Origin of the sequence: Acinetobacter sp. 161(2023), from assembly GCF_037027805.1 — a bacterium.
In the GTDB taxonomy this organism is placed as follows: domain Bacteria; phylum Pseudomonadota; class Gammaproteobacteria; order Pseudomonadales; family Moraxellaceae; genus Acinetobacter.
The window spans coordinates 1-57,488 of sequence record NZ_JAZEYD010000018.1 but is presented as its reverse complement, the minus strand read 5'-3'; the positions used below and the strand labels follow the sequence as shown (position 1 = coordinate 57,488).

Here is a 57,488-nt window from a genome sequence, read left to right as displayed (position 1 = left end):
ATTTAAAAAGCTTGTTGTTGAAATAGTACCGACTTTAGCAGCAGTTCCATTTTTAACAGCGGTATTGATATTAAATGGATTAGCTTTACCCTGTGGCATTACATGTAGCCAACCAGCAGAGACAGAAAATCTTTTAAATTCCTGCGCATAACTCATGCTTGTGATTACAGATAATGAACTTAATATTGCTATTTTTATTACTCTTTTTTTCATTTTTATTCCATCCTAGAAATATATTGCTGATTTTGCAATATAGATATGGAATATAGCCAAGTTGCCTTTTTTATCAATCATTATGATTTTTTAAACAAAATTAATTGAGATAAATCTATCAATTTATCTCACTAATTACATGAAATAGTTATCTAATTTTTCTGACGAACGGCAAAAATAAAACTAACAACAATTTAACGATTGGTAAAATATATAAATAAGATTAGGCTTATATGGGCTAGCTGTCGTTATTGAGTTATTTAAATTAGAATCTAGCTAGACATTTAATTTTCTTTATAGATATTTCAATAAAAAACCAACGAAGGGAGCGTATCTAAAGAAGTTACCTCGTATAGCTAATCAATAAATCTGGAAGAATTTTTAATGAATATTATTATTCGTGATGAGCAAGTTGAAGATATTGAAGCCATCGAAAACCTAACTAAAGTAGCTTTTCAAAATGCTGAGCACACCAGTCATACCGAGCATTTTATTATTAATAGTTTAAGAAACCACGGACAACTCACTATTTCTCTAGTGGCAGTTGAAGATAGCTCTATTATTGGGCATGTTGCTATTTCTCCAGTTCAAATCAGTTCAGGGGAAATGGGTTGGTATGGTTTGGGCCCTATTTCCGTTCATCCAGATAAACAAGGGCTGGGTATTGGTTCCCTTCTGATGAATAAATCACTAGAAAAATTAAAAAACTTAGGTGCAAAAGGATGTGTTTTATTAGGTGATCCCAACTATTACAGCCGCTTTGGTTTTAAAAACTATCCTGAGTTAATTTTGCCAGATGTGCCAAGTGAATATTTCCAAGCCTTAAGTTTTTCAAGGAATATTGCTAAAGGCTATGTAAGTTATCATGAGGCATTTAATGCAACGCAATAATAAAAAGTTATCGTCTTTCAAAAGAAAACTCCTAAAAATAGGAGTTTTCTTTTTTGTTTGCTTTAAACAATATTTATATAAATGATTTGGTTTTATTTAACACGTTCGATCTTAAAAACTTCAATATCGGTAGGCTTAACTCGATGTGTATCCACCTCTCCTACAACACGCACTTTATCTCCAGCTTTCAGTTGTAGAGGCTTCCACAAGTCATCATCTACATCAATTACAATTGAACCCGTAGCATCTTTAAACTCAAAATGATCACCAGCAATATGCTTTACGATTGTACCCGTCAAAGTTACTCCAGATTCATCAGCCAAAGTTTTTGCTTTAGAGACTGTGACTACATTTTTTGTCGCTTCTTTTATTAATGTAGCATCGGGTTTAGCCAATACCGCATTACTACCCAATAAAGCAAATCCAGTGAGTGCTACTAAGAATATTTTTTTCATTGCCATGACCTACTTTTAATGTTCTTAGTTATATAAACAAATTCTTTTAAAGTTATAGATTTAGCTTTTGTGGTTTTTTTGTATCTTATGAGAGAGTTTCTTTAATCATGTCAGGTAGAAACACCAAAGAATTTCTTTAAGTTCTCTTTTCCAACAGCCATTTTATAGCCTTTAGTTTTGTCATAAATTTACTTAAGAAAGTATGTTTCTTAAGTAAATTAAACTCAGCATTAAAATATCACTTAATTGTTAAGCAACAAGTTGGCCTAAATTCAATAAAATATTTATGGCTTCTGTCTCATCCTCTGTTTGCCCAACAATCATTCTGTCATATGAAATTCCACCAACCTCAATATAAATTTTTGGATGAGGAACTTGAGGTATATAAACTTTTAGTGGTTGATAAAGAGCAAGAAGATAGCCAAATGAATCATAAGGATAATGATCATTTTTTAATGTCTTCTTTATCACCATGTAAGTGTTCAAAATATCTAGAATAAAACCATATTCATTTTCAGAATGAAATTTAGCGTCCATACCCACCTCCTTGATTAATTAATATTTTTCTAATCAAATTTAAAGGTTAAATTTCTGATCTGATGGAATTTGAACCAATTTACTTTAAATATAGAGTTATATTTAAAATGATTCGTGTTGAATTTAAATATATTTAAAACCTAGCATACTAGTCAACATATTTTGAACAGCCCTATTAAAAATAAATATTGTGAGTTACAAATCACACTTTAAGATAAAAATAAAAAGATATAAAAAAACCCATCTTACGATGGGTTTCAAAATTCATCTGGATTATGAATCTTTGTCCATTGAATGAGGAGTAGTTGTTTTATCTTGCTGCTTTGTGTCGTTTTCACCTTGGCAAGCACTCACACTTAAAGAAATAATGGCAGCTAAACCCAAGGTAGCCATAATTTTTGTCATATTTCACCTCATGAATTGTTCAGATAGTGAGTTAATAAATACTTTTTATTAGTTTTACGATCAGCATAGGTTTCTAGGCTTTTTTGTAGATTTAACGCAAAAATGTAAAGCTCTTTAGTTTGACCTTTAAGTATCGACTTAAAATTTGGTCATTAAACATTAACTGAGTGTCTGAGTGTTTTAATGAGTAATTCATATAGGTGGTCTACAGCTTTTGACTCTAAAGATGCTCTACTCCGATAAACCGCAGCCTCCATCGGCTCTAATGGCCCAAGTCCATGATCTGCACCTAATATTTAAAAAGAAATAAATCATGCAAATAAAATAAAGCCCTCGACTAAAGGCTTTATTTTACGTAGAAAACTAATCTAATTTTTTCCAGTCCGTACCAATTTGAGCTAATGCTGGAAGTTCATCACTATTAAAAACATTAGAATTTTGATCAATAGCAAATCGATAGATCGGCATAGAATCAGCTTCAGTTTTCTTAAAGAAACTGAAGTTTTCAGTAGGGTGATAATTACCAGCGTCTGTAGATTTTGTTGCTGTTCCTGACGGTATATGAATATAACTTTCACACTCCACTTCCGTGTTATTTCCAGCAAGATCTTGATAGGAAAATTTCATGTTTTAATCCTTTCTAAATTTTTATGATTAATGAAAACTTAACATGCCATCTGGCTAAGTTAAGGAAATTTTTTTCAACTAATTGGTTAAATGTAGAGATTCGGTTAAAGATAGAATTACTTTATTCGTAATGTTTTCTTCTTTATTGCTTCAATTTCAGATATACTGAACTTAGTATGAGATGAGCCTTATATAGTTCATTGCTAGATCAATGAACGACTAAGCCCTTCGCTTTCGAGCAAGGGCTTTTTTAATGCCTATAATTTGAGAAAACTTATACTTATCTAAGCTGTTCGGTCGACCATTGGTTTGCCTTTATAGCGCAGGTCTGTTAGATTGGTGTTGTTCATCAACTCCTATTGTCGATGAATACTGAAGCCTGATTCGTAGCATCAGGCTTTTTTTATGCCTAAAATTTGTATAAATGATCCTATCAATGATGATAGACGATGTCGGCGTGAGCTAAACACAGTAAATAAAACTATAAATACCCCCTATTCTCTTATTTTTAGCCAAGTGCCCACTTCTTTTAGCACATCGACTAAACAATTTAATTTTTTACCATCTTCAGTTAAAGAATACTCAACTTTAACAGGAACTTCCGCAAAAACTTCTCTGTTAATAAACCTTTCTTCTTCAAGAAAACGTAATTCTAAAGTTAACATTCTTTGAGAAATATTAGGTATTGCCCGTCTTAACTCATTAAAGCGCATCGGTCTTTCGATGAGAAAAGAAATAATTAACATTCTCCAGCGACCACCTAATACGGTCATGGCCTCTTCTACAGAACAGCCAGAAATATTATCTTTCATTGTTTAATTAGGTATAAAAAATATACCTATATAACAAAATAGTGCCTAATTTACAATCTATACCTAGTGGTAAATAATAGTTTTTTATCACGAAAAGACTGGCCCATATTATGGAATATAAAGAAGTTGCTAAAAAAACGATTAATCATTTGTACTCAGCACATGCATCTATTCGCACCTCAGGCATTGATCCTCAAATAGTTGCTTTAGCTGAGTTGTATGTGTCACAAATCAACGGCTGTGCCTACTGCTGCGCTTTTCATGCTCAGGAATTAAGAGATATGGGACTCAGCCAAGAAGTCATTGATAAAATTCCGGGCTATAAACACTCGAATATGTTTTCAAAGAAGCAATTTCTTGCTCTTGAACTTGCAGAGGCAGTCACTTTTCTATCTGAAAAAATTGAAATTGTAAAAGCTCATTTAACCGAATATTTTAGTGAAAGAGAGATTGTAGAGTTAACGACCAGCATTTCACTCATGGGAGCATTAAACAGACTCAGAATCACCTTAGGTGATAAAAGTTAATCCATCCAACTGCTATATGAAAAAGCCTCGAATGGTCAGGCTTTTTCATGAATTTTTTTGACAACGTTTAATAAAAATTAAAAGCACTATTTTCACGATAAAAATAATTTCTTTTCAATTGCACGGCGATTAACCAGCCCCTGCAAACGCTTACCTCCTGCATTTACCCACACATCAAACTGGTTCGCGGCCTCTTTGTACTCACCTAAATTTAGCTTTTTCAGTAAGGTCGAGTTTTTAAAGGCACTTACCCCAATGTTATAAGTTAAAGAGACTAATGCATCGAATTGATTTTGCTTTAAAGGGACTTTTACAGAACTATTTACGGCACGCTCAAATATCTTTAAATAATGCTGCATATAGCTTTTAGCCTGTTCAAGCGTGCATCGCTCTCCTTCACTTACACGCTTACCATTAGGATATCGCGTCGTACCATATCCAATAGTCCATACGCCAGTACCATCATCATAGGCACTCAGTCTCAACCCTTCAAAATTACAGATTTGATTTACACCTTCCAAACTAAGAGACATCTCATCAACAGCGACGCCTATTAATTCATCACCATGATCAGTTGCTGTAGCAATATGATCGTTTGCTGCATTTTGCTGAGGCTTGGCAGTAAAAAATTTGCGAAGATAATCCAATATTTTTTGCATTTAATGCCCTGTTATTTACTTTTTCTCTGTAACCCAAAGCGTGATATACCCTTGAACTACTGGCTGCCCATCAGCTCTATAAGCATTAACTTTTACTTGCATATCTCCAACTTTCCACTCGTCATCAATAGTTGCTACTAATTTAATATCAGAATCTGCCTTAGCTACATAATTTACGCTCATGCCTTTGGGTAACCATCTTAAATGTTGAGGTACTGATGCTTCAGCTAACACACCCATGACAAATTCTAGCCCATTACATATGGCAATAACGTGTACCGTCCCGATATGATTTTCAATTGATTTATTTTTTTTGATTGAGGCTTCACATACATCTACATCTAATTTTTGGATAATTGGATTTACCGTCTGAAAATATGGAGCAACTCGACTAACAATTTTTGATAATAGGGTTAATCCGCCTGGTACATTTTTCAAAGTCTTAAACGCGAGCAGAACATCATTGACCGGTGGAACTGCTTTATTTTTGATTTTGTTGGTAAATGCAGAAATATAGTTACTCATAGTTTTACTTCAATTCGAGAATTAATCATTCAATAAATATATATGTACCCACCTCTACACTCATTGCTTAGTTTTCAATTTTTTGAGTCATTAATGATAATGATTAAATAACATCGAACGTACCGTACTGCTCAAATATAAAGCCTAATATGTTAAAATGCCCAATATTGAATTGGGCTTTAAATTATTCTTCAATTTCGATGGGATCGCCATCTTCAGGGCGAATGTGTCGCTCACCATCATCGGCCGGATCTACGCTCGAACCATCTTTGGTAATGCTGTTATACAACTCATCCTCTTTTTTATCATCGATAAATTCTTCATCGGCAAAATCAAGAGGCTCTTCATCATCGTCAAAATTTAAGGGTTTTTCTTCATCTATCATGAGATTCATCCTTTACTTAACTTGTGTCCTTTCATGCTTAAATAATTAACGGCTACATTCAACACCAAACAATCATCATTTGTGTAACTGACACTTTAAGATACATCTTAGATGCAGGTTGTTTTCAAGGTGCTTCAAATTAATACCAATTTTTAAATTTTATTTAGCTAGATATAAACTGACTTATTTTTCTAAGAATGGAATATTACATTTTCTTTTAAAGAAAATCTTTATAGCGATTAAACACATTATTTTGGACACTTTATAAAACTAGAGAGCAAATTTAATATACTTTAAAAATTTTAAATTCGCTCCCTCATGCTTAAGAAGAACTCATTTATTTCGGCTGAAATTTCATATTGAATCTTCTTGCTTGCTTTCTTACTTCTGGGTCCGAAGGCAAAGCAAATGGGCTTGCACGCCAGATCGCTTTTTCAATACTTGTTTTAAATTTCTGTTCTTCTTTATCTAAAAAGATGATTTGCTCAATTTCGCCAGTGTCAGTTAAAAATACTTTAACGCTTGCACTCATACCTGAAGAAGACTTGGGAATAACCCATATTTTATAAATCTTATTTTGATATTGCTTCTTATATTTTTCAGCCTCTGAAGCAATTTTATTATCGGTCACTTGAACAGGAGTGACTTGTTTATGGCCGGTCGCACACCCAACTAATAAAAATAAAGAAGCAATAATAGTGAAATTTTTCATTTTAAATACCTTTTTCAATAATTTAAATTTAACAGTTTAAAATTTAAAAAACCACCCGAAAGCCGTATTAATCATTAATTATCCCTAGTCAACAAAGGTGATAAGCAGCTCTTATCTACCTTTGTTTAAATTAATCATTTATTTTTCTTTAAAAAGGGACTTCGTAACGAAAATTCATATTTGAATTCTCTGGCATATTATAGACATCTTGATCGGTAAAAATTCCGTGTTTAGGTGTTTTAAAACTATTAAATGCTTTATTCACTGGAGTAGTCGGTGCGTTATTTAAATAATTTTCTTGAGAATTATATGTAGAAGAAGCACAACCAATCAGCCCAAAACCCAATAAAGATATAACTAAAAATGTCTTCATAAATTTCGCCCACTGTTATAAAAACCACACAATTTAACAAATTGAATTGTAGTTGTCACACCAGAACTATTTAGAAATACTTAATAATAAATTTTAAAGTAAATATTTTTAAAAGCAAAAATCTGCTAAGAGATAAATATTAAAATTGGATAATGTATAAACACTCTAAAATTGAAGATATTAGATCTCTTCTTATATAATTTTTTATGTGGAGTTCTCAATAGAACTTCGCGCAAATCCGCCCACACATCTTGTTATTGACCGAATGATCAAACACTCTAAAACTTAAACCTTTAAAAATTTAATTTTAATGTTACAATACAGTGATTTACTCAATTTCAATTGGACTTCAAAAGAAATGAATAGATTGTTATTAATTTTTTTATCTTTAAATTTTATTCTTTTTTCTCCCGCAGCATTTTCTGAAACAAATACATTCCAAGTGAAACAAGAATATCATCGCCCTAAATTTAATAAGCATAAAAGCATGCTTGAAGTGAACGCGAGTTCTCAAGACCATAAGTTTAATGGGCAATCAAAAGACTTTTCTAACTCTAATACTCCTCCTCATAATGTAGATTTTTTTGAAATTGCAAAACAATATCAAGAAAAGGAAGCTCAGCCATCCTACTCTACTGAAGAAACAGTCAATATGAGTGATCATGATCGTAGCCTTTACTACATTAGAAATCATGATAATGTGAATATTCAAAGAGAAATTCATGGTCAACAATTTAGATCGCTAAAACAACAGCGAGATAAAGGCGTCATTTCGAATGATGTATATAAAGAAAAAGTCTACAAAATCTTATACCAACCTTCTTTTAGATAAATTAGAAGCCCTCGTTAGAGGGCTTCTTCATAACCATGACTAAACTAAATATCTAGAGTTATGAGTAATTAATTGAGCATCGACATAAAATATTCTAATAACTTATCTCTTTCATCGATCTTGTTTGCACTTAAAAGCTGAACCATTGCCCCATCAATCACAAATAAAAACATGTAAGCGTCTTCAAGTGTAGCGGTAACTTTTACGGTTAAAATCAGCTTATAAATTTCTTTAATGAACCATTTCCGATAGTCACTAACGATTTTGTAGGCTGTGGGATAAACCTTTTCAATTTCAAAAATGGCTTTAAACTGTAAATGATAAAACCCCTCTAAATCAGCATGTAAAAAGAAGATTTTCTTTAATTTATCGAACACCATAAGTTCACGATACGAATGGATAATCGAAAACACCTCATCTTTTAACGCATCTTTTTGAAAAGTGAGACACATCTCGATGAATCGTGCTTTTGAATGAAAGTCGTTATAGAAAGTAGCTTTGGGAATTTTAGCTTCATCAATGATTCGGTCTACACCGACATTATTAAAGCCATATTGATTAAATAAATTTCTTGCCACGTGCAGCACTCGAAGTGCTCTAAATGATGCTTCTAAAGTTGGCATAGACATACCGTTTAAAATAATTTTTTGTTGTATATAAATGAGATAAAAATGCCGCCACTCTTAAATCGAGTGCTAAAAACAGGCACACTAAGGCAGCACAAAACCCTGCCTTATGTATCTCAGGCTTTATTGTTGATATGATTTTTAGTCGTAATGATCTAAAGGTTAAAACCTATAGTCGATTAAACCGTTTTAAATGCCAGTTGGATAATATGGATGTAAAGACTTCGGCAAGGACTGCCAATGAGAGAGATGAATTAGTACGCATAACGGCGGACTCCTTTTGATTTAGAAGAGTCTTACCAGTTACTGTCAAATAATGGTGGCAAGACTAGAAGGGTTGACAGACTGGTACAAAAGGAAACCAGCGCACGCAAGCGTGCCCCTCCTAGCCTCACCATAAAGGCGTGACTTAGGAGAACGCACAAAACGAAATAATACGTTGTTGTGCGCCTTTTGTACCAGCTCTGTCAAAAGCTGACTGGCAATGTGGCCAGCAGGCAAAGAATAATCGGAGAGGTTTTGGGTGTCAATGTTCAAAAAGAAAGAATCAAAACATTAGCTATAAAAAAGCTCTTTAAATAACAAGAGCTTTTTGAGTTATATTGCGTCTAAATCTAAATTTACTGATTAGCGATAGCGTTTGTTGCCATCCGAAGTAGTGCAATATTTGTCTTCACGCGGCCCCACACAATTTTTGGTTCCACTACAAGGGCACTCCGAAGAACTACTACTAGACGAACCACTACGAGAACCTCTATAGCTACTTCGTGCATATGATGATTTACTCTTTGAAAAGTAACTATGACTACTAAAAGATTTCCCTCCCCCACGGCTTCCTCGTGCCTCAGCCTGAGTTAAAAAGCTAATTTGTAATAAAACTAATATCGATAAAAAAATAATTTTCATTTTATCCCCGTAAAAATAGTAAATGGCGATTATAATTCAAACTACCATTTAATAATTCAATTTATTAAACAATATTATTCTTTATATAATGATTATAATTCGAACCAACGAACTATTAAAGTTTTTATTAGTCCATTAAATATACAAAGAAAAATCTGTAATATAATGCTAATAATAAAAAAAACTTTAAAATTTAAAAAATAATAATTAGTAACTATATATATTAAAAAGTACTTATTTTTGAATATATCTAACTAATAGGTGAAGAATCTTTTAAAAATATAACCTAATTTTTTTGATCAATTATGTATATACAGACCTGTCTACTTATACATGTAACCCACTTAAATATATTAGACTTTAGTCTAATGTTTTTGTACCAAAATAAAAATAAGATGTCGGCTGGGTAACGAGTGAATAAATAATTAACCCCAAATACCTTTAATAAATCAGGAACATAACAATGACTTCGCCTTTAATGAATAATTACCTAGACTTTGCTTCTGGAATTGCTCATCAACAATATTTACCAGCCGAAGAAGGTATCCTTAGGGCATATAACGATGGATGCACCCACTGGTATGTGGATGGAAGTTTACATGGGGAAATGGTTCCAGACTGGTCTGATGAACGAATCGAAAATCTAAACAGCTTAATCAAAAAATATAATGTACAACCAATTTTCCACGGTAACTTCAAAGCGCCATTAGGTAGCGATGTTGATTATTTACGAGAAGCAGCCGTTGTATATGTTAAAAAAGAAATTGATATTGCTGCAAAAATTGGAGCACCTTTAGTTATTCACGGTGGTGGTATTGTAGAACCGAAGAAAATTGTATTGGCTAAACAAAAAGCTCTCGATAACTATATTTTATCTGTTAAAGAATTAGCTGAATATGCTGCTGAAAAATCAGTTGATATTTATTTGGAGAATTTATCAAATTATAAAAACTATCGTCCTTTCCATTATGTGTTTACCCACATGGAAGAATACGATTATGTTTTTAATAAAATTGACCACAAAAATGTCTATTTCTTCTTAGATGCAGGACATGCAAATGTGGGTGAAGGTGACCCAGTTGCTGTGGTAGATAAATATCACGACAAAATTAAAGGTATTTCTTTTAGCAATAACAATGGTGAACAAGATCAACACTTTAGTATTGGTCGCGGCACTGTAAATTATTCTGACTTTATCGAAACAATTAACCGCCACAATTGGAAAGGTCTTGTTGCCTTTGAGGTGAGAGACAAAACTACTTTAGATTCAGTTAAAGAATTGGCAAGCGCATAAAACTAAAAGCCTTCTGAGAAACATTAGAAGGCTTTTTTAATTTAAATAATTCATTTTTAAAAGGATATAATAAGTGAGTGGTTTACTAGTTTTCATAACAATTGCCTTTCTTACGCTATCTAGTCCAGGACCAGGCGTTTTATTTACAGTCACAAACTCAATAAATTACGGAGTACGTACAGCCCTATTTGGAATTATTGGGTTAATTATTGGCATGTTTGTAATCGCAGTCATTTCAGCAAGTGGAGTTGGTTTAATCATTACCAGTAACCCCACTATTTTCACTGTCTTAAAATTTATTGGTGCATTTTATTTAATGTATCTCGGCTATAGAAACTTTATCAAAACATCACCTTCTCAAGATTTATTAGATACTGAAACAAGTGAAAAAGCGGTAAGTAAATCTAAATTATTCTATCAAGGGTTATTCGCATCACTTCTCAACCCAAAAACGATTGTTTTCTTTATTGCCTTATTTCCACAATTTATTGATATAAAAGAAAAAATAATAAATCAATTTTTAATACTTTCTTTAACTTTTTGTCTCATTGGTTTCTTAATTCACTTGGTATACGCTAATTTTTCTTCAATTTTTAAAGAAAAAATGCTGTCTGGAAATAACTTTGCCAGATTAAATAAAATCAGTGGTTGTGTCTTTTTTATTCTCGCTGTTTTGCTGATTGCTCAATAAATGAAAAAACAGTTGTAAACGCTTTTAGCTAAAAGCGTTTCTCAGTTAAAGAGTTTCAATACACATTCGACTATTGTGCTGCAAACTTAAAATTGAAGAGATTGCTGATTTAATCTGGATTGAATCAGCAATTTATATACCCCGTTTTAAAAAACCTATTGTTTTAACTTAATTTTATTTAATGTCATACATAAAGCTTTTTTATCGGCCTCTTTAAGTTGAGGGTGCTGTACAGACCACATGTAGCTACAGCTATAAGGAGCTTTGTTATTATTTTTCTTGAGTTCATAGGCTATATTTTTTAAAAGCTCAGTATTTAGCGTACTAATTTTTAAACGTACTTCTGCTAAATCTTGCGGTTTCCAATTGGTTTCTGGACTCGACAACCAGTCTGCGCGATATCGGTATTGAATTGCCTTCGCAACATTCATTTGAGTCACAATAAATGGCTTCACAGTTTCACTATTTAGGCCAAAAGATTCCGCCTCTGAAACTGATTGATCGAGAACTTTCTTTTCTTGAGTTAAATCTTCAATCGGCAAATGCTGTTCTGCTTTATAACCCGCAACATCTTTCATATAAGATAAACGCTCATTAATTAAACGAGCAGTTTGATCATATTGATATGCTTGCGCTAATGAAGAAACACACATGAAAGCTGCCAATATACAAGCTACTTTAATAGCTGGCTGAGCACTCTTAATTTTTGTCATGTAAATACCTATCGAAATTATTGTTCTGTCGTCATTTCAGATCAGTACTGTATTTTAAGAACATGCAAAAGTAAAATTTCAAGATAGGCTGAGTTCTTGGCTCCATGCCGAATCAGGCTGCTGATAGATGTGTTGGCACACTTGCTTAACAGATGAAATAAAGTGTTGGTTCTGCCCATCCCATTTTTCAACCATGCAATAGGTTATGTGAATGCCTTTAGGATGAAACTCTCTTGCTAATGACTGAGCTAAAGCACGAATACCCGCAAACATGCTTTGGCTTAACACATCGTAATGGGTCGAGTTGTTAAATAGTGCGCCAAGAAAAATAACTGTGCCCTGCTGCTGCTTTAACATCGGTTTAATTACAGCTTGCGCTACACTCACTGCACTTAACCCTGTGGTCTGCCAATTGTGTTCAATCTCTTCTAAAGATAGAGCCTCAATATTGGGTGAAAATGAAAAATTCGGCTGAAACACACAGAGTTCAATTGTGTGTCTTTGACTGGAAATATAACGCACCAAGTTTTTTAAATGATCGGCATTCACTAAGTTTAAATGAATTGCTGTCACGCCATCGTTGATGGAGTGAACTTGGATTTTTTTTGCAGCCGAATCATGTACAACTTGATAAAGATGTAATGGAAATTGTGCGTTTTTATCCAGAATTACAAAATCGCGCTCGATCAGGTGTAGGTCATGACCCGCAACGACAACACAACCCTGCTTTTTTTGAAATCTCTGACATATTTTTTTTAGCATTTTAGTCTCTCTCAAAATTTTTCTTGGTAAGGGCGTAAATCGAGTTCATGCGTCCAAAGCTTCGGCGTTTGTTGGTAAAGCATCCAATAGTTTTCTGCAATTGCATCAATATTGAGGCCACCCGTGCCACGTGTAAGACGGGCTAACCGCCCTAGACCAAATAATGCTTTATTTACTCTATCGCCATCGACCATTCCATCAATAATCACATGAGCAATATGTATGCCTTGTACTTTATAGATTTGAGCTAGATTGAGTGCATAAGCCCGCAAAGCAGATTTACCCATGGTAAAAGCTGCGAAAAAAGGTTTCCCGCGTAAAGAAGCGCTCGCACCTGTAAAAATAAGCGTACCGTGGTTTTGATCTTTAAAAATTTTTAGGCAGCTTTGAGAAACTAAATAAGCCGATAAAAAAGTGGATTGCCACATTTGCGTAAAAAACGACAGTGGACTTCGTAAAAAGATTGAGGGAATATTGCCCCCCACATTATGAACAACAGCAGTAATGCGCTCATTTTGACTGGTGATTGTGTCAAACAAAGCTTGTACTTGCTTTATATCTTCTGCATCTAGGCGAAATGCGACAGCGTCTCCACCTTTCGAATGAATTTCGGCAGCCACTGCTTCAATTTTCTGGAAAGTGCGCCCAGCGACATAAACTTTTAAACCTTCTTTTGCAAAACGATGGCACACGGCTGCGCCAATACCTTGTAATGCACCAACGCCAATAACAACTGCACAATCTAATTTTTTATCTGGTGTTGCTAATGTCATGGTCATTTCACCCTGTTTGTTTTTTATACCATAAAGCAATAAACGGACGATCCAAAATTTCTTTACCAAATTTTTTGCTTGTGCGAACCACTTCACCAAGTTGAGCGACCACAGCAATGTCGGCAATTGTCTGAGAGTCTCCAACTAACCATTCACTTTGCGATAAAACTTGTTCGATACGGTCAAGGTGTCTTCTAAACTCCGCTTCAACATTTTCAGCTTTCATTCGGCCTAAACCTTGAAAGAAGAGCTGTGTTTTTAACTCGGCTAAAATAAATCCTTTTACCATTGGTCTTTCATACGCTGGGCGGCCAATACTGCTAATGCGAATTGCTTCTTCTAACGCATCTGGGTCATTGACGCGTAAATAGACTTCATAAAAATAGAGAGATTCATCTGCCCAGTCTTCCCACAACTCTGCAAGTGCCTTTTGATTTGGATCTTCTGGATAAAGCCGTGGTGTATCTGGATAAGTTTCTTCTAGGTAGCGAGCAATTCGGGTACTGTCTTGTATTCGCTGTCCATTATGGTCAATTACAGGTACTTTACCCACTTTACTGAGTAAAGGGACCTTAGCTCCCAGAATGCCATTATAGTTAACTGTTTCAAATGAAATTCCTTTAAATTTCAAGATTCTTGAAACTTTCTGACAAAATGGGGAAATTTCCCATTGATGCAAAATAATATCCGACATTTGTTCACCTTTATTTTAATTGCCTGTTTAGCTCACTAGTTCTTTTTTAGAACTAATCAATAAATATACAGTATGTATTTTTAAGTCAAACTATTTTTGATGACGAATAAGTTTCAAAATGCCAAAATTATTTGATTTATATCGTTTTATGTTCAGCTATTTTTAATGAATACAATTAAAATTACGCGGAACCATGCCATTAAAATAGAACCGCGTATATTTGATAAATTAATAAGTCACTGTAACAACAACACTATCAGAATAGTTTGTTGGCTTACTTGCAATCGTAGTACCTTGCGGAATTTTTCCATAAACTGGGGTGGTTTGCGCAGTACCTGTTCCTGTACCAGACACTCCACCTGCTCCACCAACACTATTCACTCCTCCTGTAGCATCCCACACTGAACTATAGGCAGCATCTTTGTATAACTGATAGGGTATAAATTCATTATTGCCATGACTCATACGCCTGAATCCACCGCTTATACGGTTGTCTCCATCACTTAAGTAAATGCTATATGGCGTTCCAGAATTACAAGTGGTATTCACCGCACCTTGTGCAGTGTAATCACGACTAGCCGTACTAATATCATTAATATTGCCGAAATCAACAGTTGAAGTTGAGTTTAATTGGCAAAGTGTCGGCACTACAAAGTTCGCTGTTAACGTTACATTTCCAGAGCTCCAGCTAATGACATCCCCTAAACATAACGCCGCTAGAATATCCATATCCCAAAATAGTTGAACCGAAGCTGTATATGTGCCTTGAGGATATGCAATGAGCGATCCTGTTCGTGCCGGTACTTTCACATTGACCGAGTAACTAAGAATATTATTTGAAGCAACAGTTACCACTGGACCATACCAAACATTAGAGGTTTGGTTAGTGGTAGAGGAACCCGCTCCACCTACAGTTGCAGTGACTGTATATGGTAGCGATACGCTATTATTCGCAGTGGTTGCTCCTGTAAATACGGTCTTCATACACATAAATGGAGAAATCTGAATTATTCCTCCATTCGTGCAAGTAATTGTTCCCGAAAAGTTTACAGTTGCGTCACTATTAATATTTGCTGCCGTGTAGGTAAACGTATTATTGGTCGTTCCAGCTACCGTACAAGCAGCATGTGCTGGACTAAAAAATGCATAAACGAGATAAAATAAGCAAATACCTATAAAGTATTTTAAAGATAAGGAAAATTTCTTATAGCTCTCTATTTGAGCCTTATTCATAATATTTAATGACATATATAAGGTCCCAATTTTTTAGTTGAGTACTGATTACTGTTATAAGTGAAGTCAACTTGACATGAACCCTGATCCAGAAGATCTACTTCAAGTTTGTTTTGCTTTAATAGGTTTGGAATAAATACTTCACCGTCGTAGCCAACCACACCATCTTGTTGCCCATTAATTCGAACGCTATACCCAGGCAACAATGGTGAGTTGTTTTTATCAACGACTCTCACTAAGCCTGAAACAACCTGATGAGCACCAAAATCAACGAGTGTTCCTTGGCGATAACCTACAACTGTTTTTTGGTCTGTAGATTTAACATTCCAATTTAAAGGAAGGTACGACGGATCTAAATAAATATGGTTCTCTCTATATGGCATGAGGCTTGGAATAAGAAACCTTCCAGACTTGTCCGTTGTTCCTAGATTTATCCCACCATTTAGAATTTGACTTTGTGGTCCAGCATTGGTCACAACCGCGTAGCCATCTCCAATTTCATTGGCCGCAAAGATTCGTCCTGCTGCTGCAATTAACGATCCTGTCGCTGAAACTGTAACTCGGTCGTTATCTCCAATTCGGTTATACCGACCTGTTAGGTAAGCTGCCCGAGTTCGGTAAGACCCATAGATCGATGCATTGTTTTGATTCGCATCCTGATCATGCTCAACATAGCCTCCCCATCCAAATGAACCGATTTTTGGTGCTGACAAGCCAAATATTTCTTGACGGTAAATCAGCCTGCCACTATCACTAGATACGCTCGTAATCGCATTGACTCGAGTAGACGGCGTATAGCTCAGCGCAAAGTAAATGCCATAGTCTTTATGGTTTTCATAATCTTTATATGCTGAGGTATAAAAGCCCCAGTTCTTATTCAGGCTTCCGCTTAAGTTAGCAGATACTAATTTATTAGCGTTGTCGCTATATTTAATCTGGTTATACCCTAGATAAGCGCTATACCCTTCGTAAAAGTTATAGCTCATCCCAGCCCTAAATATCTCATCTGCCAATGCACTGTAGCTCAGATAGTTCTGTGGCTCAGAAGTCATCTGGTTCTCTTTTAAATATCGAATTTGTGACACACGAGCAAGGTCAAAGTAGTTATCAAATACTTTACGATAACTGGTATTAAACGAAATATTCTTACTAATCCGCCCTTCTAGGCCGACCAAGGCAGAATAACCGTTTTCATCTTTATACTGACTCGCTGCAATGTCGGCATTAATCACCCCAAAACCAAACAGGTTCTTGGCAAAACCAGTGCCCAGATTTGAAAGGCCATCTGTTGAAGCTTCTGCACCACCGCTTAAGGTCAGTGAGTTGCTATAGCCGTATCGAATCGCACCCGAAGCAAAAGTGGCATCATCATAATCGTTTGAAAATAGCCCATAGTTGTAGCGTGGAACCCCGACATCTACTGAAAATTCATTAATGCCTTTTGCCAAAATCTTAGATGAAAAATAGTAAGGTTTTTTGGTAATACTCTGCTGACCCGTGGCATCGGTGGTCACAAGGGTGACTTCATTTCCAGAAATAAACGGGAGCTGTTTAATATCAAACGGGCCTGATGGCACAAGTCCTGAATAAATCTTTTGCTGGTTAACGTATAAATCTAAAGTTGAAGGGAGTGCTGCTGAGCCAGAAAATTGCGGCAGTGCCGAGGTGACAATATCACCTCGTTGGGTATAAGCACTTGACCACTGGAAACCTGCCAGACGTACACTATTCCCCCAATCCGAACTATTGGAAATAAAGTCCCCTAAGGTATATATCCTGATTTTTTCAGGGTCTACATACTGCCATTTACTTTCCAGACGCACCCATTTTTCATGGCTATAATTAGTTTCATTACTACCGTTATATAAGACACCTGAAGAAAAGTTCCCAATTGCGCTGTTAAAAATCCCTTCTGCTGAACCTGAAAGAACATTCTCGTCATTGGTCATGGTGTGATACAGGCTGTAGTTCAAAATGGCTGCGTTTAAAGGTTTCCTTTTAAAAAAATGAGGACTCGTAAGTTTTTGACCATTTAAGTCAACTGAATAATCCGTCAACATGTTCGAAGGAACTTGTAAATTTAAAGCCTGTTGATTCTCTAAATATTTAAACTGGATTCCTTTTAGCTCGTTAATACACACCCATTGGTTATCAGGAGTGTGCTCATCCATTTTCATCCTTAAACTTTTTAAGTCGCTAGAGCGAATATATAGCTTTCCATCCTTAGATTGTTTTACGGCAAACAAGTCTTCTGAAGTATTAGAATTAATAGAAATATTTAAAAATAGTTGAATAAAATTAAGTTCTTGCTCCTGCCCACTCATCTTTTCCTTTGAATATTTATTATTGCCATCTATAGATTCAGGAACACTTGGAATTAAAGTATTTGTATGATCTACGAGTTGCTCAGCAAATGAATGCACTGGAAAATACGCAACACATAAGACACCTATAATGTATTTCATATAAGCCTCTTAAAGTGTGGTTTTCTTACCATTAACTGTCAGAGAAATGCTGTATTTATGATTTGGCTGATATGTAAAATTATTAATCGAGTAACTTCGTGCCTGCTGCGAAAGAATATAACCGTTTACGGTATTTACTTTAATGGGGTAACTTTTATTCGCTGTTGTATCAACTAGCATTAAGTCATTTAAGAGTGCATGCCGATTTCCAATATTACTCATATTTAAAGACGGTGCTTCCTGATGAGTATCAATTTTCCAAGTCAGTTGAGTAATTGCGTCTTTATTGACTACAAATACGGGTAATGATGAGCGAAGTAATACATTTACTCCTTGTGCTGCTTTACGACTATCAATCGGTTTTGGTAATTCATCAATAATAATACGATAGGTTTTTTCACCAGAAATGGGTGCTGGATTAATTCTAACTACACGCAAGTTGTAAGAGTCATTAGACTGTAATTTTAAAAATGGTGGACTAATTGCAATCTCATCTGTAGCTGTTAACTGATCTTGCCCATTTTTTTGAGTCCATTCAAATACGCGAATCTGTAAATCAGCGCTTTCATTTGACTGGTTATATAAACTAATTGAAGAAGCATTTTGATGACTTAATATTTCTACATTCACAGGCGAAAGACGGATTGTAGCGGCGTTAATAGAGCTAGAAAAAGATAAGAATAATCCCGTAATAATAATGATATTTTTTTTCATGATTTACTCAAATATAACTTTTTTTAATGTGTTAGCCCTTTCAAAAAGAGCTAACAATATTTCTAATTTATAAAAATTAATAAGTTACTGTTACGGTTACAGTGTCAACATAGCTACCAGCACTCGGCAACGCTGAACCAGCAGGAATACGACCATATACGTTTACTGTTTGTACTGCGCCGCTACCAGTTCCACTATAGGCTGTTGTTGCAATGCCGATTGCAGTGGCACGCCCTGTATCTGAGAAGAGGTTATAAGGAATAAATTCGTTACTTGTTGCTCCACCAATCATACGTCGTTGGGTCGTTTGAGCATTTTTACCGCCATCAAAAGCTAATGTCCACGGTACAGTATTGTTACAAAGGACTTTGATTGAAGTACCCCCTGTCGTTGTTGTATCCGCATCTTCATTGGTAGCTAGAGAACTAAAAGTACCAAAGTCTAAAACTGCATTTGTTGTCGTCCCTGTTGCAGAGGTATTAAGGACACAACTATTTGTTATTGCCGCCTTAACTGTTAATGTCCCCGTTGCTGTAGCGGCATTTGCTGCATTAAGAGAAAATAATCCAAGAGCAATTGCTGAGAAATAAAAAAAAGTCTTTTTCATGGCTAAAACCTTTTAAACTAAATTGTCGAATTAATAGATATAAAAAAATTAACTCTTATCCTTACAATCATTTTTATTTGACTGCTCTTTTAAAGCTTATTTTTCATCCTATTTTAGACATCATACATAAAAATAATAAAAATGCATGTCTTTGTTATTGCTTTAGTTTCTATTTAATAAAATATAATTACTCAATTTAACAATAAAAAAACAAAAGTTAACATTAAAAAATATAACTATTTGATTTAAATAATTTTAATAAAATTAATTTAAAATTTATTTGCTAAATTTTAAATAAATATGTCAAAAATTTGATTATTTTTATTATTAATTATAAAAAAGCAAACTTTACCTATCCTATCTTTCATCTTAATCGTTTCAGCTATTTTATTTTTATGAGATTTAAAAGATATCTTTTAAATAAGTCATTAAAGTCTTTAACTTAAATAAAATTACTTATAGGAAATTAATAATTTAAATTTTGACTGGTCCATATTCTTAAATTTATATAAAAAATAAAGGCCTCATAAGAGACCTTTATTAAGTAATTTTAAATAATTAAACGCTTAACATACTATTTAAAGTTTCAGAGACGTTTTTCGACTTCACTTTAGGTTGCAATGCTTGCAAAGCTTGTTGCACTTGAGTACGTTGAGGCTCTGCAAGTGTGTACCAACGCGACAATACCTGTAACAGGCGTGAACCTAAAATTGGGTTCTTTTCATCTAGATATTGAGCAAGGTTAATAAAGTGAGCTACACCAAAGCCCCAAGTGTTTTCAGGGTTATTTGATACCCCTCCACTCACCGCACGAATACGGTTTGGAGTTGTTAAATCATAGTCTGGATGTTGAGTCAGGTACTCGATTGTTTCTGCTGTCGCATTTGGGTTTGCTGCCTGAATCATAAACCATTGATCTAAAGATAAAGCTTCATCTTTAAAGCGTTCATAGAAATCAGCAAGTGCATCTTGAGCTTGAGGTGCATTTTGCCAAACCAATACACGTAACGCCCCTAAGCGTTCAGACATATTACCTGTGTTTTGATATTGCACGTGTGCAAGTTCAAATGCAGTTTGATCACCCTGACGAGCCATCATCATCAGCATGATGTTCTTTAACGCACGCACTCCCATTGCCAAAGAAAACTCTTTTTGCAGGTCTGGGTCAAGTGTAAGGTAAGTATCTTTCCAGAATGAACCTAACTCTTGCGCCAAACGATTCAGCAAGGCTTCACGTTTTACATGAATATCGGCTGGTGCATAGTTCTGATCGATACGACTACCTACGTAACCTTCACTTGGCACATCAAATAAACGTGATGCTAAAAGCGGGTCACGACCAACTAGCTCAGGTAAAGTGCTTTGAATGGCTTGAATGTAAGCATCAGCAGAATGGTCTTCTAACAAAATACGCTCAAGCAAGGTTTGGGTTGCTTGCCATTGGTTAAAACCATTCGTTTCGTGCTGAATTAAGAATGCCAACTCTGCATCGGTATAATCAAATGCAAGATTTACAGGAGCTGAGAAATTACGAAGTAGCGACACCACTGGTTGCTCAGTCACGCCAGTAAATTCAATGCTTGCCTCATCTTGATCAAACAAATACACGCCATCTTTAACATCGTTTACAAATAAGCTGTCACTGTGCAATGTATATTGCTCACCTGTTTTAGCATTAAAGAGTGCTAAAGCCACAGGAATTGGAACAGCTTTTAAATTTGGGTATTTAGGATGTGCTTTCAGGCTTTGTTTAAAGCTTAAACGGTAAGTTTGTGCTGCTGCATCATATTCACCTTTTGCTTCAAGCTTTGGTGTACCTGGTTGGTTATACCAAGTTAAGAATGCAGATAAATCTACACCAGAACCCGCTGTTAAAGCAGCAACCCAATCTTCTACAGTTACAGCTTGTCCATCATGACGGCGGAAATATTCATCGGTTCCTTGACGGTATTTTTCTTTACCGAGTAAGGTCGACATCATGCGGTTAATTTCCGCACCTTTTTCATAAACAGTTGCCGTATAGAAGTTATTAATTTCTACGAAGTGGTCTGGACGTGGCGGATGCGATAATGGACCTGCATCTTCAGGGAACTGATGAGATTTAAGCACAGCAACATCATCAATACGTTGAACCGCAGCAGATTGTAAATCTTCTGAGAAAGATTGATCACGGAATACGGTTAAGCCTTCTTTTAAGCAGAGTTGGAACCAGTCACGGCAAGTAATACGATTACCTGTCCAGTTATGGAAATATTCATGGGCAATCACAGACTGCACACGCATAATCGCTGCGTCAGTCGTATATTCTTCATCGGCAAGTACACATGACGTATTAAAGATATTTAAACCTTTATTTTCCATTGCACCCATGTTGAACTGACTTACCGCAACAATCATATAATTGTCGAGGTCATACGCACGGCCATAGTGTTCTTCATCCCAACGCATTGAATGCTTTAATGCTTCCATCGCGATATGGCATTTTGGAATGTCTTTCTCAATTGCATAAATTTCTAAAGCAACATCCCGCCCTTCAGACGTCGTATAACGATCTTTAAGTACAGCTAAATCACCAATGACACAAGCAAACAAATAGCTTGGTTTTTTAGTCGGGTCTTGCCAGATCGCAAAGTGACGGTTTTCGCCAACTTCACCTGTTTCTAGCAAATTACCATTGGCAAGTAATACTGGATATTTTTTGTCAGCTTCTACACGGGTTGTAAAGACAGAAAGTACATCTGGACGGTCTGGGTAGAACGTAATTTTGCGGAAACCTTCAGGTTCGTTTTGGGTTACAAACAACTCATCGGCTTTATATAAACCTTCTAATTGAGTATTGGTTTCCGGATGAATAATGACCTGTGTTTGTAAAATGACTTCAGCTGGTGCGTTAGTGATCACCAATTGCTCACTATCGAGTGAATATTGTGCAGAAGTAAGAATTTGTCCATTTAACTGAACAGATTGCAACTCAAGATCACGACCAAGCAAAACCAGATCGCCCTCAGTTTGGCGCTTCATGACAAGTGTTGAATCAACAATCGTTTTATCATCATATACTTGAATATCAAGATTAATTGATTCAACTAAAAACGCAGGTTTTTGATAATCTTTTAAATAAACTGTTTGATCTGCCTGAACTGGAGGCTGCGCCGCAATATTCATCTTTATTCCTTATATACTCGTCTAAAACGGCAGTATGAGTCGCCATGAAATATCATACGCCAAGTCATACATACTGTATTTGCTTACCTTTATAAAATTAATGGGACTTCATTGATACATTTCAAATTAGAATCTGGTTTTATTAGCACAGATTAGACCAAATTTACGATAATCGTTGTTTATATAAGCAATCTATACAATAAAAATAAAACACCTTTAGCTTTTAACATTTTTTAGAATCAGCTTACATTTTGGGCATGGTTCTTGCCTATTTAAATAGACCAATATGGGTATTTCAATAAGAGCAAGAGGTGTCAATATGGAATTAAAAGCACATTTTCATCGTTTAGAAAATATTAAAGCGATTCATGATTTACACGCAGCAGGACTCGATCACCATGTGATTGCGGTGTTCTTAACTGCGGAAGGTATTTCTATAACGGCTCAGGAGGTTAGCTCCATTGTGAATACTTACGATGCACTAGGCAAAGTAAAATTACCAAGTAAAAAAGTACAGGCACTTATTAATGCCAAAAAACTTGGACAAAATGATGAGAACTTGCCGTGCCCTGTTTAATCAACAATTTAACTCGAGATAAAGACCTAAAATTCTCACATAGATTTTAGGTCTTTTTATTTTAACAACAAACGCAACTAGCAATCTCAGCCATATACAGTACGGCTGTGTATAATAGCCCCCATCATTTTTTATTTTATGTTCGGAGCAAAATGGCCTTACAAATTCTACAGAAACAACTGGATGAAAGTAGCCATTGTCCTCTCTGCCAAGCTTCAATGTATTGGGTAGATGCCGAGCAATTTGAACAAGACATTCAATTTCATGAATGCAGTCATTGTCAGCACCGCGTATTTAAAGATGAAAAAATGACGTGCCACTGTGAAACGTGTACCAAACAACGTAAAAAGCTTTTACAGCAAACACGTCTACAAGAACAACGCCAATTTAAATCAAAAGAGCAGCCACAACGCAGTCTGGAACAGCTCAGTTTTTTGCATAAACTTTTCTTGCTGAGTCTACTTGATGAATATGCGCGTGAAGAAATCACTCATGATGAATATATTCATTGGGACAAAATTAAATATCATCACATCACGCCTAACTGGATGTTTCAGAGCTATTTAATTAAACAGTTGCATAAAGATGGCATTTTGAATGCAAATGATCAAACTGATGACCCACAGTGTTTTTATTTAAATATTCGTTTAGATGGCTACAGCGATCCAAGTCTATTTAGTGTGGCTCAGCAACTACGTAATTGGTTTTATGAAAATTTAAGTTACGGCGTTCCCTTTCGTAGTGCAGATGAAGTTAAAGATGTACTTTTTCAGGTGCTCTATCAAGAAATTATTCAGTTCATGCAATTTTATTGTCGAACTTGGAGCATCCAGATTGCTGGGAATTCAAATTTCCAAAGCTTTTGCTACCGCTTAATGGAATCATTGGCGATTGGGCAGATTTATTATCTCGTACAAACTGCACTCGAATATCTATATAAGCAAAAAGTTTTACAGCCTCGCAATGAGAAATTTATTAATACCAATCTATTAAAGAAAACTTTAGAGCAATATCGAGAGAGAGCCTTAGCTGAAAAGTGGGAGACCTCAATGCTGCCGCGTCCTCACAATATTCCTTACAGTAAAATGAGTTATATTTTGCTTAACCGCTTCTTAGGTTATGACGAACAGATATTTGTACAACCGGTATGGAAAGCATGGCGAAAAATTGAACCACGTTTAAATTTTTACTCAGTTAAACGTTGTATGCATTGTGGTTCAAATGATTTAACTGTTGATTATGATGCGGCAGATTATGTTTCTTTAATTTGCCAAAAATGTAAGCATCAAGACCACTATTTTACCCACTAAATCTATATCACTTTAGCTTACTCGGGATAATAATATGACATCGACATCTAGTTTGATTGAACAGGTCATTGAAGCTTGGCACAACATGCAGGCAAAAACGCCTCTTGTGCAATGTATTACTAATAGTGTTGCAGCTAACTATACAGCCAATGTATTACTCGCTTCTGGTGCTTCACCTGCGATGATTGATAATCCTTATGAAGCAGAAAGCTTTACCAAAATATCATCGGCCTTGAGCATTAATTTAGGCACCCCGACTTCAGAGCAAATGCAGGCCATGCAAATCTCTGCAAAAACAGCGCAACTTAATAACATTCCGTGGGTGCTTGATCCGGTGGGCTATGGACCAGTTTTAGCTTGGCGCAGTCAAATGACAGATGAACTTTTACAATTTAAGCCTAGCGTTATTCGTGGTAATGCATCAGAAATCAGTACGCTTGCAGGTAATCAAGTCCAATCTAAAGGTGTTGATAGTACCCTGAGTAGTGATGATGCCTATCGACAGGCTTACGCGCTATTAGTACATACAGGCTGTATCGCAATTTCAGGTGAGTCCGATTACATTTTATCTAAAGAACTAGATGTCGTTATCCAAGTTAACGGCGGCAGCCCCTTACAACCCAAAATTACAGCAACTGGTTGTGCTTTAGGTGCATTAATAGCTGCATATAGTGCGGTAACGACGCCAACCATTGCAGCGCTTTCAGCCCATGTACATTTTTCAATTGCGGGTAAACTTGCTGCCAATCAGGCACAAACCATGGGAAGCTTTAGTAACATCTTTATGGACTATATTCATATGTTAGATGCCAACCTGATTGAGCAATATGCAAATATAAAACTATTAGGTTTAAAGGCATAACTGCAAGTTATGCCTTTATCAAACTACTCTCATTTTAAAAGTAAGTAGATATCTGTAATAAGGTCACATTCTTTCACATCATGCACAAAATTATGATAATGAAAGAAAACTGGATATTCCCCTGCTTCTTCGGGTTGCTCAGGTAACCAGTTTCTAAAGATGTAATAAACACTATCTTTAATCTGGTCGTGGCTACCCAAATGTCTTACGGTCGCATAACGACCCGCAGGAATTTCTCCTGTTTGTACGCCGTAACGATTTTCGGGTACAGCCTTTTCAATTGAACCAGCAATATCAAATCGAAACTCGTCAGACGGAGTCTGCTCAGGGTCAGCAAACGGAATCCCATAAGTTCTAGACTTGGTCACGGGCGACAAACCTGTTTCTTTACGCCAAGCAATAAAACGTGCAGCGGTTTCAAAGACTTTATCTGGACTGCCTAAATGCGACAGATAGGCAATCTTTTCAGCAGGACGCTCAACAATATTTACATTCATTTTTAGCTCACTTTTTGGAAGTGTAAAAACAAACTTCTGGTGCCAGGATTCCCAATCCGGTTTATCTCTAAAAGCCCGCGGAGTTTGATCAAATGAACGCTTAAATGCACGAGTAAATGCCTCTGGACTGTCAAACCCTGCTTGCAATGCAATCTCAATAATTTTGAGTTCAGGTTCAAAAGCCAATTGAAAAGAGGCCCGCTTTAAACGAGAAAGTTGAATAAACTTCATCACATTTAAACCAATATGAACGGCAAAAATACGATGAAAATGAAATTTGGATAAGGCCGCAATCTGGCTTAATCGGTCAACATCTAAATCTTCATCTAAATGTCTTTGAATATAATCGCAAACCAGTTGCAGCTTTTGGATATATACAGCCATACATTCATGTCTGTTCATTCGATAGCACTACTTTTACATAGTGCTGATCTCTATTCTTGATCGAAATTGCGCTTTTTAGTGTTATACAACTTGCTTGAAATAATCTTCTCTTGGCATATCGACAAGCTCAACGCACAATTGAATTTCTTTATTAAACTCTTGTTGTAGATATTTTTTATTGCTGAGTGCCGTTAATAACTGATCACCCATTAGCTGTTTTTGTTCGTCAGTTCTTCCAGACAAAATATAAACTTTTACATGAATATAAGCTTGATCAGCCCCTAAGCCAATGAGGAAAACCTCGTCTTTACGCGCACGGCTTTTAATGTCTTCTGGACTAAATAGCTCTGTCTCAATCAGTGTGGTATTAATTTCTTCAAGTAATTGTTTTGCGTTTAATCCAGTTAAGTTTTCTGAATAATCAACTACAACGTGCGGCATAGCCACCTCAATTTATGTAATAAGTAATTAAGCTAATTAAACTTTACTCAATAAATAATAAAGCTAATCGAACCTGATCATATCCCATTCGAGGACTGGTTGCTTCAACGATTGGTCTTAGTTTGATCGAACCATCATCAGAAAAATGATCTGGGTTTTGGCGCTTTTTCAGCTTCTTATAAATTTTTCGGATTTCTTCGACTACTTCTTCACCCGGATGGGCAACCGAAATATCCAGTTTTTGTTCTTTATGAAGTCGTGCTAAATGATTAATGATGGTTGCTGGTGTCAGACCACGCTCATGCGCGATGTCTTCAATTTCATAACCTTCTTCAAACAATGCACGTGTCTCATCTAGAGTTGCCGTAGCGTAATTTTGCTTTCCACCTTTTGCGATTTTTTTCTCATTACGAGAAATCTCGGTTTCATTTAAAGTTCCCCCACAATGACGAATAAATGCTTTGTGCTGGGCGGTTAAATCTACATCAGCAAAATTAACTTCGGCTTCTTTAGAAAGCTCTTGGAAACGGCGATCTGCTTTTACAGCCAAACTATCTAACTCTAAAGCTTGCTCGTTAATACCCAATAACTTTAAGCCTGTTAAAGATTTTAAACGCGACAATGCCACATAACCCTGACCTTTTTCAAAGGTGTTCGTGAGGTTAATTTCAGCAGCTTCTAAAGTCATACCTTGGCTTTTATGAATGGTAATCGCCCATGCCAAACGAAGTGGAATTTGCTGGAAACTTGCAATCACTTTGCCCGCTTCGTTTTCGACTGACCATGTTTCAGGCGCAACTAACAATGTCGTGCCATCGGTTAGTTTTACCTTTGGCAATAACCCGTTTTCATCATCTTCTTCAAAGCCAATAACTTCACCTAAACTCCCGTTGATATATCCCATATCAAAGTTGTTTTTTACAAACATGACTTTTGCATGTTTCTTTAAGGTGAGTTCTTCTGGTGCGCGTACCGAAGATTTTAAAGTTTCTACCAGTTTTTCATTACCATCTAAAACTGCATTAAATTGATGCCCTTCATTATCAATTTCATTTAAGTGCTGATAATTGATATTGTCGACATCCATATTGTGAGTATAAAGACGAGTAAAAGTCTCACCAATATCTTGCGAGCGTGATTGACGTAATGCGTGTAAATGATCTGATTGAATATTCTGCGCACGAATGGCATTTAAAATCTGATTTAGAATTTCATCATCTTGACGGTGTTGTTCCGTTAAATAACATACGCGAAATTTGGCTTCGACCCATGCATCAGACATAAAACAGAACTTGTCACGGTTGGCTTCACTATTACGCCCAACTGGTGGTAACTGAAAGAAATCTCCAGCTACAATGACTTGAATACCGCCAAAAGCTTCATCACTTTCTTTAAAATATTTTAAAACCTGATTGACCAGATTAAGCTGCTTAGCATGGAGCATCGAGATTTCATCAATGACGAGAACTTGCGCATTTTCAAGGTGTTCCTTGAGATATTTACGCTCTTTCATACGTTTTAGGTCATCGTCAGTTAACTGATCTTTAATACCGATGCCCGCCCATGTATGAATGGTCATGCCGTTCATATGCGTTGCAGCAATACCTGTAGATGCTGTAATAGCCACAGGCACTTTACGTGCTTTTAAGTATTGGATGTACTGATTAAGTGTATAGGTTTTCCCTGCACCAGCCGAACCGGTTAAAAAGACATTTTCACCTGCTTTAAGCAGTTTAAGCGCAGTTTCCTGTTTCATAATCTCATAAGTACATCTTCAACAGCCCATAGCTTAACGACTTTCCCGAAAAAATTAAATGAATGCGCCAGAATTTCTGTAAAATCATTATAAATCAACAACTAATAATAAAATAATATTTGGTAGGTTTTTGGTAGGTAGGAAAATAATCTTCACATCACAATACTAAGGCCATGGTGAGGCTCACCTGTAATAACAAACAATGGATTTATGGAAGAAGGAATCACTCCATGGCTTTTAAAAATATTGCAGATCAAACAAACGGTTTTTATATTCCATGCGTATCACTCTTTGGACCAGGATGTGCCAAAGAAATTGGTACGAAGGCACAAAACCTCGGCGCAAAAAAAGCATTAATTGTGACCGATGCAGGCTTATTTAAATTTGGTGTCGCAGATCTTATCGCAAACTATTTAACCGAAGCAGGCGTTGCAAGCCATATATTCCCAGGTGCTGAACCTAACCCAACCGATATTAATGTTCATAACGGTGTAAATGCCTATAACGAAAATGGCTGTGACTTTATTGTCTCTCTAGGTGGCGGATCATCTCATGACTGTGCGAAAGGGATTGGTTTAGTCACTGCTGGTGGTGGTCATATTCGTGACTACGAAGGTATTGATAAAAGCAAAGTGCCAATGACGCCGTTGATTGCAGTGAATACAACTGCTGGTACTGCATCTGAAATGACTCGTTTCTGTATTATTACCAATACAGACACTCACGTAAAAATGGCAATTGTCGACTGGCGTTGTACCCCACTCATTGCCATTGATGACCCTAAACTCATGATCGCAAAACCAGCTGGTTTAACAGCTGCAACGGGTATGGATGCGTTAACTCATGCAGTTGAAGCATATGTTTCTACGGCGGCAAACCCAATTACCGATGCGTGTGCAGAAAAAGCAATTACGATGATTAGCCAGTGGTTACAACCTGCTGTCGCAAATGGTGAAAACATCGAAGCACGTGATGCAATGAGCTATGCACAGTACTTAGCTGGCATGGCATTTAACAACGCATCTTTAGGTTATGTTCACGCAATGGCTCACCAGTTGGGCGGTTTTTACAACCTACCTCACGGCGTGTGTAATGCAATCTTGTTACCACACGTCTGTGAATTTAACTTAATTGCCTGCCCAGATCGTTACGCAAAAATTGCGGAGTTAATGGGTGTAAAAACTCATGGGTTAACAGTGATGGAAGCTGCGTATGCTGCTATTGATGCCATTCGTAAACTGTCTTCATCAATTGGCATTCCATCAGGTTTAAAAGAGCTAGGTGTGAAAAATGAAGACCTTGCGGTGATGGCAGATAATGCTCAAAAAGATGCTTGTATGTTGACCAACCCTCGTAAAGCTAATCATGCTCAAGTTGTAGAGATTTTTAAAGCAGCACTTTAATACTGATGTAATGACCTGTTCCTGTAGTAAGTCAAATCCCTCCGACCGTTGACTTACTTTTTGGGGAATACTTAGCTCCAGCGGTATTCCCTTTTTTTAAAAACTATATTCCAACCTTCTCTAAACCTGATTGACAATTCGCCCATTTCATTGAAGGATACTCTGCATGACTTAATTACAATAGCTCGATAACAATGAATACATCTTTAGCTACTCAAACTTATGTTCCAGATATTTTAGGTACTGGCTACGAACAGCTCACACTCAACTTTCCTAATGATTACGAAGGAAAAGTTGTAGCTACCCTAGTGCGTAAAAAGGCCGCTCAATCGACTCAAAAAGCCGTGCTGTATATTCATGGTTTTTTAGATTATTTCTTTCAAACTGAAATGGCCGAACAATTCAATACGCATGGTTATGACTTCTATGCCTTGGATTTAAGAAAATATGGCCGTTCAAAGCTACCTCATCAAATTTTCTATAATGTGCTTGATTTAAATGAATACGATGCCGAAATTACACAAGCATTAGAGATTATTGGCAAAGAACAGCACCCCCAAGTCTTGCTTGCAGGGCATTCGACAGGCGGTTTGACAGCAACGCTTTATGCTGCCCATAACCCAAACCACCCTCTGATTAAAGGACTTTGGGCAAACAGCCCGTTTTACGATTTTAATTTAAGCTTGGTCGAGAAAAAATTTGGTATTCCAGTACTCAGTCGAGTAGGAAAATATCTGCCAAAAGTTAAATTCCCAAGCCACCTGAACAAATGGTACGCTACCAGTCTTCATAAAAAATATAAAGGTGAATGGGACTTTAATCTGGACTGGAAACCTACCTCTGCGTCTACTGTTCAACTCAGCTTTCTACATGCGATTCATACTGCACAAAAAGAAATACATCGCGGGGTTAAACTCAATGTTCCCGCACTGATTATGCATTCTCATCAGACTAAAAACCCTAAAAAATGGGGAGCCGATGCAACTCAAAGCGATATCATTTTAGACGTTAAAGACATTGCCAAATTTGGTAAAAAAATGAAAGGCGATGTCTCTGTAGTTTCTATTCACAATGGATTGCATGATTTAGTCCTTTCGGCCCAGCCAGTACGAGAACAAGTCTATCAACAATTGTTTCAGTGGCTGGATCAAAAAATCAATTAACTGAGCTTAGGTGAGTCAAGGTATTTAATCAGCAATTGATGCGCGGGATGTTCGCTCGGTACTAACTCCATAAGACGTTCTACCGCATCGATTGCTTCAGGGAAATGAGCTAAATGCTTAAGTAATAAATCCGTTTCTTGCGTTTTAAAAATTGCATCGCTCAAACGCGATTCAAGGCAGTCACGCCATGCGCACAAAAACGGACTTTCCGTTTTTGCCAGAAACACACCTGTGTAAAGCTGCAAAGCCGAGGCTGCATATCCTGCATCCAGTGCTTGTTCCGCTTGTAAAAAATCGGCTTCAACATGTACCAGCAAACGATATGGACGTGAACCAAGTAAACCGCCCAAAATATCTCGTAGTTGAGACATTTCAGCTTTAAGCGTACCCATACTGACTTTACGTTCGCCATAGAGCGCCTGATAAAGATGCTCTAAAGTTAAACCATGTGGACATAACGCCAATATGGTTAAAATTTCAATTTGACGCGGTGTTAATAATAAACTTTTGCCATTAAATTTAACTTGCGGTGTCGAAAAAGCACGAATATTTAATTGTTGACGCTGCTGCTCTAGCAAAGCAGATTGAATAATGGACGCACAACGTTCAGCTGCCAATATTCCTAAACTATTATGATTTTTCCAAGTCGTCGATAAATCAACTACCCCAAGGGTTTGTTTTGAGTATGGATCGATAATTGGGGCTGCATAACACACCCAATCATGAATCGATTCCATATAGTGTTCATTTGAAAAAACACAGCTTGATTGTTGAGTTTTTAAAGATAAAGCCAAGGCATTAGTGCCAACAAATTCTTCACGCCACTGACCACCCTGCACAAAATGTACACGTTCAGCAGCGCTTTGCATTTGCGCACTTGTTGCCGTCCAAATGATCGTACTACCAATATCACCGACAGCAATAACCATTGAAGATTGCTCTGCAATATGACGTAAATCGCCAGCACACTGGCTTAAAGCCATATCTAAAGCATTTTGTGAAGCAGATTTTTTCTCGACTAAGGGAGCCGCAAAACGCTCTTTAGGAATCGCAGCAGAAGCTGATCGTTCCCACGAGCTTGCAATACTTTGGCCGAGTTTGGCAGCATTCTGAGGAGAGAGACTATTTTGCGTGCGCAGTTGATCAATCAACGTCCGTTGCTGCAATAAATCCTTTTTTGTGAACATTTGTAAATTCCTTATATATCCACATTTCTATTCCAACCTTTCTCCAACCTTCTTCTTTATATCCTAATTATACAAAGTACGAAAGTACCTACTGACAGGGTTCTTGTTAGTCTTTAGTCCTAAAAAGCAAAGGAATATTTATATGCGCTATATCGATCCAAATCAACCAGGCTCAAAAGTTCAATTTAAATCACAATACGAAAATTTTATTGGCGGTGAATGGGTAGCACCTATAAAGGGTGCATATTTTGACAATGTATCTCCTGTTGATGGAAAAGCTTTTACACGTATTCCGCGCTCTAGTGCCGAAGATATTGAGCTCGCTCTAGATGCAGCGCACAAAGCAAAAGCAACATGGAATAAAGCATCACCAACAGTACGCTCGAATATCCTTTTAAAAATTGCTGATCGTTTAGAAGCAAATCTTGAAATGCTTGCTGTTGCAGAAACTTGGGATAACGGTAAAGCAGTCCGTGAGACTTTAGCAGCAGACCTTCCACTTGCGATTGACCATTTCCGTTATTTCGCTGGATGTATTCGTGCTCAAGAAGGCGGCATCTCTGAAATTGATGAAGATACCATTGCCTATCATTTCCACGAACCACTCGGTGTGGTTGGCCAAATCATTCCATGGAACTTCCCAATTTTGATGGCAGCATGGAAACTTGCACCTGCTTTAGCGGCTGGTAACTGTGTTGTGATTAAGCCAGCTGAGCAAACGCCAGTGGGTATTTTGTTGGTGGCTGAACTGATCCAAGATATTTTACCACCGGGTGTCCTTAATATTGTCAATGGTTTCGGTTCAGAAGTCGGCCGACCGTTAGCGACAAACCCACGTATTGCAAAAATCGCGTTCACAGGTTCAACTCAAACTGGACAAATGGTGATGCAATATGCGACTGAAAATATTATTCCAGTTACCTTAGAACTTGGCGGTAAGTCACCAAACCTTTTCTTTGAAGATATCATGGATAAAGAAGATGACTTCTTAGAAAAAACGCTTGAAGGTTTCGCCATGTTTGCCTTAAACCAAGGTGAAGTATGTACTTGCCCTTCTCGTGCTTTAGTACAAGAAAGCATTGCTGATCAGTTCTTGGAAATGGCCGTCGAGCGTGTAAAACGTATTAAAACTGGTCATCCACTTGATACTGAAACGATGATTGGCGCACAAGCATCTCTACAACAGCAAGAGAAAATCTTACGTTGTATTAATACTGGTCGTGAAGAAGGTGCAGAACTCTTACTAGGCGGTAGTGGTCGTAAAGAAGTAGGTGATGGTTACTATGTCGATCCGACTATTTTTAAAGGTCACAACGGCATGCAAGTTTTCCAAGAAGAAATTTTTGGACCTGTACTTGCTGTGACAACGTTCAAAGACTTTGACGATGCAATTAAAATTGCCAATGACACCATGTATGGTTTAGGTGCAGGTGTATGGTCGCGTTCAGCTCATATTTCTTATCGTGCTGGTCGTGCTATTGAAGCTGGCCGTGTTTGGACAAACTGCTACAACATCTACCCTGCACATGCTGCATTTGGTGGTTACAAGAAGTCTGGTATTGGCCGCGAAAACCATAAGATGATGCTAGATCATTATCAACAAACTAAAAACTTGTTGGTGAGTTATTCAACTAAACCAATGGGCTTCTTCTAAGTTTCGCACCAAGTTGATACCAAACTATCAACACTAGTAAGAAGTAAGATGACTAATGATATAAGAAGCCAGTAATTTAGATTGCTGGCTTCTTTATTTATGATTGTTAAGCTTGAATTTTTATCATTTAGAACAAAAAAGCGCCGTCTACTCTCTGGAGTGCTTCATTTAGGCATTGCTTTTGCATTGATTCATACAAACCCACTCTCAGGAGTATTGTATGAATCAACCAGAAACAGCTTCCGTCATTTCTTCAAGCACAGAAGTCTCATCAGCAGAATATTTTGCTCAGCGTCAACTTAAACAAGGTACGGTTGGTTGGTTACTCCTGATTGGTTTAGGCGTAGCTTATGTGATATCGGGTGATTTTGCCGGCTGGAACTTTGGCATAGCCCAAGGTGGCTGGGGTGGTATGTTTATTGCCACTGCACTCGCTGCAATTATGTACCTATGCCTATGTCTCTCTATGTCAGAAATGTCCACCATGATGCCGACAGCAGGCGGCGGTTATAGTTTTGCACGTGCTGCCTTTGGACCTTTTGGCGGCTATTTAACAGGAACAGCCATTTTAATTGAATACGCGATTGCTCCTGCGGCGATTGCCGTGTTTATTGGTGGTTATTGCGAATCTCTATTTGGCATTAATGGCTGGATGATTTACCTCGCCTGCTACGCCATTTTTATGGGCATACATCTCAAAGGTGCTGGCGAAGCCTTAAAAATTATGTTCGCAATTACACTTGTCGCAGCTGTTGCTCTAGTTGTGTTTATTGTCGCAATGATTCCACATTTTAATACACAAAATTTGTTAGATATTCCTGTTGGCACAGCAGCTGGTGCAAGTCGTTTTCTACCTCATGGCTATTTAGGCATCTGGGCCGCTGTTCCTTTTGCAATCTGGTTTTTCCTTGCAGTTGAAGGTGTGCCATTAGCAGCCGAAGAAGCAAAAGATCCAGCCAAATCTCTCCCACGTGGTTTAATCGGTGCAATGCTCATATTAACGGCGTTTGCCATGCTCATTTTATTCTTGGGTGCAGGCGCAGCAGGTGCAAGTACTTTACAAAACTCTAGTGCTCCCCTCGTCGATGCTCTGGTTAAAGTTTATGGCACCCACACTTGGCTTGCGACTTTTGTTAACTTTGTTGGTTTAGCAGGTTTAATCGCGAGTTTCTTTTCAATTATCTATGCCTATTCACGTCAAATTTTTGCACTCTCTCGTGCTGGTTACTTACCTACTTCACTCTCTTTAACCAATAAAAATAAAGCCCCTTATCTTGCGATTATTATTCCGGGCATTATTGGGTTCTTGCTTTCACTCACCAAAGAAGGCGATTCACTGATTTTAATCGCGGTTTTTGGTGCCACCATTTCTTATGTGTTGATTCTTTTATCCCACATCAAGCTACGCCTATCTAAACCAGATATGCCTCGTCCTTATAAAACTCCCGGAGGAATCGTTACTTCAAGTATTGCCTTGGTTCTAGCAGTCGCTGCTGTAGTCGCGGGCTTTGTTGTTAATCCGAAAGTTTGGTTTATTGCTGCCGCTATTTATGTCGTATTTATTGCTTACTTTTTATTCTATAGCCGTTATCATTTAGTTAAAGGTACACCAGAAGAAGAGTTTGCAAATATTAAAGCCGCAGAACAAGAACTATAAAAAAGGATACAACTATGAGTTATCGCAATATTGTCGCCAATCAACAGTATCACTTTGCTGATTTGAAGACCTTAATGGCAAAAGCAACGCCGTTACGTTCAGGCGATGAGTTAGCAGGTGTAGCTGCCAGAGATGCAACCGAACATGTTGCGGCACAAATGACTTTGGCCGATGTACCGCTTAAAACTTTTTTAAATGAGGTTGTGGTCGATTATGAAACTGATGAGATTACCCGTTTAATTATTGATGAACATGATCTGGCAGCCTTTGCGCCTATTTCACACTTTACAGTAGGCGATTTTCGAAATTGGTTACTGGGAGAAGAAGCAACCGCACAAAGCTTAAAAGTATTAGCAGCTGGTTTAACCCCCGAAATGGTAGCTGCCGTCAGCAAAATTATGCGCAATCAAGATTTGATTTATGTCGCCAGCAAATGTGAAGTGGTTACCCAATTTCGTAACACGATTGGTCTAAAAGGCCATCTTTCTACTCGTTTACAACCGAATCACCCGACCGATGATGTACTCGGTATTTCTGCCAGTATTTTAGATGGCTTGATGTATGGCAATGGCGATGCCGTGATTGGCATTAACCCTGCAACAGATAACCTTCATAATTTGTCAGAGCTACTGAAATTACTTGACCATGTGATTCAGGAATATCAAATTCCGACTCAATCTTGTGTACTCACACATATCAGCTCAGGTATTCAACTGGCTGAAAAAAATGTGCCAATTGATTTAATGTTTCAATCAATCGCTGGCACCCAACTGGCTAATGAAGGTTTTGGAATTTCACTCGATTTACTACAAGAAGGATATGAAGCCACACTCGCACTCAAGCGTGGAACCATTGGACAAAATGTTATGTACTTTGAAACGGGTCAAGGCAGTGCCTTATCCAGCAATGCACATCACGGCGTTGACCAGCAAACATTAGAAACGCGTGCTTATGCAGTGGCCCGCAAATACAATCCGCTTTTGGTGAATACAGTTGTTGGTTTTATTGGCCCCGAATATCTTTTTAACGGCAAACAAATTATACGTGCGGGGCTAGAAGATCATTTTTGCGGCAAGTTACTCGGAGTACCAATGGGCTGCGACATTTGCTATACCAACCATGCGGATGCTGACCAAAATGATATGGATGTTCTTCTTACTCTATTTGGTGCTGCGGGCATTAACTTTATTATGGGAATTCCGGGTTCAGATGATGTCATGCTCAATTATCAAACGACCTCGTTTCATGATGCCCTCTATTTAAGACAACTCCTCGGTTTAAAACCCGCTCCTGAGTTTTCAGCTTGGCTTGAACAGCAAGGTATTTTTAAACAGCAAAACTCTCAAATTTGTTGGGCAGACCACATGCCTGACCAATTCTCTCGTCTGCTCATGAACTAGGGAGAACGCCATGAAACTGAACCGTGATATTCAATATCCATCAAGCACTCATCAAGACCAGTGGGAAAAACTCAAACAGTTTACTGATGCACGTATTGCTCTGGGCCGTGCAGGTTGTAGTATCCCAACACGCGCCTTACTTGAATTTCAGTTATCTCATGCACAAGCAAAAGATGCTGTTTATCAAGATATGGATGTTTCATATTTATCTGAGCAATTACAACAAAAGCAGCTTCAAAGCATTCATGTTCAAAGTAATGCCCCTAATAAGGAAATCTATCTTAAACGTCCTGATTTAGGACGTCAGCTTTCAGATCAATCAAAAGATTTTTTAATTCAGAAGTATGTAGAAGACCCTAAACAGTACGATGTTTGTATTGTGGTCGGTGATGGTCTCTCTGCAAGAGCGATTGAAGCAAATGCCATTCCACTCATTACAGCGCTAAGTGAACAAGTTGAGCAAGAAAACTGGACTCTTGCGCCCATTGCATTGGCAACAGGCAGTCGGGTTGCTTTAGGTGATGAAGTTGCTGAAATCTTTAAGGCACCCATGCTCGTGATGCTGATTGGAGAGCGCCCTGGTTTAAGCTCACCTGATAGTATGGGCATTTACTATACATGGAATGCATATTCAGGCTGCCTCGATGCGAAACGCAATTGTATTTCTAATGTCCGCTCAGCAGGTTTAAGTATTCCAGTTGCGGTACAACGTTTAATGGCATTAATGAAAAAATCCAAACAACTTGGCTTTTCGGGAGTGAATTTGAAAGATGAACATCAACTCTCAAATATAGACTGTACAGAGGCACCTAAACTTTTATTTTAATAGGCAGGTTAATGCATAGCTATGCCCTTAAACAGAAAATATCTATGCCTAACAACATCATTTTAACGAAAAATATCAATTTTCAGGTATTGACGATTTATATGGATATTTTCTTCTTTATATTTGTCGCTATACTCCACCTATTGATCTTCTATGAATCATTTGTATGAGCACAACAAACGCCTTCCCTAAAACTATTTATGCCATTCAGCATCTTGCTTTCGAAGACCTAGGTTCATTAGAAGATGTCTTTTATCAACTCGGATTTCGCGTCCGTTATTTTGAGGCGGGTGTAGATGATTTAACCCCTGCTTTTGCACATGAAGGTTTAACTATTATTTTAGGTGGCCCAATTGGTGTTTATGAAACTGACGATTACCCATTCTTAAAAGATGAAATCGCTTTACTCAAACAACGTTTAGCAGCTGACAAGCCTACTCTTGGCATTTGCCTAGGTGCGCAGCTTATTGCTCATGCACTTGGCGCAAAAGTATATGCAGGACATCAAAAAGAGATTGGTTGGGGTCCACTGAGCTTAAGCTTACGTGCTAATCAGGTTTTATCTGGTTTGCTTAATAATGTTCATGTTCTACATTGGCACGGCGACACTTTCGATCTTCCTGAAAATGCGGTGCTCTTAGCAAGCTCTGATATTTATACCAATCAGGCATTTGAAGTCGGTAATAATATTCTTGCCTTGCAATTTCACATTGAAGCGACTGAAGAACATTTTGAAAAATGGTTAATTGGTCATACCTGTGAACTTCGCCAAGCAAATATTTCAATTCCAAAACTTCGCGAGCAAAATACAGAATATGCATCTGCACTCGAACAAGCTGCGTTTGAAGTAATTCAAAAATTCTTAAAAAGAATTGGTTATAGTGCATAAATGAGCCGTTTCTAGTTTGCAACAAATATGACTTTTACTATCTAGTATAGTTTGATTATTTTTCAAACAAAGATAGTGCTATATTCTATTTTTAGAAACATTTCATGAAATTTTCAGTGTATTATTAATTTGTAACATAAAATATACGCTGATTTACTATGGATATCTGGAAGTTTATTAAAAGCTTTAATACGGTTAATACCTATCTCATGCTTTCAAGTATTCTTTTCATACTATTAGTTCTTTATTTTTATGTGATTAATCCCGCCTAAGCTAGTTTGCCCAGGAAGTGGAGTCATAAAAAAAGAATATGATGAGAAGACCTCCAAATAAAAAGCCCAACCTTACAGTTGGGCTTTTTATATCTGCTATTTATTCAAAACATATCGCTTGTCTTACTTTTTCTCAGGCTTAAAGCTATCTTTCAAGTCGAGAATACGGTTAAACACTGGTTTTTCAGGTGAATAATCATGTTGATCAGCAACAAAATAACCCTCGCGTTCAAACTGGAAACGATCTTCAGGACTCGCTTGTGCTAAAGCTGGTTCAATGACAGCTTCTAATACTTTTAGCGAATCCGGATTTAAGTTTGCCAAGAAATCATCACCTGTTTCTGGATCGGCTTCTGTGAACAAACGATCGTAAATACGTACTTCAGCAGGAATACCTTTAGTCGCAGATACCCAGTGAATTACGCCTTTCACTTTACGGCCTTCAGGATTTTTACCCAAAGTTTCAGGGTCAATCGAACATTTCAATTCAATCACTTCACCACTTGCATCTTTAATGACTTCATTACATTTAATGACATAAGCATGGCGTAAACGCACTTCACCATCAGGAATTAAACGTTTAAAGCCTTTTGGCGGTACTTCTTCAAAGTCTTTACGGTCAATATAGATTTCCTTAGTTAAAGGAATCACACGATCGCCCATATCCACGTTTGGATGGCGAGCATGCTTAAGATCCATATCTTCTGGTAAATTGGTTAAAGTCACTTTAAGTGGGCTTAAAACAGCCATACCACGTGCAGCTGTATTTTCCAAAGATTGGCGAATACAGAACTCAAGCATTGCAACATCTACAATACCATCAGTTTTTGACACGCCCACACGCTTACAGAAATCGCGTAAACCTTCTGGTGTAAAACCTCGACGACGCATACCCACTACTGTTGGCATACGTGGATCATCCCAACCATTCACATGGCCACCTTCCACCAATTTACGTAATTTACGTTTTGATGTAATGGTGTAGTCCACATTTAAACGTGAAGATTCATACTGATGTGGAACCGCTTGAGATTTTACTTTTTCTACAATCCAGTCATAAAACGGACGATGATCTTGGAACTCTAATGTACAAAGTGAATGCGTAATCCCTTCAATGGCATCAGACAATGGATGAGCATAGTCATACATTGGATAGATTTTCCATTTATCACCGGTTTGGTGATGCTCTGAATGCAATACGCGATATAAAATTGGGTCACGCATGTGTACGTTTGGGCTTGCCATATCAATTTTGGCACGTAAAACTGCTTCACCCTCTTTAAATTCACCACTACGCATTTTTTCAAAGCGCGCAAGGTTCTCTTCAATAGAGGCATCACGGTATGGTGAATTTTTACCAGGTTCAACAAAATTACCGCGGTTTAACCTAATTTCTTCTGGAGATTGTAAATCCACATAAGCATCGCCTTGCTCAATGAGTTGAACAGCCCATGCATATAATTGATCAAAATAACCTGATGCATAGCGTGGCTCACCATTCCAGTTAAAACCAAGCCATTTCACATCGTTAGCAATACCGTCAACATACTCTTGTTCTTCAGCATCAGGGTTTGTATCGTCAAAACGTAGATTACATAAACCATCAAACTCTTCAGCTACACCAAAGTTTAGGCAAATTGCTTTTACATGACCAATATGTAAATAGCCATTTGGTTCTGGTGGAAAACGCGTTACGATCTGCTTTGCACGACCAGCAGCCAAGTCTTCAGTAATAACTTGGCGAACAAAATCTAAGCCAGCCTGTTGTTCTTGCTGCACAGAATCGACAGAGGCATGAGTATTCGGTGTCGGGTTATTTGGCAGGCTCGAGACAACATCATTAGGCTTCATAGTGTATCAATCACTTCTTTGTAGATAAAATTTCGAAAAATTTAAACGCTATCTTCATTTTTAACAAAGATTTTAACGTTTTTTACTTGCCTTGTAGTTTACAGTTTGCTTATGCTTCTCTCAACCAAAAACCCATGGTCATAAGCCCATGTTTAGGAGATTAATGTAATGAGTTTTCCTCAAGTCGAATTAAACACCAATAAAGGTCGTATTGTTCTTGAACTGAATGCTGAAAAAGCACCTAAAACAGTAGCAAACTTTTTAGAATATGTACGTGACGGTTTTTATGACGGCGTTATTTTCCACCGCGTCATTGATGGTTTCATGATCCAAGGTGGCGGTATGGATGAAAACTTCAAAGAAAAAGCGACACGTGATTCAATTGAAAATGAAGCTGATAACGGTTTAAGCAACGACGAAGGTACGGTTGCAATGGCACGTACTCAAGCTCCTCATTCAGCGTCTGCTCAATTCTTTATCAACGTGAAAAATAACTCTTTCTTGAACCATACCTCTAAAACTGCTCAAGGTTGGGGTTATGCTGTATTTGGTAAAGTTGTTGAAGGTCTAGACATTGTTGAAGCGATCAAAGGTGTTCGCACTGGCAACCGCGGTTATCACGCTGACGTTCCATTAGAAAACGTTGTAATCGAATCTGCTAAAATTATTTCTGAATAATTTTAGGATAAAGCTGTGACTTATCTGTTTATCTCAGATTTACATTTGTCACCTGAACACCCTCGACTCGTTCGAGGGTTTTTAGACTTATTGGTGCATTACCAACATAAAAATACTCAACTCTACATCTTAGGCGACTGGTTTAATGCCTGGATTGGAGATGACTATTCAGCGCCATGGCTTGATAAAATTGTTGAAGCCTTAAAAGACTTTAACCAAAAAGGGAATCAGGTTTACTTTCAAGTCGGTAACCGTGATTTTGCGCTTAATCAAGTTTTCCTCAATAAATTTAATGGTGTATTACTCCCTGACATTTATTCCCTCAATATTGCAGGACATCAATACCGTCTAGAACACGGCGATGCACTATGTACAGACGACGTTTCCTATCAAAGATTTAAAAAGATTATTCGAAATCCGCTCTTAGTCGCTTTTTTACGCCGAACCCCACTCAGTTTTCGGACCAAAATAGTTAATGGTTTTCGCAAAAGAAGCTCTGCGGATAAACAGAAAAAAAGCTATGAAATTATGGATGTAAATGAGCAAGCTGTTATTTCTGCTTTAGCAAATGTAGATATACTAATTCATGGGCATACTCACCGCCCCTCAATTCATCAGGTACAAGCTAAACAACGAATTGTTCTTGGCGATTGGCGTGAAGATCAGGCTTATATTTTGGAAATTGATCCATCCTCAAATACACAGCAGCTCGAACTGATTGTTTGGAATTATTAACTAGAAATTAGTCACTTTTTATTTGAACTTTCAATTCTTTAATTTTTTTATTTAAATCAAAATCGTAAATCACACATATACTGGCAATAAATATAAATTTCCAGCTTATATGTGCACGATTGTGATACTCAATGTATAAAATAAGAAGACTCAATACAAATACAAAAATTATAAAGGCTTTAACAATTATAATTTCTCGCAGCTTACTCTTTGCATCTGTTGGCATTAAATCAATCATTTTCAATAGATTACTAAAACTTCATATAAACATTATATTTCTTTATCAAATTACATAGGAAATGTTTTTGAATAAAATAGCGTATGATGGCAAAGATTAAATTCTCTCAATTGCCATAAGATTGATATGGAGCACACCTATGGACCTATTGAATTCTGTTAAAAGTCGCTATACAACAAAAGCGTATGATTCTGAAAAGAAAATTCCCCAAGAAAAAATTAATAAATTATTAGAAATTTTACGTTTTTCTCCTTCTTCAGTGAATATACAGCCTTGGCATTTCATAGTAGCAGACAATCTTGCAGCCAAAGAACGAATTGCAAAAGCCTTAACTGGAAAATATGCCTACAATGCTCCTAAAGTGCTTGAGTCATCACACACACTTATATTTTGTACAAGAACAGATATTTCAGCTGAATACTTAAATCAATTACTTGAACAAGATGATTTGAGCGGTCGTTTTAAAGATGAAAAAGCAAAGCTCGGCCAAAAAGATACTCGCCATGGCTATGTTGAGTTCTATCGGAATGAACAGAAAAATTTATTTGGCTGGATGGAAAATCAAACATTCATTGCTCTTGGGCAACTACTTTTTGCTGCTGGCTTAGAAGGAATTGATGCAACTCCAATGGGCGGGTTTGATGAAGATATTTTAAATACTGAGTTAGGTTTAACTGAAAAAGGCCTGCGTAGTTCAGTCATTGTTTCTCTAGGTTATCGTAGTGAAAATGATTTCAATGCCAAACTACCTAAATCACGCCTACCAGATGAAGTTATTTTTACCTATTTGTAAAATTCGAATAGTTCAAGAGATTGAACTCTCTTGAACTATAAACTCATTGCCCTAGCTAAACAAAGTACGCCACTGATTCCCAATAAAATACCCAAAGTGGTGGGCCACTTTAATTTTTCTTTATATAAAATAACGCCACTTGCAATTCCTAATAACACAACGAGAATATTCATACTTGCAAAAACAATTGCAGGTGAATCCTTTAAAAGAATATGAGCCTTCACATATAAAGCAATATTTGAAAAATTAAGCACACCTAATATTAATCCAGCTATAGCACTTTTAAGCTGCCACTTTTGGGTTTTCTGCACCAATAAATATGAAATTGAGAATATAAAAGCTGCAATAAAAATAAGATTCAACGTGAGTGTAAATTGAAGACCTAAACTACTCGTATATTTTAAGAGAATGTCTACCGCGGCATATCCACACCAAACACTTAATAGAGCAACAATTGCTTTTCGAGATTGATGATTCGAAGAAGTATTCATTTGTCCAAATAAGACGAGTAAGACTGCAAAAACTCCTAGACCTATTCCCCACAGCTTTAATGCATTAAATTGCTCATTAAAAATCAAATAAGCTGCAAGTAAAGAAAGTACGACAGAAAGTCGTTGTGCAACCTCAGTTTTAACAATTCCTGCATATTCTAATGATTTAGCTAAACACAGAAAAATACTAGGCAAAATCAATCCTAATGCAACAATTAACCACCAAGGCGTTTTTTGTATTGAAATATGTTGAATATCAGGCTGAAACCACCAAAAGCAAAAAAAACTTGCACTTGCATAGTTCCATGCAATCATTTGTAGCGGTTGGTAACCTTTTTTCTTGAAGTTTTTTAATAGGATGGACACCAAAACACTGCTTAAAGCAGCAGCCAATATTAATAGCATCGATTAGAACTCTATTTATTTAATATATTATTCATCATGGTCAAATCATTAACTTCGATGAATTAAATATTTTGAATTAACTTTTAAATAAGCATAAAAAAACCAGTCATTATCTGACTGGTTTTTTTTAGATTTCAATTAACGATTATTTTCGTCTTCTTGACCATCTTCAAATTTAGTGTCGTTGTCAAAACCACCTTGATGACCACCGAAGCCGCCTTGACCACCGAAACCACCGCCTTGACCACCGAAGCCACCTTGACCGCCGAAGCCGCCACCTTGACCACCGCCAAAGCCGCCTTGACCACCGAAGCCGCCTTGAGCGCCACCGAAGCCACCTTGAGCACCACCAAAGCCACCGCCTTGACCGCCACCGAAGCCACCAGTAGGTTGACCACCAAAGCCACCTTGTGTACCGCCTTGTGCTGGGAAGCCTGTACCTTGTGCGCCTGCTGGGCGTGGGTTACGTGCTGGAACAACAGTTGAAATCGCGTGTTTGTAAACCATTTGACTTACAGTATTTTTTAATAAAACAACATATTGGTCAAATGATTCAATATGACCCTGTAATTTAATACCGTTAACAAGGAAAATAGAAACAGGGATACGTTCTTTACGGAGAGAATTTAAGAACGGATCTTGTAAAGTTTGACCTTTAGACATTTTTAACTCCAAAAAAAAATTTTAAATCAGCGCAAAAAAACTATCTTTATTTTTCAACTAAAAATTATAAAAAGACAGTGTGCAAATTTTGCTTTATCCATAAGAGTTTCGCAAGTCTTCTTTCGCCTGCTTTATCGTCAAGTAAGTTTTAAAATCGTGTATTTCTTGCAAAGAACGTAACCACGTATATTGACGTTTGGCAAGTTGTCGTGTTGCAAATAAAGCTTTATCCTCCATTTCACGTTTACTTTTGAGACTTAAGTCACTTTTTAATAGAAATTCTAGTGCTTGTCGATAACCCACTGAGCGCATCGAGGGTAAATTTTCATCTAAATCGTATTTTTCAATTAGAGCTTCAACTTCACTCAAAAAACCGATATCCCACATTTTGCTTAATCTTTGCTCAATGCGTTGATGTAATTCTACCCGATCTGGAAGTAAAGCATAATTATGAAATATGTATCGATATGGTACGTTTTTGGGTTGTTCTGCCTGCAATTTCGTAATTGGTTTACCCGTAATCTTATAAACTTCTAATGCTCTAATAATCCTTTGCTTATCAGTCACATTAAATTTTATAGCCGCAGCAGGATCTACAGAAACCAACTCATCATAAACGGCCTGCCATCCTTCATTTAAACCTTTTTCTTCAATTGCTGCGCGAACTTGGGCATCAGCACTCGGCAAATTACCAGACAAACCTTCTAATAATGCCTTAAAGTACAACATCGTACCTCCTACCAAAATAGGAGTCTTACCACGTGAGTGCATATCATCAATTAACTTAGATGCATCTTCAACAAACTGAGCAGCTGAATAAACTTCAAGAGGCGTAATAATATCAATCAGATGATGAGGATAGAGCGCTTGCTCTTCACGAGTTGGTTTAGCCGTGCCGATATCCATATCTTGGTAAACGAGTGCAGAATCAACAGAAATCAGCTCAAAATTTCCACGCTCGTATAATTCACATGCCAAAGCGGTTTTCCCGCTCGCAGTTGGTCCCATTAAATTGATGACGGGCAATTGATTTGACATGTAAAACTACTCTCCTCGAGCAAATAATTTATCTAATTGAGATAATGGAAATGCACGCCAAGTTGGCCTTCCATGGTTACATTGGCTCGCAAATTCAGTTTGTTCCATTTGGCGAAGTAAAGCATTCATTTCTGAAAGACTGAGTTGTCGATGTGCACGCACTGCCCCATGGCATGCCATTCCAGCTAATAACTCATCTCTTTTTTGAAGTAACCCTTGTGCTTCATCATTAGGGTCTAAATCATTTAAAAGTTCAGGAATAAGATTTTCAAAGTCAGCTTTTTGTAATATGGCAGGCACACCGCGAACAATAACTTGCTCATCCCCATACAAATCAATTTCAAGCCCTAAACGCTCAAGTTGAGGTTTTAGCTCCTCTACCCTCACTGCCTGCATACGACTAATAGAAATGACTTTAGGAATAAGTAACTGCTGAGACGTCCAAAATTCTGGCTTATCCCAAGCATTTTTCATTTGCTGTAATAAAATACGCTCATGCGCTGCATGCATATCAACAATAATTAGCCCTTCTGTATTTTGCGCTAAAACATAAATTCCATGAAGTTGAGCAATTGCGATACCTAAAGGAAACTCATCAACTTTAGTTACTGGTTCAATATTTTCATTTACTGAAAAAGTAGCAGGTTGGTCACGTAGAGGCGCTAAGTATGTCTTTAACGCATTATTTAACTGAGGTGAACCATTATATTTTGGTGTTTGATCTGCATAGTGAATAGCTTGCGGGCGACTAGCATTAAAATCAGTTAACAACTCTGTTGGTGCATGCTGAGTTTGTGCTTCACTATCTGGATTCAAAGTTTCATTTGCTCTGTGCAATGAAAATTGTTCTTGATATTTCGGCTGCGATTGTACTGAATAATCTGAGTTTTCATCTACTTTCATCGCTTGAGCTAAATCAGCGCTCGCTGTCTGAAATTGTGCCAGAGTTTCTTTTGCATAATGTCTTACAAACTCATGCACTTCTCTCTGATTTAAAAACCGAATTTCATGTTTTGTAGGATGAACATTGACATCAATATTTTCAGGATCGACTTCTAAGAAAAGTAGATAAGATGAATGTTGATGACCATGTAAAATACCGTCATATGCCATGCGTAATGCATGCGAAATCGTTTTATCTTTGACAATACGCCCATTTACATAGACATATTGCATATCAGCCTGCGCACGTGCATCTGAAGGATGACCAAGCCAACCAGATAAACGCATGCTAATACTTTCGGCATCCATCCAATATGCATTTTGTACGAATTGTGAACCTAATAATTGCTGTACTCGCTGAAAGCGTAGTTCTCCGCTGTCCGCTATAGGTAAATTAATTCTAATATTATCATTATGCTCAAGCACAAAACGTATATCAAAATGTGTTAAAGCCAGACGACGAACAATCTCTTCAATATGACCAAATTCAGTGGTTGGCTTTTTTAAGAATTTACGACGGGCAGGAACATTAAAAAATAAGTCCTGAACACGTATATGGGTGCCCTTTTGAGCAGCAACAGCTTGTACTTCTTGATGGTCAAAGGCCGTACCATTGACTTCAACCTGATGGCCGATCCCACTTTCATCCTGACTACTGGTCAATGTCAATCTTGAAACAGCGGCAATCGAAGCAAGTGCCTCCCCGCGAAACCCTAGACTTACAATGGCATGTAAATCTTCTGCCGTTTTAATTTTACTTGTGGCATGACGCATGACCGCTAATGCTAAATCTTCAGAATGAATGCCATGCCCATTATCAATAATTTCGATTAGGGTCGAACCACCTTGAGCAATCCGCACAATGAGTTCAGTTGCACCGGCATCGATAGAATTTTCTAATAATTCTTTAACAGCAGATGAAGGACGCTCAATCACCTCACCAGCAGCAATCTGGTTGGCTAACGCTGCGTCTAATGTATGGATACGACGTTGTGTTAGCTTTTCATCAGTCATGAAGCTGTTCCTGCAAAGTCTGATACAAATGTTCTGTAGGTAAAGTTAGGGTTACCAAACGGCTCAACTCATCATCTGACTTTTGAATATCAATAATGATATCGGCCTCTGGAATTTCATCGCCACCTTTTGATGGCCATTCAAATAAAAATAATGCGTCTGTGATATCTAAATAATCACGGATTCCCATTAATTCAAGTTCATAAGGGTCATTCAAACGATATAAGTCAAAATGAAAAATTTCTTTATCATTAATTTTATATGGCTCAACGAGTGTATAGGTTGGGCTTTTAACAGAGCCTTTGTGACCCAAAGCATGTAAGAAATAGCGCGTAAGTGTGGTTTTACCCGCACCTAAATCTCCAATTAAATAAATCACACCCGACTGAACATGCTGCGCCAAAGCTTGAGCTAAACGCTCAGTATCTTCTTCATGATTTAAGACCAATTTCAATGAATACGACATAGCACACATAACATGATTCGAAATAATCGATATGATAACATTGCCCTGCCTTAAAAGCCTACTCAAGCCCTAGAAGTTGGCTTTTTTTATATCAATTTTCTTACATATTTACACTTTTTTATGTCTAGTCCGAACGAATTTTTGCCACCCATGATTGATGGTGTGAGCGCAAGCCAGGTCTATCTTCCTGCACAAACAAATACTCAAACTATTTATGAGTATCTACGCCAACATTTCCAACATATTAAAGTACAAGAGTGGCAACAACGCTTTCAGGATGGGCTTATTTATGGAGCAAATGGACAAAAATTAACATTAGATAGTCCATATCAAAGTAATACACATATTTTTTATTATCGATTTCTGGCCTATGAACCACATGTTCCTTTCGAACATCGAATTTTATTTGAAAATGATGACTTACTTGTAGTCGATAAACCTCATTTTTTAACGATTAGCCCAACTGGACAATATGTTCAAGAAACGCTTTTAGTCCGATTAAAAAAACAAACGGGTAATGAATATTTAACGCCCATACATCGATTAGACCGTGAAACTGCTGGCGTTGTTCTATTTTGCAAACGGGTTGAATCACGTGGTGCTTACCAACAGTTATTTGCAGAGCGTCAAGTCAATAAAATTTATCACGCTATCGCACCTTATAAAAAAGAATTAAACCTTCCCCAAACATTACATTTGCATTTAGATAAAGGTACTCCTTTTTACACCATGCAAGTTGTGGCAAATGCTAAAGCAAATACCCAAACCTATATTGAGCTTATCGAACACAACCAGACTTGGGCAAAATATCGTTTAACACCGACAACAGGTAAGCAACATCAACTTCGTGTACATCTTAGTTATTTAGAAATTCCGATTAAAAATGATCCGTTTTATCCAATAGTTCAGCACAAGGCTGAAGATGATTTCTCAGAGCCCTTGCAGCTTCTAGCTAAGCATATTTCATTTATAGATCCACTAACAAAAGAGGGAATGTCTTTTAAATCTGAGTTTGAATTGACATTGTAATGTAACCGTAATTACAAAAAGATTATTTTTTATGCCAAAAAGCATTGAAATTACATTGCGATGGTTTAAAATAAATTCCTAAAAATTAAAATCATTTGGTTTTATTATTCATGCGAAAAACAGAAGTTTATCAGGTTCGACTTGACTCCCAAGAGAAAAAGCAGGCTTTCGCTGTTTTTAAACAATTGGGAATTACCCCTGCCCAAGCGGTACGACTTTTTTTTAAACAGGTCGTATTAACTAAATCTATTCCGTTTGCGATCGAAAATCAGACGATCAATATGGAACAATTATTAAAGCTGAGAAAAGCCAAAGCATCTTCATTGAACCAAAATCCATCAACGTTAGCTGAAGATGATGACCATGAAGATTTATTTGAAGAATTAAATGCTCTTCTTGGTGAAAGCGACAAAATTTAACACTGTTGCATTTATAAACAAGTTTTAACGTCAAAAAGCTCTTTTTTTCGTTATGCTCTCTTTGTAAAAACATAATGATAAATTACAAGGAGCACCAAATGATCGTTAGACGAGCGACTTTTGAAGATTTAGAGCAACTCGCCGTTTTATTTGATGAATATCGCCAATTTTATGGGGCCTCTTCTAATTTTAATGAATCATTTCACTTTCTCAAACAGCGTTTTGAGAATAGAGAAAGTGTGTTCTTCATTCATATTAAGGACGATAAAATCACGGGTTTTATTTTACTCTATTTAGGTTTTTCTTCAGTTGCTTGCTCAACTTACTATATCTTAGATGATGTATATGTTACGCCCGTTTTCCGTCGTCAGGGTTCGGCTAAACAGCTAATCGATACAGCAATCTTATTTGCAAAACAAGAGAATGCTTTGCGGATTAGTTTGGAAACTCAAGGCAACAACCATGAATCTCATCGCTTATATGAAAAAATGGGATTCATTCGAGATAGTGAGTTCCAAACTTTCCATTGCTTTCTTAAGTAAGATTTTGAGCGAGATGTTTTTGCTCTTCAGATAAATAAATCCATTCTCCCTCAGCAATTTCGGGTAAAACCAATTGCCCTACTTGATGGCGATGCAAGGCTTCTACCTTATTTCCTACAGCTGCAATCATTCTTTTTACTTGATGATAGACACCTTGATGAATCGTCATAGTTAATTGATGAGTTTCTAATATCTCTACATCCGTTGCAGCAAAAACACCTTTTTCTTGATGCAAGCTCACACCTTGACCTAACATTTCAATTTGCTCAGGCGTGACAGGATCGATGGTCGTAACATGATAAACCTTTGGAACATGTTTACGGGGATGAGTTAAAGCTTGAAGATATTTACCGTCATCAGTAAGTAAAAGTAAGCCTGTTGTATCTTGATCTAAACGGCCAATAGCTTGCACACTACGTTGAATCATGATTTCTGGTAAAAGGCTAAATACGCTTTGATGATGGTGGGGCTGATGTGAACATTCAAAACCTTTTGGCTTTTTTAAAGCAATATAAACCTTTTCTCGATATTGATAAGTTTGCCCAAAAAGAGAAAACTCTAAATTTTCAGGAGAAAATTGCTTTTTAAGATCATCTGCAACCTCCCCATCAATACTTACAGATCCGTTTTTTATTAACTGCTGACAATATTTACGTGAACCAAACCCTTGTGATTGTAAAATTTTTTCCAGCAGCATGAAGTTTTCTCATTAGAACTAAGCTGTTATTTTAACGTAGTTTCCACTTTTTACTAAACACTACGAGCAGCTCTTTGCATTTACTTCATTCAACTCACACTCGATTCTTCGACTACTCGATAAATATTTTCATTCTGCTTACTTTCAAATAACAATTCTGTAGTGGGTAAAATAATTTCATTATCAACAATAATATGCTCAATACGTTGGCTCAGCTTTAATGATTCATTTTCATGTTCCACTAAATTTTTCTTTAGTTGTGCTTTTGCATCATGAATCTGGTCAAACTGATCTTTGATTTTGATATCTATAATGTCCATAAATCTTTCCTGTACTCATGAGTAATGACTATTTTTATATCACAATTTTTAAAAACTAAAACTTTTAACTTGTTAATTTATATAACATTGTTTCCAAGCGTAACCAGAAATTAAAACTCTTTAGGATTGAGAGATATACAATCATTTATTCTTAAAAATAAGATCTGAAATCGGCTATATCTTTTAAAGCGTTCACATTACGTGTCTTAAATATTATACAATTCCATTTATTTACTTCCTCCGCACTCCCCATGCTTGCCCAATTTGATGTTAATTTAGTTGTTCTACTCGTTCTGTTGATCTGCGGCTTATTAAGTCAAAATGCAGCTGTAACCATCGCAGCGGGTGTGCTTATAGTCGTTAAAATTACGCCATTAAATGAGTTTTTCCCCTATATTCAAGCTCACGGTCTTAATTTAGGAATTCTTATTTTAACGATTGGCGTACTTACTCCAATTGCCAGTGGAAAGCTCAGTGGGGAGAGTATTTTAAAGTCATTTATTAGTGTTAAATCACTTGTGGCTATTGCAATTGGCCTGTTAGTCGCATGGCTTGGCGGCCGCGGTGTGAAACTGATGTCGAGCCAACCTGATGTAGTTGCAGGCTTACTGATTGGTACGGTTGCTGGTGTTGCTTTACTACGTGGTGTTCCTGTCGGTCCTCTGATTGCAGCAGGCTTACTCTCTTTATTTATTGGTAAATAAGAAGTTGATATAAAAAAGGTGCAATTAAGCACCTTTTAACACTTAGGCTAAATTTTTATTTTTAGCCCGAATAATAAGCGTTTCGTTTTAAAGAGAACTTTTCTAACTGCTTTAAAAATCCTTCAAAATAACTTTTCTCTTTTTCTTCAGTTCGATAACCCGCATATAAAGTTCGTCTTAAACCTGTAGGAGAAACACAATCTAAACGGCGGCTTGCAACCCAACCCTTTTGTTCATATTCATTTACGACCCAATCAGGTAAAGCAGCAATACCTCGTCCACTTGCAACAAGTTGAATAAGCATTTGGGTTAAATCTGTTGTTCGTATTTGTTTAGGCTGAATATTCGCAGGAATAAAAAGTTTCGACATAATATCTAAACGGTGCTTATCAACCGGATAAGTAATTAAAACCTCTTCCGCTAACTCTTGAACTGTAATATTTTCAGCCCGAACTAAAGGATGAGTGTTGGATAAGACCAAACGTGATTCATATTCAAAAATCGGAAAATACTCAATTCCTTTTAATGCAATCGGGTCTGCTGTAATTAGCAAATCAAATTCAGCATTTTGTAAAAGTTCATGCGGATTGGCCTCAAAACCTGAAGCAAAGTCTAAATCAACATCTGGATATTGCTGACGATACTGATTTAATAAAGGCATTAGCCAATCAAAACAACTGTGGCATTCCGATGAAAAAATAATTCTGCCAGTCTGTCCATGCACAATACGTGTGATATCACTATGTGTAATCTGAATTTGTGGCAAAACATCATCGGCTAACTTAAGTAAGCGCTGCCCGACATTAGAAAAACTAACAGGCCTGCTGCGGCGATTAACAACCTCTACCCCATACCAATGGTCTAATTCTTTTAACTGATGAGAAATAGCCGAAGGTGTTAAGCAAAGATCATTTGCTGCCGAAACCAATGAACCGTGTTCACGTAAGGCAACTAAGGTTTTAAGGTGACGAATTTCTAACATAGGTCCACGCTTGAAAAGTAGATTTATCTATAGATGTTTTAATCTCATATTTGTTTTTTCAAAAAATCGAGCAACTTTAGATAAATTCTTGCTAATGAATATTATTCATCTTATCACAAAATTAGTTAGCCAACTTCAACATGAATTTTATTTTATTATTTTTTATGTGATGAATTTTTATAATTTTAAAGTTAAGTACCCTCTTCCAATAAAAATTATAAAATCTATTTAATACAGGCAAAGAAAAAGGCCTAATGGCCCTTTTCATTTGATTACTGTGCTTTTGCTTTAGGGAATGTTTTTTCAAAATCAATAAGTTTATAACTCTTTACTAACTCATCTTGCCCATACGTCACTTCGTAAGAAGTTTCTTTCCCATTAAAATATGCTTCAGTAGGTGTACCAAACACTTCCCATAATCCAAATGAAGCAACATCTGCTATTCCATGTCCAAATGCACGGCTTACTTTTGCCCACTTTGGGTAACCTTGCTGGAAACTATAAATTTCGACTCTTGTACCATCACGATATTCAGAAAGTACAGGTGCTCCAAACTCAGCAATAACATAATTGCGGGAACTACCCGGATTTAAAACATTTAAATTTTTTTTACTTGGTTGATTACCCGCCATAAAGACTGAACAACCTGACATAGATAACATAACCACCCCCATAAGGCAGGCAAAACTTAATTTTCTCACGATTTAGATTCTCTATTTTTTAAATATTTATACAAGCTATTGTAATACCTAAAGTATTATGCACACATCATATATAATTTATTAAAAAATTTCGATAAATTATTCAAAATAAAGATAAATTTTTTTGCTTAAGATATGCAAACATATTCTCAATATTTTAGTTTTTATTATTTTTATCTCTTTTGCCTTATACTCCTCTTTTTTGAGTTTCCTCTTAACTTATTATGGCGTCCCCGCAATCTCCTCTTTCTACACATAAACACTATTCACTCTTTTTAGCAATTTTCTCACTCGCTGTAGGTGGTTTTTGTATTGGAACCACTGAATTCGTCGCAATGGGACTGATTCAAGAAATTGCAAATAACTTAAATATTACCGTACCTGAAGCTGGCCATTTTATTAGTGCCTACGCATTAGGTGTAGTTATTGGCGCTCCTATCATTGCTATTCTTGGAGCCAAAGTTCCGAGAAAAACTTTATTACTCGGCTTAATGCTTTTTTATGGTGTAGCCAATGCCTTTACCGCTTTAGCTCATACCCCCGAAACTGTTTTAATCTCACGTTTCATTGCAGGTTTACCACACGGAGCATATTTTGGAGTTGGTGCATTAGTTGCAGCAGAACTCGCTGGCCCATCAAGAAGAGCCTCTGCGGTTGCCCAAATGATGATGGGTCTTACAGTCGCAACTGTAATTGGCGTTCCTCTCGCGACGTGGTTAGGCCAAAATTTTGGCTGGAGAGCTGGTTTTGAGTTTTCAGCAACCTTTGCTTTCGTCACTTTAATTGCTGTTGGCTTTTTTGTACCCAATATTCCAGTCCAAGCTACTGCCAGTATAAAAACAGAGTTAGCTGGTCTTAAAAATATCAACATGTGGCTAACACTAGCGGTAGGCGCTATCGGTTTTGGAGGCATGTTTTCTGTTTATAGCTATGTTTCACCCATTTTGACTGAATATACAAAAGTTGATATCCAAATTGTCCCTATCGCTTTAGCTATCTGGGGTACTGGTATGGTTATTGGTGGCTTAGCTGCAGGATGGCTTGCAGATAAAAACCTAAACAAAACGATTGTAGGTGTATTAATTAGTTCAGCTATCGCCTTTGTTGTTGCCAGTTTTTTAATGAGTAATATCTATACTGCTATTGCCTCATTATTTTTGATTGGTCTCACCGTAATGGGGTTAGGCGGAGCTTTGCAAACCCGCCTAATGGATGTTGCAGGCGATGCTCAAACATTAGCAGCATCACTGAACCACTCTGCCTTTAATATGGCCAATGCATTAGGTGCATTTTTAGGAGGATGGGTACTCAGTCACCAAATGGGTTGGATCGCGCCAATCTGGGTAGGATTTGTTTTGAGTCTCGGTGGTCTTATCATTTTACTGATTGCGTTTGCTGTACAAAAAGCCAGTAAGAAAATTTAATCACAGAAAACGCTAACTTATTATTTCTAATCAGTTAGCTTTCCACCACAGTGTGGGCAATAACATTTTTTCTCTCTAACCGACTCTTCTTGCTCTAATACTTTTTCTCGCATAATTTGAACAATCAGGTTATGCGCCTGCTCTTTTGGCAGGCCTACTTTTTGACGAATTCGTTCTATTTCAACTTCATCATGTAAAATATCAATTCCACGTACTTGAAGTAATTCACGAAACTCTTGCTCTAATCTTTGATTACGCTGGTTAAGTTCATTTGCAAGGCCGGATGCCAAAATACCTGCTGGTAATGCTGCAATACCAACACCCAAAATAGTAATGAGTGCCCCCAATAACTTTCCTAGGCTGGTGACTGGGGTCACATCGCCATAACCCACTGTAGTTAAAGTAACCACAGCCCACCACATAGATTTAGGTATTGAGCTAAAAGCTTCTGGCTGAGCCTTGTTTTCAACTACATATATTCCAGAAGCAGTCATAATAATCATAATGATTAAAATAAAGATAACTGCCTGAAAAGAACCTTTCTCTCGTTTAATCACACATAACAATATCTGTAGTGAAATGAAGTAGCGTGTTAATTTTAATAAGCGAAGTAAACGCAAGATTCTGAGCATACGAAGATCAATTCGTACAAAGAAATTGAGATAAGCAGGTAAAATTGCCATCAAATCAATAATTGCTTCTCCGCTTTTCATCCAGTTCAAGCGGATCTTCCACGCAGATTGCGTCGTATCTCGATCTGCAACGCTCCACAACCTTAATAAATACTCAATACTAAAAATTGCAATTGAAGTAACTTCAAAATAGTCGAACCAAACACGATAGCTTGTGTACAAATCATTTACTGTTTCTAATAAAACGGCAGCGACATTACCAACAATTAAAACAACTAAAAAATAATTAATACATCTACTTACCGTAGTTTCGTAGTCATGATTATGAAGATTATTATAGAAAAACTTACGCAATCCCTTCAAAGCTGAATTTTGCATATTGATCTGACCACGTGATATTGAAGATATAGTAAGCTCTCGCTCTCTATTCACCAATATAGTCTTTAGTAAATTTTCCTTCACTCACTTCGGTATTTAAAATTTTCACTTTTCCCAATTCAGCTCGCCGCTACACATCGGAATTCATTTTCTTTCCACCACAACACATCATAGATGCCTGGATGTGATTTTAAGATAATATTTATATAATTTTGCAGTACCATAATATGATGGGTAATATCAATTTTTCTAAATAAAAACTTTCTTAAAATAGGCGTATTTGGAGAAATGAAAATTGCGAATCCATTGCTATGTTCTTCATAGACACTTATTCCAAGATACATGGTTATTTCAGGCAATGGAATTTCAATTTGCCATCCCCAGTTTTCACTATACAGTTCTACATTTAAATGATACCTATTTCTCAATATACTAAAAATATATTGCGCGATGTCTTCAGTTTTTTGAACTAAAATTCCTCCTTCGTTGGAGTGTATTTTTTGTTCATATAGTTGATAATCATCAAATTTAAATTCAACTATTGTCTTTAGCATTCTCAAATTCCCTATATAAAATACCCATATTTTTTTTAATTATTTTTAAGTTCGTTTAGGGTGTGTTGACACTTTTAGCTTAAAAAAATAGCGAAGTAGTAAAATCAAATCGCCAAACCCAATTTTACTATTCGCTATGCCTCGTACTATGCTGACAGATCAACACTGGCAAAAGTTGAAAGTTATTCTGCGTAATTTATCCATTCACCACAACTCAAATTTACGCAATTTTATTGAAGCTATTCTCTATAGAATTAGAACAGGCTGTCCGTGGCGAGATATTCCTTGCTGTTTTGGTCATTCAAACTCTATTTTCAAACGTTTTAATCGTTGGTCAAGCAGCGGTAAGTTTCTTAGATTATTCAAATTACTAGCCTCATGCCCCGATATGGAGTGGATTTTTATTGATGGCTCTCATGTACGTGCTCATCAACATTCTGCCGGCATAGCGAATCAATCTATTTCTAAAAGTGTAGGAGGAAACTCCTCAAAAATACATTTGATTGTTGATGCACATGGCAATCCTATTGATTTCATGATTACCGATGGAACCACACATGATGTTAAAGTTGCACCTGATTTAATATCAACATTAGATTTAAAAGAGACAAAAGTGGTATGTGCAGATAAAGGCTATGATTCAGAACCACTGCGTGAACAGATCAGGAAAACAGGGACTAAAGCGAATATACCAAAGAAAACAAATAGCCAATCGAACAATGACCATATGGACTGGTATTTATATAAAATCAGGCATTTAGTTGAAAATATGTTTTGTAGATTAAAGCAATTTAGAGGAATAGCTACTCGATATGACAAGCTCAAAAGAAATTATCAAAGTTCTGTTGCTTTAGCATGTATATTTTTATGGCTACCTTTATAGGGTTAATTATGAACAGTAAATGTCAACAAACCCTA

Annotated in this window: 61 protein-coding genes and 2 pseudogenes (1 of these 63 running past the window's edge); 24 read left to right on the top strand and 39 right to left on the bottom strand. The window is 36.9% G+C overall.

All coding sequences use genetic code 11. The features are described from left to right. A protein-coding gene (locus WA249_RS16590) for an OmpW/AlkL family protein (protein WP_336170346.1) crosses the window boundary here: on the bottom strand, positions 1-213 show its 5' portion. 900 nt of this gene lie to the left of the window's left edge; only the first 213 of its 1,113 coding nucleotides appear in the window; its start codon is at positions 211-213; its stop codon lies off the left edge, out of view. A gap of 384 nt (positions 214-597) precedes the next feature. Here WA249_RS16590 and WA249_RS16585 point away from each other — a divergent pair, with 384 nt between their 5' ends. Then, on the top strand, positions 598-1,104 hold the full coding sequence (locus WA249_RS16585) for a GNAT family N-acetyltransferase (protein WP_336170344.1): 507 nt from the start codon (positions 598-600) through the stop codon (positions 1,102-1,104). 92 nt (positions 1,105-1,196) lie between these two features. On the opposite strand, the gene WA249_RS16580 is transcribed toward WA249_RS16585, so the two are convergent. The 6 genes and pseudogenes from WA249_RS16580 to WA249_RS16555 all read right to left on the bottom strand — a co-directional run bounded on the left by WA249_RS16580 (position 1,197) and on the right by WA249_RS16555 (position 3,940). Beyond that, positions 1,197-1,559: a NirD/YgiW/YdeI family stress tolerance protein gene (locus tag WA249_RS16580; protein WP_336170342.1), complete on the bottom strand. Its 363-nt coding sequence runs from the start codon at positions 1,557-1,559 to the stop codon at positions 1,197-1,199. Positions 1,560-1,808: 249 nt separating this feature from the next. Further along, positions 1,809-2,096, bottom strand: a complete 288-nt coding sequence (locus tag WA249_RS16575; RefSeq protein ID WP_336170340.1) for a hypothetical protein — start codon at positions 2,094-2,096, stop codon at positions 1,809-1,811. A 273-nt stretch (positions 2,097-2,369) separates the two neighbouring features. Next, a complete protein-coding gene (locus WA249_RS16570) occupies positions 2,370-2,501 on the bottom strand; it encodes a hypothetical protein (protein ID WP_004643213.1) in 132 nt (43 codons plus the stop codon). Positions 2,502-2,653: 152 nt separating this feature from the next. Further along, positions 2,654-2,797 (bottom strand): annotated as a pseudogene (locus tag WA249_RS16565) (LysR family transcriptional regulator); the annotation flags it as partial. Between the two features lie 67 nt (positions 2,798-2,864). Beyond that, the gene (locus tag WA249_RS16560; protein ID WP_336170338.1) at positions 2,865-3,128 is read right to left on the bottom strand and encodes a hypothetical protein; all 264 of its coding nucleotides are present in this window, start codon (positions 3,126-3,128) and stop codon (positions 2,865-2,867) included. Positions 3,129-3,622: 494 nt separating this feature from the next. Next, positions 3,623-3,940 carry a winged helix-turn-helix transcriptional regulator gene (locus WA249_RS16555; protein ID WP_336170336.1) on the bottom strand — a complete coding sequence of 106 codons (318 nt, stop codon included), beginning with the start codon at positions 3,938-3,940 and terminating at the stop codon, positions 3,623-3,625. 110 nt (positions 3,941-4,050) lie between these two features. On the opposite strand from WA249_RS16555, the gene WA249_RS16550 reads away from it, so the two are divergent. After that, entirely contained in the window at positions 4,051-4,467 is a 417-nt protein-coding gene (locus WA249_RS16550; protein WP_336170334.1) for a carboxymuconolactone decarboxylase family protein, read from the top strand. Between the two features lie 92 nt (positions 4,468-4,559). On the opposite strand, the gene WA249_RS16545 is transcribed toward WA249_RS16550, so the two are convergent. The 5 genes from WA249_RS16545 to WA249_RS16525 all read right to left on the bottom strand — a co-directional run bounded on the left by WA249_RS16545 (position 4,560) and on the right by WA249_RS16525 (position 7,121). Next, positions 4,560-5,126, bottom strand: a complete 567-nt coding sequence (locus WA249_RS16545; RefSeq protein ID WP_336170332.1) for a lysozyme — start codon at positions 5,124-5,126, stop codon at positions 4,560-4,562. A 15-nt stretch (positions 5,127-5,141) separates the two neighbouring features. Next, on the bottom strand, positions 5,142-5,651 hold the full coding sequence (locus WA249_RS16540; RefSeq protein ID WP_336170331.1) for a hotdog fold domain-containing protein: 510 nt from the start codon (positions 5,649-5,651) through the stop codon (positions 5,142-5,144). Positions 5,652-5,835: 184 nt separating this feature from the next. After that, complete coding sequence (locus WA249_RS16535; protein ID WP_004791647.1) at positions 5,836-6,036, bottom strand: hypothetical protein; 201 nt, start codon at positions 6,034-6,036, stop codon at positions 5,836-5,838. Positions 6,037-6,373: 337 nt separating this feature from the next. Then, positions 6,374-6,748, bottom strand: a complete 375-nt coding sequence (locus WA249_RS16530; protein ID WP_336170328.1) for a cell envelope integrity protein TolA — start codon at positions 6,746-6,748, stop codon at positions 6,374-6,376. 148 nt (positions 6,749-6,896) lie between these two features. After that, positions 6,897-7,121: a hypothetical protein gene (locus tag WA249_RS16525; RefSeq protein ID WP_336170326.1), complete on the bottom strand. Its 225-nt coding sequence runs from the start codon at positions 7,119-7,121 to the stop codon at positions 6,897-6,899. A gap of 310 nt (positions 7,122-7,431) precedes the next feature. On the opposite strand from WA249_RS16525, the gene WA249_RS16520 reads away from it, so the two are divergent. After that, positions 7,432-7,953 (top strand): hypothetical protein, encoded by a 522-nt coding sequence (locus tag WA249_RS16520; RefSeq protein ID WP_336170324.1) that lies wholly within the window; start codon positions 7,432-7,434, stop codon positions 7,951-7,953. Between the two features lie 68 nt (positions 7,954-8,021). Here WA249_RS16520 and WA249_RS16515 read toward each other — a convergent pair whose 3' ends face one another. After that, positions 8,022-8,576, bottom strand: a complete 555-nt coding sequence (locus WA249_RS16515) for a TetR/AcrR family transcriptional regulator (RefSeq protein WP_336170322.1) — start codon at positions 8,574-8,576, stop codon at positions 8,022-8,024. Positions 8,577-9,948: 1,372 nt separating this feature from the next. Between WA249_RS16515 and WA249_RS16510 the strand changes: the two genes are divergently transcribed. After that, a complete protein-coding gene (locus WA249_RS16510; protein ID WP_336170318.1) occupies positions 9,949-10,779 on the top strand; it encodes a sugar phosphate isomerase/epimerase family protein in 831 nt (276 codons plus the stop codon). 73 nt (positions 10,780-10,852) lie between these two features. Further along, positions 10,853-11,470 (top strand): LysE family translocator, encoded by a 618-nt coding sequence (locus WA249_RS16505; RefSeq protein WP_336170316.1) that lies wholly within the window; start codon positions 10,853-10,855, stop codon positions 11,468-11,470. A 155-nt stretch (positions 11,471-11,625) separates the two neighbouring features. Here WA249_RS16505 and WA249_RS16500 read toward each other — a convergent pair whose 3' ends face one another. From WA249_RS16500 to pepN, 9 genes are all read right to left on the bottom strand, one after another. After that, positions 11,626-12,183 (bottom strand): chorismate mutase, encoded by a 558-nt coding sequence (locus tag WA249_RS16500; RefSeq protein ID WP_336170314.1) that lies wholly within the window; start codon positions 12,181-12,183, stop codon positions 11,626-11,628. A 78-nt stretch (positions 12,184-12,261) separates the two neighbouring features. Further along, complete coding sequence (locus WA249_RS16495) at positions 12,262-12,945, bottom strand: SDR family NAD(P)-dependent oxidoreductase (RefSeq protein WP_336170312.1); 684 nt, start codon at positions 12,943-12,945, stop codon at positions 12,262-12,264. 11 nt (positions 12,946-12,956) lie between these two features. Then, a complete protein-coding gene (locus WA249_RS16490; protein ID WP_336170310.1) occupies positions 12,957-13,718 on the bottom strand; it encodes an SDR family NAD(P)-dependent oxidoreductase in 762 nt (253 codons plus the stop codon). A 7-nt stretch (positions 13,719-13,725) separates the two neighbouring features. Next, complete coding sequence (locus WA249_RS16485; RefSeq protein WP_336170308.1) at positions 13,726-14,412, bottom strand: glutathione S-transferase family protein; 687 nt, start codon at positions 14,410-14,412, stop codon at positions 13,726-13,728. A 228-nt stretch (positions 14,413-14,640) separates the two neighbouring features. Further along, entirely contained in the window at positions 14,641-15,660 is a 1,020-nt protein-coding gene (locus WA249_RS16480) for a Csu type fimbrial protein (RefSeq protein ID WP_336170306.1), read from the bottom strand. Continuing rightward, on the bottom strand, positions 15,651-18,110 hold the full coding sequence (locus WA249_RS16475) for a fimbria/pilus outer membrane usher protein (protein WP_336170304.1): 2,460 nt from the start codon (positions 18,108-18,110) through the stop codon (positions 15,651-15,653). Before WA249_RS16475 ends, WA249_RS16480 begins: the two co-directional genes overlap by 10 nt. Before the next feature lie 9 nt (positions 18,111-18,119). Then, on the bottom strand, positions 18,120-18,824 hold the full coding sequence (locus WA249_RS16470) for a fimbrial biogenesis chaperone (RefSeq protein ID WP_336170302.1): 705 nt from the start codon (positions 18,822-18,824) through the stop codon (positions 18,120-18,122). A 76-nt stretch (positions 18,825-18,900) separates the two neighbouring features. Further along, positions 18,901-19,431, bottom strand: a complete 531-nt coding sequence (locus WA249_RS16465) for a Csu type fimbrial protein (RefSeq protein ID WP_336170300.1) — start codon at positions 19,429-19,431, stop codon at positions 18,901-18,903. Positions 19,432-19,989: 558 nt separating this feature from the next. Beyond that, on the bottom strand, positions 19,990-22,596 hold the full coding sequence (gene pepN / locus WA249_RS16460; RefSeq protein WP_336170297.1) for an aminopeptidase N: 2,607 nt from the start codon (positions 22,594-22,596) through the stop codon (positions 19,990-19,992). A 319-nt stretch (positions 22,597-22,915) separates the two neighbouring features. On the opposite strand from pepN, the gene WA249_RS16455 reads away from it, so the two are divergent. From WA249_RS16455 to thiM, 3 genes are all read left to right on the top strand, one after another. Beyond that, positions 22,916-23,173 carry a hypothetical protein gene (locus WA249_RS16455; RefSeq protein WP_336170295.1) on the top strand — a complete coding sequence of 86 codons (258 nt, stop codon included), beginning with the start codon at positions 22,916-22,918 and terminating at the stop codon, positions 23,171-23,173. Positions 23,174-23,325: 152 nt separating this feature from the next. After that, positions 23,326-24,483 carry a hypothetical protein gene (locus tag WA249_RS16450; RefSeq protein WP_336170293.1) on the top strand — a complete coding sequence of 386 codons (1,158 nt, stop codon included), beginning with the start codon at positions 23,326-23,328 and terminating at the stop codon, positions 24,481-24,483. 34 nt (positions 24,484-24,517) lie between these two features. Next, complete coding sequence (gene thiM, locus WA249_RS16445; protein ID WP_336170291.1) at positions 24,518-25,345, top strand: hydroxyethylthiazole kinase; 828 nt, start codon at positions 24,518-24,520, stop codon at positions 25,343-25,345. 29 nt (positions 25,346-25,374) lie between these two features. Here the strand turns inward: thiM and WA249_RS16440 are convergent, their stop codons facing one another. From WA249_RS16440 to WA249_RS16430, 3 genes are all read right to left on the bottom strand, one after another. Next, positions 25,375-26,226 (bottom strand): AraC family transcriptional regulator, encoded by an 852-nt coding sequence (locus tag WA249_RS16440; RefSeq protein ID WP_336170392.1) that lies wholly within the window; start codon positions 26,224-26,226, stop codon positions 25,375-25,377. A gap of 81 nt (positions 26,227-26,307) precedes the next feature. Beyond that, positions 26,308-26,667: a 5-carboxymethyl-2-hydroxymuconate Delta-isomerase gene (locus WA249_RS16435; RefSeq protein WP_217486672.1), complete on the bottom strand. Its 360-nt coding sequence runs from the start codon at positions 26,665-26,667 to the stop codon at positions 26,308-26,310. Positions 26,668-26,710: 43 nt separating this feature from the next. Next, positions 26,711-28,423: an AAA family ATPase gene (locus tag WA249_RS16430; protein WP_336170287.1), complete on the bottom strand. Its 1,713-nt coding sequence runs from the start codon at positions 28,421-28,423 to the stop codon at positions 26,711-26,713. A 230-nt stretch (positions 28,424-28,653) separates the two neighbouring features. Here WA249_RS16430 and mdh point away from each other — a divergent pair, with 230 nt between their 5' ends. Beyond that, complete coding sequence (gene mdh, locus WA249_RS16425) at positions 28,654-29,826, top strand: iron-dependent methanol dehydrogenase (RefSeq protein ID WP_336170286.1); 1,173 nt, start codon at positions 28,654-28,656, stop codon at positions 29,824-29,826. 194 nt (positions 29,827-30,020) lie between these two features. Next, a complete protein-coding gene (locus WA249_RS16420) occupies positions 30,021-30,989 on the top strand; it encodes an alpha/beta hydrolase (protein WP_336170284.1) in 969 nt (322 codons plus the stop codon). Here WA249_RS16420 and WA249_RS16415 read toward each other — a convergent pair. Beyond that, complete coding sequence (locus WA249_RS16415; RefSeq protein WP_336170282.1) at positions 30,986-32,176, bottom strand: helix-turn-helix domain-containing protein; 1,191 nt, start codon at positions 32,174-32,176, stop codon at positions 30,986-30,988. The genes WA249_RS16420 and WA249_RS16415 overlap by 4 nt on opposite strands. A 142-nt stretch (positions 32,177-32,318) precedes the next feature. On the opposite strand from WA249_RS16415, the gene exaC reads away from it, so the two are divergent. The 5 genes from exaC to WA249_RS16390 all read left to right on the top strand — a co-directional run bounded on the left by exaC (position 32,319) and on the right by WA249_RS16390 (position 38,602). Beyond that, positions 32,319-33,830, top strand: a complete 1,512-nt coding sequence (exaC, locus tag WA249_RS16410) for an acetaldehyde dehydrogenase ExaC (RefSeq protein ID WP_002119354.1) — start codon at positions 32,319-32,321, stop codon at positions 33,828-33,830. 220 nt (positions 33,831-34,050) lie between these two features. Then, positions 34,051-35,487, top strand: a complete 1,437-nt coding sequence (gene eat, locus WA249_RS16405; protein WP_336170280.1) for an ethanolamine permease — start codon at positions 34,051-34,053, stop codon at positions 35,485-35,487. 14 nt (positions 35,488-35,501) lie between these two features. Further along, the gene (locus WA249_RS16400; protein ID WP_336170279.1) at positions 35,502-36,887 is read left to right on the top strand and encodes an ethanolamine ammonia-lyase subunit EutB; all 1,386 of its coding nucleotides are present in this window, start codon (positions 35,502-35,504) and stop codon (positions 36,885-36,887) included. A gap of 10 nt (positions 36,888-36,897) precedes the next feature. Beyond that, entirely contained in the window at positions 36,898-37,713 is an 816-nt protein-coding gene (gene eutC / locus WA249_RS16395; RefSeq protein ID WP_336170277.1) for an ethanolamine ammonia-lyase subunit EutC, read from the top strand. A 166-nt stretch (positions 37,714-37,879) separates the two neighbouring features. Further along, positions 37,880-38,602, top strand: coding sequence for a glutamine amidotransferase (locus tag WA249_RS16390; RefSeq protein WP_336170275.1), 723 nt, complete (start codon positions 37,880-37,882; stop codon positions 38,600-38,602). Positions 38,603-38,997: 395 nt separating this feature from the next. On the opposite strand, the gene WA249_RS16385 is transcribed toward WA249_RS16390, so the two are convergent. Continuing rightward, on the bottom strand, positions 38,998-40,725 hold the full coding sequence (locus WA249_RS16385; protein WP_336170273.1) for a glutamine--tRNA ligase/YqeY domain fusion protein: 1,728 nt from the start codon (positions 40,723-40,725) through the stop codon (positions 38,998-39,000). 168 nt (positions 40,726-40,893) lie between these two features. On the opposite strand from WA249_RS16385, the gene WA249_RS16380 reads away from it, so the two are divergent. Both WA249_RS16380 and WA249_RS16375 read left to right on the top strand, forming a co-directional pair. After that, the gene (locus WA249_RS16380) at positions 40,894-41,403 is read left to right on the top strand and encodes a peptidylprolyl isomerase (protein ID WP_016137752.1); all 510 of its coding nucleotides are present in this window, start codon (positions 40,894-40,896) and stop codon (positions 41,401-41,403) included. 15 nt (positions 41,404-41,418) lie between these two features. Continuing rightward, complete coding sequence (locus tag WA249_RS16375) at positions 41,419-42,138, top strand: UDP-2,3-diacylglucosamine diphosphatase (protein ID WP_336170269.1); 720 nt, start codon at positions 41,419-41,421, stop codon at positions 42,136-42,138. 7 nt (positions 42,139-42,145) lie between these two features. Here the strand turns inward: WA249_RS16375 and WA249_RS16370 are convergent, their stop codons facing one another. Further along, complete coding sequence (locus WA249_RS16370; RefSeq protein WP_336170267.1) at positions 42,146-42,376, bottom strand: hypothetical protein; 231 nt, start codon at positions 42,374-42,376, stop codon at positions 42,146-42,148. A gap of 139 nt (positions 42,377-42,515) precedes the next feature. On the opposite strand from WA249_RS16370, the gene nfsB reads away from it, so the two are divergent. Beyond that, the gene (nfsB, locus tag WA249_RS16365) at positions 42,516-43,169 is read left to right on the top strand and encodes an oxygen-insensitive NAD(P)H nitroreductase (protein ID WP_336170265.1); all 654 of its coding nucleotides are present in this window, start codon (positions 42,516-42,518) and stop codon (positions 43,167-43,169) included. A 35-nt stretch (positions 43,170-43,204) separates the two neighbouring features. Here the strand turns inward: nfsB and WA249_RS16360 are convergent, their stop codons facing one another. The 5 genes from WA249_RS16360 to tsaE form a co-directional block, all read right to left on the bottom strand. Next, positions 43,205-44,065 (bottom strand): DMT family transporter, encoded by an 861-nt coding sequence (locus tag WA249_RS16360; protein WP_336170263.1) that lies wholly within the window; start codon positions 44,063-44,065, stop codon positions 43,205-43,207. Between the two features lie 138 nt (positions 44,066-44,203). Further along, positions 44,204-44,728, bottom strand: a complete 525-nt coding sequence (gene hfq / locus WA249_RS16355; protein WP_209831057.1) for an RNA chaperone Hfq — start codon at positions 44,726-44,728, stop codon at positions 44,204-44,206. A gap of 93 nt (positions 44,729-44,821) precedes the next feature. Continuing rightward, positions 44,822-45,766 carry a tRNA (adenosine(37)-N6)-dimethylallyltransferase MiaA gene (miaA, locus tag WA249_RS16350; protein WP_336170260.1) on the bottom strand — a complete coding sequence of 315 codons (945 nt, stop codon included), beginning with the start codon at positions 45,764-45,766 and terminating at the stop codon, positions 44,822-44,824. 6 nt (positions 45,767-45,772) lie between these two features. Further along, positions 45,773-47,722 carry a DNA mismatch repair endonuclease MutL gene (mutL, locus tag WA249_RS16345; protein ID WP_336170258.1) on the bottom strand — a complete coding sequence of 650 codons (1,950 nt, stop codon included), beginning with the start codon at positions 47,720-47,722 and terminating at the stop codon, positions 45,773-45,775. Further along, positions 47,715-48,188 carry a tRNA (adenosine(37)-N6)-threonylcarbamoyltransferase complex ATPase subunit type 1 TsaE gene (gene tsaE / locus WA249_RS16340; protein WP_035366038.1) on the bottom strand — a complete coding sequence of 158 codons (474 nt, stop codon included), beginning with the start codon at positions 48,186-48,188 and terminating at the stop codon, positions 47,715-47,717. Before tsaE ends, mutL begins: the two co-directional genes overlap by 8 nt. A gap of 120 nt (positions 48,189-48,308) precedes the next feature. On the opposite strand from tsaE, the gene WA249_RS16335 reads away from it, so the two are divergent. The 3 genes from WA249_RS16335 (at position 48,309) to WA249_RS16325 (ending at position 50,178) form a co-directional block, all read left to right on the top strand. Continuing rightward, a complete protein-coding gene (locus WA249_RS16335; protein ID WP_336170253.1) occupies positions 48,309-49,217 on the top strand; it encodes a pseudouridine synthase in 909 nt (302 codons plus the stop codon). A 110-nt stretch (positions 49,218-49,327) separates the two neighbouring features. Then, positions 49,328-49,636: a type II toxin-antitoxin system RelB/DinJ family antitoxin gene (locus WA249_RS16330; protein WP_016137742.1), complete on the top strand. Its 309-nt coding sequence runs from the start codon at positions 49,328-49,330 to the stop codon at positions 49,634-49,636. 98 nt (positions 49,637-49,734) lie between these two features. Beyond that, positions 49,735-50,178 (top strand): GNAT family N-acetyltransferase, encoded by a 444-nt coding sequence (locus WA249_RS16325; protein WP_336170251.1) that lies wholly within the window; start codon positions 49,735-49,737, stop codon positions 50,176-50,178. Here WA249_RS16325 and WA249_RS16320 read toward each other — a convergent pair. Next, positions 50,171-50,875, bottom strand: coding sequence for a pseudouridine synthase (locus WA249_RS16320; protein WP_336170249.1), 705 nt, complete (start codon positions 50,873-50,875; stop codon positions 50,171-50,173). The genes WA249_RS16325 and WA249_RS16320 overlap by 8 nt on opposite strands. 89 nt (positions 50,876-50,964) lie before the next feature. Continuing rightward, positions 50,965-51,195 carry a hypothetical protein gene (locus WA249_RS16315; RefSeq protein WP_336170247.1) on the bottom strand — a complete coding sequence of 77 codons (231 nt, stop codon included), beginning with the start codon at positions 51,193-51,195 and terminating at the stop codon, positions 50,965-50,967. 251 nt (positions 51,196-51,446) lie between these two features. On the opposite strand from WA249_RS16315, the gene WA249_RS16310 reads away from it, so the two are divergent. After that, positions 51,447-51,899 (top strand): DUF441 domain-containing protein, encoded by a 453-nt coding sequence (locus WA249_RS16310; RefSeq protein ID WP_016140600.1) that lies wholly within the window; start codon positions 51,447-51,449, stop codon positions 51,897-51,899. Positions 51,900-51,960: 61 nt separating this feature from the next. Here the strand turns inward: WA249_RS16310 and WA249_RS16305 are convergent, their stop codons facing one another. Both WA249_RS16305 and WA249_RS16300 read right to left on the bottom strand, forming a co-directional pair. Continuing rightward, entirely contained in the window at positions 51,961-52,881 is a 921-nt protein-coding gene (locus tag WA249_RS16305; RefSeq protein WP_336170245.1) for a LysR family transcriptional regulator, read from the bottom strand. Between the two features lie 272 nt (positions 52,882-53,153). Next, positions 53,154-53,582, bottom strand: coding sequence for a hypothetical protein (locus tag WA249_RS16300; protein ID WP_336170244.1), 429 nt, complete (start codon positions 53,580-53,582; stop codon positions 53,154-53,156). Positions 53,583-53,806: 224 nt separating this feature from the next. Between WA249_RS16300 and WA249_RS16295 the strand changes: the two genes are divergently transcribed. Further along, complete coding sequence (locus WA249_RS16295; protein WP_336170243.1) at positions 53,807-55,006, top strand: MFS transporter; 1,200 nt, start codon at positions 53,807-53,809, stop codon at positions 55,004-55,006. Between the two features lie 26 nt (positions 55,007-55,032). On the opposite strand, the gene WA249_RS16290 is transcribed toward WA249_RS16295, so the two are convergent. Both WA249_RS16290 and WA249_RS16285 read right to left on the bottom strand, forming a co-directional pair. Continuing rightward, entirely contained in the window at positions 55,033-56,016 is a 984-nt protein-coding gene (locus tag WA249_RS16290) for an ion transporter (protein WP_016137735.1), read from the bottom strand. A gap of 119 nt (positions 56,017-56,135) precedes the next feature. Then, positions 56,136-56,570 (bottom strand): hypothetical protein, encoded by a 435-nt coding sequence (locus WA249_RS16285; RefSeq protein WP_336170242.1) that lies wholly within the window; start codon positions 56,568-56,570, stop codon positions 56,136-56,138. A 136-nt stretch (positions 56,571-56,706) separates the two neighbouring features. Here WA249_RS16285 and WA249_RS16280 point away from each other — a divergent pair. Beyond that, positions 56,707-57,472 (top strand): annotated as a pseudogene (locus tag WA249_RS16280) (IS5-like element ISAba31 family transposase). Positions 57,473-57,488: the final 16 nt, after the last annotated feature.

Excerpts from the sequence above, each read along its gene's own strand:
- WA249_RS16415 (WP_336170282.1), bottom strand. The coding sequence starts at position 32,176 with ATGTTCACAAAAAAGGATTTATTGCAGCAACGGACGTTGATTGATCAA.
- WA249_RS16515 (WP_336170322.1), bottom strand. The coding sequence starts at position 8,576 with ATGCCAACTTTAGAAGCATCATTTAGAGCACTTCGAGTGCTGCACGTG.
- WA249_RS16315 (WP_336170247.1), bottom strand. The coding sequence starts at position 51,195 with ATGGACATTATAGATATCAAAATCAAAGATCAGTTTGACCAGATTCAT.
- WA249_RS16530 (WP_336170328.1), bottom strand. The coding sequence starts at position 6,748 with ATGAAAAATTTCACTATTATTGCTTCTTTATTTTTATTAGTTGGGTGT.
- WA249_RS16335 (WP_336170253.1), top strand. The coding sequence starts at position 48,309 with ATGTCTAGTCCGAACGAATTTTTGCCACCCATGATTGATGGTGTGAGC.
- WA249_RS16575 (WP_336170340.1), bottom strand. The coding sequence starts at position 2,096 with ATGGACGCTAAATTTCATTCTGAAAATGAATATGGTTTTATTCTAGAT.
- WA249_RS16540 (WP_336170331.1), bottom strand. The coding sequence starts at position 5,651 with ATGAGTAACTATATTTCTGCATTTACCAACAAAATCAAAAATAAAGCA.
- pepN (WP_336170297.1), bottom strand. The coding sequence starts at position 22,596 with ATGAATATTGCGGCGCAGCCTCCAGTTCAGGCAGATCAAACAGTTTAT.
- WA249_RS16545 (WP_336170332.1), bottom strand. The coding sequence starts at position 5,126 with ATGCAAAAAATATTGGATTATCTTCGCAAATTTTTTACTGCCAAGCCT.
- WA249_RS16360 (WP_336170263.1), bottom strand. The coding sequence starts at position 44,065 with ATGCTATTAATATTGGCTGCTGCTTTAAGCAGTGTTTTGGTGTCCATC.
- WA249_RS16580 (WP_336170342.1), bottom strand. The coding sequence starts at position 1,559 with ATGAAAAAAATATTCTTAGTAGCACTCACTGGATTTGCTTTATTGGGT.
- WA249_RS16480 (WP_336170306.1), bottom strand. The coding sequence starts at position 15,660 with ATGTCATTAAATATTATGAATAAGGCTCAAATAGAGAGCTATAAGAAA.
- mdh (WP_336170286.1), top strand. The coding sequence starts at position 28,654 with ATGGCTTTTAAAAATATTGCAGATCAAACAAACGGTTTTTATATTCCA.
- miaA (WP_336170260.1), bottom strand. The coding sequence starts at position 45,766 with ATGTCAAATCAATTGCCCGTCATCAATTTAATGGGACCAACTGCGAGC.
- WA249_RS16330 (WP_016137742.1), top strand. The coding sequence starts at position 49,328 with ATGCGAAAAACAGAAGTTTATCAGGTTCGACTTGACTCCCAAGAGAAA.
- WA249_RS16320 (WP_336170249.1), bottom strand. The coding sequence starts at position 50,875 with ATGCTGCTGGAAAAAATTTTACAATCACAAGGGTTTGGTTCACGTAAA.
- mutL (WP_336170258.1), bottom strand. The coding sequence starts at position 47,722 with ATGACTGATGAAAAGCTAACACAACGTCGTATCCATACATTAGACGCA.
- WA249_RS16295 (WP_336170243.1), top strand. The coding sequence starts at position 53,807 with ATGGCGTCCCCGCAATCTCCTCTTTCTACACATAAACACTATTCACTC.
- WA249_RS16385 (WP_336170273.1), bottom strand. The coding sequence starts at position 40,725 with ATGAAGCCTAATGATGTTGTCTCGAGCCTGCCAAATAACCCGACACCG.
- WA249_RS16310 (WP_016140600.1), top strand. The coding sequence starts at position 51,447 with ATGCTTGCCCAATTTGATGTTAATTTAGTTGTTCTACTCGTTCTGTTG.
- WA249_RS16450 (WP_336170293.1), top strand. The coding sequence starts at position 23,326 with ATGGCCTTACAAATTCTACAGAAACAACTGGATGAAAGTAGCCATTGT.
- WA249_RS16555 (WP_336170336.1), bottom strand. The coding sequence starts at position 3,940 with ATGAAAGATAATATTTCTGGCTGTTCTGTAGAAGAGGCCATGACCGTA.
- nfsB (WP_336170265.1), top strand. The coding sequence starts at position 42,516 with ATGGACCTATTGAATTCTGTTAAAAGTCGCTATACAACAAAAGCGTAT.
- WA249_RS16380 (WP_016137752.1), top strand. The coding sequence starts at position 40,894 with ATGAGTTTTCCTCAAGTCGAATTAAACACCAATAAAGGTCGTATTGTT.
- WA249_RS16370 (WP_336170267.1), bottom strand. The coding sequence starts at position 42,376 with ATGATTGATTTAATGCCAACAGATGCAAAGAGTAAGCTGCGAGAAATT.
- WA249_RS16585 (WP_336170344.1), top strand. The coding sequence starts at position 598 with ATGAATATTATTATTCGTGATGAGCAAGTTGAAGATATTGAAGCCATC.
- WA249_RS16495 (WP_336170312.1), bottom strand. The coding sequence starts at position 12,945 with ATGCTAAAAAAAATATGTCAGAGATTTCAAAAAAAGCAGGGTTGTGTT.
- exaC (WP_002119354.1), top strand. The coding sequence starts at position 32,319 with ATGCGCTATATCGATCCAAATCAACCAGGCTCAAAAGTTCAATTTAAA.
- WA249_RS16490 (WP_336170310.1), bottom strand. The coding sequence starts at position 13,718 with ATGACATTAGCAACACCAGATAAAAAATTAGATTGTGCAGTTGTTATT.
- eutC (WP_336170277.1), top strand. The coding sequence starts at position 36,898 with ATGAAACTGAACCGTGATATTCAATATCCATCAAGCACTCATCAAGAC.
- hfq (WP_209831057.1), bottom strand. The coding sequence starts at position 44,728 with ATGTCTAAAGGTCAAACTTTACAAGATCCGTTCTTAAATTCTCTCCGT.
- thiM (WP_336170291.1), top strand. The coding sequence starts at position 24,518 with ATGACATCGACATCTAGTTTGATTGAACAGGTCATTGAAGCTTGGCAC.
- WA249_RS16455 (WP_336170295.1), top strand. The coding sequence starts at position 22,916 with ATGGAATTAAAAGCACATTTTCATCGTTTAGAAAATATTAAAGCGATT.
- WA249_RS16400 (WP_336170279.1), top strand. The coding sequence starts at position 35,502 with ATGAGTTATCGCAATATTGTCGCCAATCAACAGTATCACTTTGCTGAT.
- WA249_RS16420 (WP_336170284.1), top strand. The coding sequence starts at position 30,021 with ATGAATACATCTTTAGCTACTCAAACTTATGTTCCAGATATTTTAGGT.
- WA249_RS16535 (WP_004791647.1), bottom strand. The coding sequence starts at position 6,036 with ATGATAGATGAAGAAAAACCCTTAAATTTTGACGATGATGAAGAGCCT.
- WA249_RS16435 (WP_217486672.1), bottom strand. The coding sequence starts at position 26,667 with ATGCCGCACGTTGTAGTTGATTATTCAGAAAACTTAACTGGATTAAAC.
- WA249_RS16430 (WP_336170287.1), bottom strand. The coding sequence starts at position 28,423 with ATGAAACAGGAAACTGCGCTTAAACTGCTTAAAGCAGGTGAAAATGTC.
- WA249_RS16550 (WP_336170334.1), top strand. The coding sequence starts at position 4,051 with ATGGAATATAAAGAAGTTGCTAAAAAAACGATTAATCATTTGTACTCA.
- WA249_RS16500 (WP_336170314.1), bottom strand. The coding sequence starts at position 12,183 with ATGACAAAAATTAAGAGTGCTCAGCCAGCTATTAAAGTAGCTTGTATA.
- WA249_RS16290 (WP_016137735.1), bottom strand. The coding sequence starts at position 56,016 with ATGCAAAATTCAGCTTTGAAGGGATTGCGTAAGTTTTTCTATAATAAT.
- WA249_RS16520 (WP_336170324.1), top strand. The coding sequence starts at position 7,432 with ATGTTACAATACAGTGATTTACTCAATTTCAATTGGACTTCAAAAGAA.
- WA249_RS16525 (WP_336170326.1), bottom strand. The coding sequence starts at position 7,121 with ATGAAGACATTTTTAGTTATATCTTTATTGGGTTTTGGGCTGATTGGT.
- WA249_RS16475 (WP_336170304.1), bottom strand. The coding sequence starts at position 18,110 with ATGAAATACATTATAGGTGTCTTATGTGTTGCGTATTTTCCAGTGCAT.
- tsaE (WP_035366038.1), bottom strand. The coding sequence starts at position 48,188 with ATGTCGTATTCATTGAAATTGGTCTTAAATCATGAAGAAGATACTGAG.
- eat (WP_336170280.1), top strand. The coding sequence starts at position 34,051 with ATGAATCAACCAGAAACAGCTTCCGTCATTTCTTCAAGCACAGAAGTC.
- WA249_RS16560 (WP_336170338.1), bottom strand. The coding sequence starts at position 3,128 with ATGAAATTTTCCTATCAAGATCTTGCTGGAAATAACACGGAAGTGGAG.
- WA249_RS16465 (WP_336170300.1), bottom strand. The coding sequence starts at position 19,431 with ATGAAAAAGACTTTTTTTTATTTCTCAGCAATTGCTCTTGGATTATTT.
- WA249_RS16325 (WP_336170251.1), top strand. The coding sequence starts at position 49,735 with ATGATCGTTAGACGAGCGACTTTTGAAGATTTAGAGCAACTCGCCGTT.
- WA249_RS16485 (WP_336170308.1), bottom strand. The coding sequence starts at position 14,412 with ATGTCGGATATTATTTTGCATCAATGGGAAATTTCCCCATTTTGTCAG.
- WA249_RS16510 (WP_336170318.1), top strand. The coding sequence starts at position 9,949 with ATGACTTCGCCTTTAATGAATAATTACCTAGACTTTGCTTCTGGAATT.
- WA249_RS16570 (WP_004643213.1), bottom strand. The coding sequence starts at position 2,501 with ATGACAAAAATTATGGCTACCTTGGGTTTAGCTGCCATTATTTCTTTA.
- WA249_RS16390 (WP_336170275.1), top strand. The coding sequence starts at position 37,880 with ATGAGCACAACAAACGCCTTCCCTAAAACTATTTATGCCATTCAGCAT.
- WA249_RS16305 (WP_336170245.1), bottom strand. The coding sequence starts at position 52,881 with ATGTTAGAAATTCGTCACCTTAAAACCTTAGTTGCCTTACGTGAACAC.
- WA249_RS16440 (WP_336170392.1), bottom strand. The coding sequence starts at position 26,226 with ATGGCTGTATATATCCAAAAGCTGCAACTGGTTTGCGATTATATTCAA.
- WA249_RS16470 (WP_336170302.1), bottom strand. The coding sequence starts at position 18,824 with ATGAAAAAAAATATCATTATTATTACGGGATTATTCTTATCTTTTTCT.
- WA249_RS16285 (WP_336170242.1), bottom strand. The coding sequence starts at position 56,570 with ATGCTAAAGACAATAGTTGAATTTAAATTTGATGATTATCAACTATAT.